At 61.8% G+C, this 57,671-nt stretch carries 51 protein-coding genes (2 of these 51 only partly in view); 38 read left to right on the forward strand and 13 right to left on the reverse strand.

Annotation, left to right across the window (positions count from 1 at the left end; genetic code table 11):
- Positions 1–367, forward strand: partial view of an FAD-dependent oxidoreductase gene (locus PQG80_RS07735; protein ID WP_271750683.1) — the end only. The gene continues 1,064 nt to the left of window position 1, outside the view; 367 of the gene's 1,431 nt are visible here — the last part of the coding sequence; the start codon falls outside the window, past its left edge; the stop codon is at positions 365–367.
- Between the two features lie 111 nt (positions 368–478).
- On the opposite strand, the gene PQG80_RS07740 is transcribed toward PQG80_RS07735, so the two are convergent.
- Positions 479–1,378 (reverse strand): helix-turn-helix domain-containing protein, encoded by a 900-nt coding sequence (locus PQG80_RS07740; protein ID WP_271750684.1) that lies wholly within the window; start codon positions 1,376–1,378, stop codon positions 479–481.
- Positions 1,379–1,529: 151 nt separating this feature from the next.
- Here PQG80_RS07740 and PQG80_RS07745 point away from each other — a divergent pair, with 151 nt between their 5' ends.
- Genes PQG80_RS07745 through PQG80_RS07755 form a run of 3 tightly spaced genes read left to right on the forward strand, consistent with a single transcriptional unit; the run spans position 1,530 to position 4,559 of the window.
- Positions 1,530–2,288, forward strand: a complete 759-nt coding sequence (locus tag PQG80_RS07745; protein ID WP_271750685.1) for a sugar phosphate isomerase/epimerase family protein — start codon at positions 1,530–1,532, stop codon at positions 2,286–2,288.
- Between the two features lie 31 nt (positions 2,289–2,319).
- Entirely contained in the window at positions 2,320–3,483 is a 1,164-nt protein-coding gene (locus PQG80_RS07750; protein WP_271750686.1) for a Gfo/Idh/MocA family protein, read from the forward strand.
- Between the two features lie 5 nt (positions 3,484–3,488).
- On the forward strand, positions 3,489–4,559 hold the full coding sequence (locus tag PQG80_RS07755) for a Gfo/Idh/MocA family protein (RefSeq protein WP_271750908.1): 1,071 nt from the start codon (positions 3,489–3,491) through the stop codon (positions 4,557–4,559).
- A gap of 105 nt (positions 4,560–4,664) precedes the next feature.
- Here PQG80_RS07755 and PQG80_RS07760 read toward each other — a convergent pair whose 3' ends face one another.
- On the reverse strand, positions 4,665–5,036 hold the full coding sequence (locus tag PQG80_RS07760; RefSeq protein WP_271750687.1) for a hypothetical protein: 372 nt from the start codon (positions 5,034–5,036) through the stop codon (positions 4,665–4,667).
- Positions 5,037–5,203: 167 nt separating this feature from the next.
- Between PQG80_RS07760 and PQG80_RS07765 the strand changes: the two genes are divergently transcribed.
- The 11 genes from PQG80_RS07765 (at position 5,204) to PQG80_RS07815 (ending at position 15,336) form a co-directional block, all read left to right on the forward strand.
- Positions 5,204–6,109 carry a LysR family transcriptional regulator gene (locus PQG80_RS07765; protein ID WP_271750688.1) on the forward strand — a complete coding sequence of 302 codons (906 nt, stop codon included), beginning with the start codon at positions 5,204–5,206 and terminating at the stop codon, positions 6,107–6,109.
- Positions 6,110–6,298: 189 nt separating this feature from the next.
- Positions 6,299–7,192: a transporter substrate-binding domain-containing protein gene (locus tag PQG80_RS07770; protein WP_271750689.1), complete on the forward strand. Its 894-nt coding sequence runs from the start codon at positions 6,299–6,301 to the stop codon at positions 7,190–7,192.
- Positions 7,193–7,213: 21 nt separating this feature from the next.
- Positions 7,214–7,996: an amino acid ABC transporter permease gene (locus PQG80_RS07775; RefSeq protein WP_271750690.1), complete on the forward strand. Its 783-nt coding sequence runs from the start codon at positions 7,214–7,216 to the stop codon at positions 7,994–7,996.
- Positions 7,993–8,703: an amino acid ABC transporter permease gene (locus tag PQG80_RS07780; protein WP_271750692.1), complete on the forward strand. Its 711-nt coding sequence runs from the start codon at positions 7,993–7,995 to the stop codon at positions 8,701–8,703. Before PQG80_RS07775 ends, PQG80_RS07780 begins: the two co-directional genes overlap by 4 nt.
- Positions 8,700–9,452, forward strand: coding sequence for an amino acid ABC transporter ATP-binding protein (locus PQG80_RS07785; protein ID WP_271750693.1), 753 nt, complete (start codon positions 8,700–8,702; stop codon positions 9,450–9,452). Before PQG80_RS07780 ends, PQG80_RS07785 begins: the two co-directional genes overlap by 4 nt.
- Positions 9,453–9,471: 19 nt before the next feature.
- Positions 9,472–10,491 carry an LLM class flavin-dependent oxidoreductase gene (locus tag PQG80_RS07790; RefSeq protein WP_271750695.1) on the forward strand — a complete coding sequence of 340 codons (1,020 nt, stop codon included), beginning with the start codon at positions 9,472–9,474 and terminating at the stop codon, positions 10,489–10,491.
- 20 nt (positions 10,492–10,511) lie between these two features.
- Complete coding sequence (locus tag PQG80_RS07795) at positions 10,512–11,741, forward strand: amidohydrolase (protein ID WP_271750697.1); 1,230 nt, start codon at positions 10,512–10,514, stop codon at positions 11,739–11,741.
- Positions 11,738–12,898, forward strand: a complete 1,161-nt coding sequence (gene solA, locus PQG80_RS07800; RefSeq protein WP_271750698.1) for an N-methyl-L-tryptophan oxidase — start codon at positions 11,738–11,740, stop codon at positions 12,896–12,898. Before PQG80_RS07795 ends, solA begins: the two co-directional genes overlap by 4 nt.
- 14 nt (positions 12,899–12,912) lie before the next feature.
- The gene (locus PQG80_RS07805) at positions 12,913–13,425 is read left to right on the forward strand and encodes a DinB family protein (RefSeq protein ID WP_271750699.1); all 513 of its coding nucleotides are present in this window, start codon (positions 12,913–12,915) and stop codon (positions 13,423–13,425) included.
- 2 nt (positions 13,426–13,427) lie between these two features.
- Positions 13,428–13,958 carry a GNAT family N-acetyltransferase gene (locus PQG80_RS07810; protein WP_271750700.1) on the forward strand — a complete coding sequence of 177 codons (531 nt, stop codon included), beginning with the start codon at positions 13,428–13,430 and terminating at the stop codon, positions 13,956–13,958.
- Positions 13,959–14,001: 43 nt separating this feature from the next.
- On the forward strand, positions 14,002–15,336 hold the full coding sequence (locus PQG80_RS07815; RefSeq protein ID WP_271750701.1) for an LLM class flavin-dependent oxidoreductase: 1,335 nt from the start codon (positions 14,002–14,004) through the stop codon (positions 15,334–15,336).
- 158 nt (positions 15,337–15,494) lie between these two features.
- On the opposite strand, the gene PQG80_RS07820 is transcribed toward PQG80_RS07815, so the two are convergent.
- Positions 15,495–16,613, reverse strand: coding sequence for an iron-containing alcohol dehydrogenase family protein (locus PQG80_RS07820; protein WP_271750702.1), 1,119 nt, complete (start codon positions 16,611–16,613; stop codon positions 15,495–15,497).
- A gap of 310 nt (positions 16,614–16,923) precedes the next feature.
- Here PQG80_RS07820 and PQG80_RS07825 point away from each other — a divergent pair, with 310 nt between their 5' ends.
- Positions 16,924–17,988 (forward strand): FUSC family protein, encoded by a 1,065-nt coding sequence (locus PQG80_RS07825; RefSeq protein ID WP_271750704.1) that lies wholly within the window; start codon positions 16,924–16,926, stop codon positions 17,986–17,988.
- Between the two features lie 88 nt (positions 17,989–18,076).
- On the forward strand, positions 18,077–18,454 hold the full coding sequence (locus PQG80_RS07830; protein WP_271750705.1) for a hypothetical protein: 378 nt from the start codon (positions 18,077–18,079) through the stop codon (positions 18,452–18,454).
- Between the two features lie 96 nt (positions 18,455–18,550).
- Here the strand turns inward: PQG80_RS07830 and PQG80_RS07835 are convergent, their stop codons facing one another.
- Positions 18,551–19,465: an L-lactate dehydrogenase gene (locus PQG80_RS07835; RefSeq protein WP_271750706.1), complete on the reverse strand. Its 915-nt coding sequence runs from the start codon at positions 19,463–19,465 to the stop codon at positions 18,551–18,553.
- Between the two features lie 19 nt (positions 19,466–19,484).
- Positions 19,485–20,288, reverse strand: coding sequence for a formate/nitrite transporter family protein (locus PQG80_RS07840; protein ID WP_271750707.1), 804 nt, complete (start codon positions 20,286–20,288; stop codon positions 19,485–19,487).
- A 208-nt stretch (positions 20,289–20,496) separates the two neighbouring features.
- On the opposite strand from PQG80_RS07840, the gene PQG80_RS07845 reads away from it, so the two are divergent.
- Positions 20,497–21,000 (forward strand): ferritin, encoded by a 504-nt coding sequence (locus PQG80_RS07845; RefSeq protein WP_271750909.1) that lies wholly within the window; start codon positions 20,497–20,499, stop codon positions 20,998–21,000.
- 79 nt (positions 21,001–21,079) lie between these two features.
- Here PQG80_RS07845 and PQG80_RS07850 read toward each other — a convergent pair whose 3' ends face one another.
- Positions 21,080–22,009, reverse strand: coding sequence for a metallophosphoesterase (locus PQG80_RS07850; protein WP_271750708.1), 930 nt, complete (start codon positions 22,007–22,009; stop codon positions 21,080–21,082).
- Between the two features lie 119 nt (positions 22,010–22,128).
- Between PQG80_RS07850 and PQG80_RS07855 the strand changes: the two genes are divergently transcribed.
- From PQG80_RS07855 to PQG80_RS07880, 6 genes are all read left to right on the forward strand, one after another.
- Entirely contained in the window at positions 22,129–23,442 is a 1,314-nt protein-coding gene (locus PQG80_RS07855; protein WP_271750709.1) for an MFS transporter, read from the forward strand.
- A gap of 168 nt (positions 23,443–23,610) precedes the next feature.
- Complete coding sequence (gene fabI, locus PQG80_RS07860; RefSeq protein WP_432432728.1) at positions 23,611–24,393, forward strand: enoyl-ACP reductase FabI; 783 nt, start codon at positions 23,611–23,613, stop codon at positions 24,391–24,393.
- A gap of 138 nt (positions 24,394–24,531) precedes the next feature.
- On the forward strand, positions 24,532–24,972 hold the full coding sequence (locus PQG80_RS07865) for a MarR family winged helix-turn-helix transcriptional regulator (RefSeq protein ID WP_271750711.1): 441 nt from the start codon (positions 24,532–24,534) through the stop codon (positions 24,970–24,972).
- Between the two features lie 41 nt (positions 24,973–25,013).
- Complete coding sequence (locus PQG80_RS07870) at positions 25,014–26,273, forward strand: MFS transporter (RefSeq protein ID WP_271750712.1); 1,260 nt, start codon at positions 25,014–25,016, stop codon at positions 26,271–26,273.
- Between the two features lie 193 nt (positions 26,274–26,466).
- Positions 26,467–29,946 (forward strand): PAS domain-containing hybrid sensor histidine kinase/response regulator, encoded by a 3,480-nt coding sequence (locus PQG80_RS07875; protein ID WP_271750713.1) that lies wholly within the window; start codon positions 26,467–26,469, stop codon positions 29,944–29,946.
- Between the two features lie 20 nt (positions 29,947–29,966).
- Positions 29,967–30,269, forward strand: coding sequence for a hypothetical protein (locus PQG80_RS07880; protein ID WP_271750714.1), 303 nt, complete (start codon positions 29,967–29,969; stop codon positions 30,267–30,269).
- Between the two features lie 87 nt (positions 30,270–30,356).
- Here PQG80_RS07880 and uraA read toward each other — a convergent pair whose 3' ends face one another.
- The gene (gene uraA, locus PQG80_RS07885; protein WP_271750715.1) at positions 30,357–31,655 is read right to left on the reverse strand and encodes a uracil permease; all 1,299 of its coding nucleotides are present in this window, start codon (positions 31,653–31,655) and stop codon (positions 30,357–30,359) included.
- Positions 31,656–31,845: 190 nt separating this feature from the next.
- On the opposite strand from uraA, the gene PQG80_RS07890 reads away from it, so the two are divergent.
- The 6 genes from PQG80_RS07890 to pruA all read left to right on the forward strand — a co-directional run bounded on the left by PQG80_RS07890 (position 31,846) and on the right by pruA (position 43,963).
- Positions 31,846–32,556 (forward strand): hypothetical protein, encoded by a 711-nt coding sequence (locus tag PQG80_RS07890; RefSeq protein WP_271750716.1) that lies wholly within the window; start codon positions 31,846–31,848, stop codon positions 32,554–32,556.
- 58 nt (positions 32,557–32,614) lie between these two features.
- Entirely contained in the window at positions 32,615–33,652 is a 1,038-nt protein-coding gene (locus tag PQG80_RS07895; protein ID WP_271750717.1) for a Gfo/Idh/MocA family protein, read from the forward strand.
- A gap of 316 nt (positions 33,653–33,968) precedes the next feature.
- A complete protein-coding gene (locus tag PQG80_RS07900) occupies positions 33,969–40,178 on the forward strand; it encodes a carbohydrate binding domain-containing protein (protein WP_271750718.1) in 6,210 nt (2,069 codons plus the stop codon).
- Positions 40,179–40,289: 111 nt separating this feature from the next.
- Complete coding sequence (locus tag PQG80_RS07905) at positions 40,290–41,042, forward strand: GntR family transcriptional regulator (RefSeq protein WP_271750719.1); 753 nt, start codon at positions 40,290–40,292, stop codon at positions 41,040–41,042.
- Positions 41,043–41,173: 131 nt separating this feature from the next.
- On the forward strand, positions 41,174–42,361 hold the full coding sequence (locus tag PQG80_RS07910) for a saccharopine dehydrogenase family protein (protein ID WP_271750720.1): 1,188 nt from the start codon (positions 41,174–41,176) through the stop codon (positions 42,359–42,361).
- A gap of 33 nt (positions 42,362–42,394) precedes the next feature.
- Positions 42,395–43,963 carry an L-glutamate gamma-semialdehyde dehydrogenase gene (gene pruA / locus PQG80_RS07915; protein WP_271750721.1) on the forward strand — a complete coding sequence of 523 codons (1,569 nt, stop codon included), beginning with the start codon at positions 42,395–42,397 and terminating at the stop codon, positions 43,961–43,963.
- A gap of 125 nt (positions 43,964–44,088) precedes the next feature.
- Here pruA and PQG80_RS07920 read toward each other — a convergent pair whose 3' ends face one another.
- Positions 44,089–45,540 (reverse strand): SulP family inorganic anion transporter, encoded by a 1,452-nt coding sequence (locus tag PQG80_RS07920; protein ID WP_271750722.1) that lies wholly within the window; start codon positions 45,538–45,540, stop codon positions 44,089–44,091.
- A 243-nt stretch (positions 45,541–45,783) separates the two neighbouring features.
- Here PQG80_RS07920 and gpmA point away from each other — a divergent pair, with 243 nt between their 5' ends.
- Positions 45,784–46,566, forward strand: a complete 783-nt coding sequence (gene gpmA / locus PQG80_RS07925; protein ID WP_271750723.1) for a 2,3-diphosphoglycerate-dependent phosphoglycerate mutase — start codon at positions 45,784–45,786, stop codon at positions 46,564–46,566.
- A gap of 36 nt (positions 46,567–46,602) precedes the next feature.
- Here gpmA and PQG80_RS07930 read toward each other — a convergent pair whose 3' ends face one another.
- Positions 46,603–47,580 carry an aldo/keto reductase gene (locus PQG80_RS07930; RefSeq protein ID WP_271750724.1) on the reverse strand — a complete coding sequence of 326 codons (978 nt, stop codon included), beginning with the start codon at positions 47,578–47,580 and terminating at the stop codon, positions 46,603–46,605.
- A gap of 291 nt (positions 47,581–47,871) precedes the next feature.
- On the opposite strand from PQG80_RS07930, the gene rnhA reads away from it, so the two are divergent.
- A complete protein-coding gene (rnhA, locus tag PQG80_RS07935) occupies positions 47,872–48,537 on the forward strand; it encodes a ribonuclease H (protein WP_271750725.1) in 666 nt (221 codons plus the stop codon).
- Between the two features lie 31 nt (positions 48,538–48,568).
- On the opposite strand, the gene PQG80_RS07940 is transcribed toward rnhA, so the two are convergent.
- On the reverse strand, positions 48,569–49,333 hold the full coding sequence (locus PQG80_RS07940) for a YheC/YheD family protein (RefSeq protein ID WP_271750726.1): 765 nt from the start codon (positions 49,331–49,333) through the stop codon (positions 48,569–48,571).
- A gap of 357 nt (positions 49,334–49,690) precedes the next feature.
- A complete protein-coding gene (locus tag PQG80_RS07945; RefSeq protein ID WP_271750727.1) occupies positions 49,691–50,032 on the reverse strand; it encodes a hypothetical protein in 342 nt (113 codons plus the stop codon).
- Positions 50,033–50,311: 279 nt separating this feature from the next.
- Between PQG80_RS07945 and PQG80_RS07950 the strand changes: the two genes are divergently transcribed.
- The 3 genes from PQG80_RS07950 to PQG80_RS07960 all read left to right on the forward strand — a co-directional run bounded on the left by PQG80_RS07950 (position 50,312) and on the right by PQG80_RS07960 (position 52,354).
- Positions 50,312–50,839: a YfiT family bacillithiol transferase gene (locus PQG80_RS07950; RefSeq protein ID WP_271750728.1), complete on the forward strand. Its 528-nt coding sequence runs from the start codon at positions 50,312–50,314 to the stop codon at positions 50,837–50,839.
- A gap of 161 nt (positions 50,840–51,000) precedes the next feature.
- Positions 51,001–51,681 (forward strand): TerC family protein, encoded by a 681-nt coding sequence (locus PQG80_RS07955; protein ID WP_271750729.1) that lies wholly within the window; start codon positions 51,001–51,003, stop codon positions 51,679–51,681.
- A 46-nt stretch (positions 51,682–51,727) separates the two neighbouring features.
- Complete coding sequence (locus PQG80_RS07960) at positions 51,728–52,354, forward strand: GTP pyrophosphokinase (RefSeq protein WP_271750910.1); 627 nt, start codon at positions 51,728–51,730, stop codon at positions 52,352–52,354.
- A gap of 85 nt (positions 52,355–52,439) precedes the next feature.
- On the opposite strand, the gene add is transcribed toward PQG80_RS07960, so the two are convergent.
- Both add and PQG80_RS07970 read right to left on the reverse strand, forming a co-directional pair.
- On the reverse strand, positions 52,440–53,483 hold the full coding sequence (gene add, locus PQG80_RS07965; protein WP_271750730.1) for an adenosine deaminase: 1,044 nt from the start codon (positions 53,481–53,483) through the stop codon (positions 52,440–52,442).
- Between the two features lie 39 nt (positions 53,484–53,522).
- Complete coding sequence (locus tag PQG80_RS07970) at positions 53,523–53,912, reverse strand: DnaJ family domain-containing protein (RefSeq protein ID WP_271750731.1); 390 nt, start codon at positions 53,910–53,912, stop codon at positions 53,523–53,525.
- A gap of 332 nt (positions 53,913–54,244) precedes the next feature.
- Between PQG80_RS07970 and PQG80_RS07975 the strand changes: the two genes are divergently transcribed.
- The 3 genes from PQG80_RS07975 to PQG80_RS07985 form a co-directional block, all read left to right on the forward strand.
- Complete coding sequence (locus PQG80_RS07975) at positions 54,245–55,171, forward strand: nucleoside hydrolase (protein WP_271750911.1); 927 nt, start codon at positions 54,245–54,247, stop codon at positions 55,169–55,171.
- 114 nt (positions 55,172–55,285) lie between these two features.
- A complete protein-coding gene (locus tag PQG80_RS07980) occupies positions 55,286–56,428 on the forward strand; it encodes a BMP family lipoprotein (protein ID WP_432432729.1) in 1,143 nt (380 codons plus the stop codon).
- 103 nt (positions 56,429–56,531) lie between these two features.
- Positions 56,532–57,671, forward strand: partial view of an ABC transporter ATP-binding protein gene (locus PQG80_RS07985; RefSeq protein WP_271750732.1) — the 5' portion only. The gene runs 402 nt beyond the window's last position; the window shows 1,140 of its 1,542 coding nt (coding positions 1–1,140); its start codon is at positions 56,532–56,534; its stop codon lies off the right edge, out of view.

Below are 57,671 nucleotides of genomic sequence, written 5' to 3' on the forward strand. Positions count from 1 at the left end.
CGAACTCGCGCTCGTCGAGCGGCACATCGCCCGCTGGGGCGACCGCTACGCGGCGCCTGCCGAGCTGGCGAGCCCGCTGCTCGACGCGCATCCGTACCTCACGCCCGGCTTCGCCTTCACGAGCCGCGATCAAGAGGGCGAAGCGCCGCTGCACGGCCTCTTTACCTATAACTACTCGGCCCTCGTCAGCTGCGGCATCTCCGCGTCGGCGCTGTCCGGCATGAAGTATGGGATCCCGAGACTCGTCTCCGCTCTGGCGGACCAGCTGTTCCTCGACGACCGGGGGGAGACGCTCGGCCGCTTTTACGCCTACGACGTCCAGGAATTCACGGGCGAGTGGCCGCGAACGCCCGTAATTCAAGCGTAGTCCTCCTTCGGTCCGGCTTCCGCGCCAACTTCACCGCATGCACGGCTGCCGCCAGGGAAGCGATCCCCGAGGCGGTTTTTTGCCGTTCCATCGACCTGCATGCGGCATCGCTTAACTGTCCGCAACCGCGTGGCGCGCCCCGCCGGAAGCCGGGTCCTGCCCTTCGATGCGGTAGGACGCCCGGCCCAAAGCCATATCGCCGCGTTCCGTCGGCGCGTGGCCGTAAATATTGCGGTAGGCGCGGAAGAAGGAGGAATAATGGCCGAAGCCCGCGCTCAGGGACGCCGCGTTCGCGGTCTCGCCCTGCATCATGAGCTGCCTGGCGAGGACCACGCGTTTGTGAATCACGTAGTTGCCTACGGTCGTGCCGGTCGCCCGCCGGAACATTTTGTTCAGATGATGCTTGCTGACGAAAAAAAGCGCGGATAGCGCGTCGAGAGAGATGTCCTCGGCGATGTGGGCGTTCAAGTAGCCGATGATCCGATCGACGGTCTGCCTGGGGCGCTGCTCGCCCTCGGCGCGGCGGATCGTGCGGCGCATATGCAGCAGCTGGGACAGCAGCGCGCCGAGCCGGATGCGCAGCGCCATGTCCCGGATGTCGGCGCTCATTCCCGTACAAGCCATCAGCTGCTCAAAGTAGTCGCGCATGCCGAACCGGTCCGCGTCCGCGATATAAATATCCTCGGGCGCGGCCGCGTCGTGGAAGGGCGACAGCAGAAGAGGGCGCTCCTCGTCGGACAGGATGGACGGCTCGAAGTGAACCGCGAAGCGTTCGTAAGGGCGGTCGCTCTCGACCTTGACCCCGTGGAAAACGTTGGGGGAGATCAGCAGGAGGCTATGAGGCTCGGGCACGTACTTGACGCCCTCGACAAGGTAGCTCGCTTCGCCTTCGATAAAATAATAAACCTCGTAAAAATGGTGGCAATGAAGCGCGTAGGCATCGGTTCTGCGACGATCCAGGCCGTGGTGGAACCAAATGGAATCGGTCGTGATCTGCGAGATATTCCCCATGTTAATCCCCCCCTTTGTACGCCTGGCAGGATCCAAGACCGCTATTTTCGCAATGTCTGTCGTGCTTTTCACAATGGAAGCATCCTCGCGAATCCCTATACTTAAAGGTATCACAGATCCGCCATGGATGACGAGGAGGAAGTCTGATCCGATGAAGTTGGGCGCACAGCTGTACACCGTGAGAGATTATATCCAGACGGAGACGGATATCCGCAGATCGCTTGAAAAGATTGCGAAAATCGGTTACACGTCGATCCAGGTGTCCGCCATGGGGCGCATCGCCCCCGAGGTCCTGCGGAGCGTATGCGACGAGCTCGGGCTCGAGATCGCGCTGACGCATGTAAGCGTTGACAGGCTGTTGAACGATACGGATGCGCTTATCCGCGAGCACGACGTGCTGGGTTGCAAATATATCGGCCTTGGCGCGCTCCCGGACAAATACCGGACGGCGGAGTGGTACGGCTACTTCGCATCCGACTTCCGCAAAGCCGCCGCAGCGATCGCGGATGCCGGCAAGCAGTTCATGTACCACAACCACAACTTCGAATGGCAGAAGATCGGCGGACGCAGGATGATCGAGCGCATGCTCGAGGACTTCTCGCCGCGGGAGATGGGCATCACGCTGGATACGTACTGGGTTCAGGCGGCGGGCGCCGACGTATGCGAGTGGATCGGCAAGCTGGCCGACCGCATTCACTGCGTCCACCTCAAGGATATGGACGTCCGCGGCATGGCGCCGGTCATGGCGCCTGTTCTGGCGGGCAACATGAACTTCCCCGCGATCCTTGGCGCGCTGGAGAAGGCGGGCACGACGCAGTATCTGCTCGTGGAGCAGGACACATGCGAAGGCAGCCCGTTCGACTGCCTGGAGACGAGTTATCGCAATCTCGCGGACCTCGGGTACCGCTGAACCTCATGGAGAACGGAAGGAGAGTCGCAGGATGAAGCAGCTTAAACTTGGCATCGTCGGCATGGGCAATATGGGGTCCTCGCATGCGAAAAACCTGATCGCCGGCGCCGTGCCGGAGGTGCATCTCGCCGCCGTGGCCGAGCGGGACCCGGCGCGGCTCGCGCAGGCGAAGGCGTATCTTCCCGCGGAGGCGGCGCTGTTCGACTCGCCGGAGGCGCTCATGGACAGCGGCCTGTGCGACGCGGTGCTGATCGCGACCCCGCATTACGAGCATCCGGAGCTCGCGATCAAGGCCTTCGAGCGCGGACTGCACGTCCTCTGCGAGAAGCCGGCCGGCGTGTACGCGAAGCAGGTGCGGGAAATGAACGAGCGGGCTGCCGCGAGCGGCGTCGTGTTCGCGATGATGTTCAACCAGCGGACGAACCCGGTCTACCGCAAGATGCACGAGCTGGTGCAGGGCGGCGAGCTCGGCGCGATCAAGCGCGTGAACTGGATCATCACGGATTGGTACCGGACGCAGACTTATTACGATTCGGGCAGCTGGCGCGCGACCTGGGCCGGAGAGGGCGGCGGCGTGCTGCTGAACCAGTGCCCGCACAACCTGGACCTGCTGCAGTGGATCTGCGGCATGCCGAGCCGCGTGCGCGCCTTCTGCCATAACGGCAAGTGGCATGACATCGAGGTCGAGGACGACGTTACCGCCTATCTCGAATTCGAGAACGGCGCGACGGGCGTATTCGTGACGAGCACGGCGGATTGTCCCGGCACGAACCGGCTCGAGATCACGCTCGAGTGGGGCAAGCTCGTATGCGAGCACGACAAGCTCACGCTATACAAGCTTGACCGGAACGAGCGCGAGTTCTGCTACGACAAGACCGTGGGCGGCTTCGAACGCCCGTCTTCTACCGCGCAGGCGATCGAGACGGAGGGAGAGAATCCCCAGCACAACGGCGTCATCGCCGCCTTCGCCGGACATATCCTGAGCGGCGCGCCGCTCACGGCGGACGGGGCGGAAGGCATCCGCAGCCTGACGCTGTCCAACGCGATGCATCTGTCCAGCTGGCTGGAGCGCACGGTCGACATGCCGCCGGACGAGGAGCTGTTCCTCGCCGAGCTGAACAAGCGTGCCGCCGCGTCCAGGCATAAGACGGGGACCGGAGCGGTATTCAGCACCGAAGGGAGCTACGGGACTTGAGCGATATGCAGAAAAACGACGGCATGAACTATGCGCCGAAGGGCAAGCCGAGTCCGGTGGTCGCGGCCGGGGAATTCGCGTTCGCGGCGATCGCGCTCGATCACGGCCATATCTATGGGATGGCCAACGGCCTCACGGAGGCCGGCGCGACGCTCAAGTGGGTATACGACCGAGACCGCGGGAAGGCGGAGGCTTTCGCCAAGGCCTTTCCGGGCGTCCGGATCGCGGCGAGCGAGGACGATATTATGGGCGATCCGGAGATTCGGCTCGTCGCGGCCGCGGCGGTCCCGTCCGAGCGATGCGGATTGGGGCTGCGCGTCATGGACGCGGGCAAGGATTATTTTACCGACAAGGCGCCCTTCACGACGCTCGGCCAGCTCGCGTCCGCCCGCCGCAAGGCGGCGGAGACCGGAAGGAAGTACATGGTGTACTACAGCGAGCGCATTCACGTCGAGTCGGCCGTTTATGCCGGGCAGCTCATCCAAGAGGGCGCCATCGGGCGCGTCCTGCAGGTGATCGGACTCGGGCCGCACCGGCTTAACGCGCCTTCGCGGCCGGATTGGTTTTTCCGCAAGGAAAAGTACGGCGGCATTCTGTGCGATATCGGGAGCCATCAGATCGAGCAGTTTCTGTACTATGCCGGCTGCTCGGACGCCCAAGTATTGCACAGCAAGGTCGCCAACTATGCGAACCCGGATTACCCGGAGCTGGAGGATTTCGGTGACGCGACGCTCGCAGGGGATAACAGGGCTACGCAATATTTCCGCGTAGACTGGCTGACGCCGGACGGCCTCAGCACCTGGGGAGACGGCAGAACGACGATCCTTGGTACCGAGGGCTATATCGAGCTGCGCAAATACGTCGACATCGCCCGCGATCGCACCGGAGATCATGTGTATCTGGTCAATCGGGCCGGGGAGTTTCACGAGGAAGTGCAAGGCAAGGTCGGGTTTCCGTTTTTCGGCGACCTGATCCTCGATTGCATGCACCGCACGGAGCGGGCCATGACGCAGGCGCATGCCTTCAAGGCTGCCGAGCTCTGCCTGCTCGCGCAGGAGAAAGCCATCCGTCTCTGAATCCGCCACCCCTCTCAGCCGCATGAATGCGAGCTTGCTCGAATCGAAGAAGCGGTCCGCCCCGTCCCTGGGGAGCGGGCCGCTTCCTTTTGCGAATAAACGCCCTTACACGATCACGAATCCGGCAGGCAAGCAGCCCGTGCGGCGAATCATCTGTACCTGCCACGGCTTCAGGCAATAGCTGGAGATGATCAACGACCCGGGCCCTTGACCGCCGAACAAGGCGTTCAGGTTCCGGATGTTCGTCGTGCCGCGATAGATGCGGTAGCGCCCCTGGAAGTTCGCTTGGCTGAATAGCACCAGCGTCCCTTCCCGGCTCGGAGAATAAAAGCGAAGGCTTCCTAGCCGGCTGTAAAGGCGGTCCAGATTGCGGAGCGCGCGGTTGCCGCGCCACACGTACCGCTTGCCGCAATCATTTTCGTCTCGATACAGGTACAGTCTCGGGTAGACCTGCGCATGGGAGAGCGTTGCGCGCATCGGCGTGTCCACCTCCTTTCTATACATAGGATATGGCGACTGAGGACAGGCCGACTGGGGAGGAGCGCCACTCCGAATGCCTCTTTTTCACTGAATAATGCTTGACAGTGCGCTATAAATCAAACTAATATTACCTGCAAACACGGAATAATAAGGAGGGATATGATTTGAATATCGAAAATATCGAAGCCTTCGTCCATGTGCTCCATTACGGCAGCTTCAACAAGGCGGCGGAAGCGCTTTTTCTGTCGCAGCCTTCCGTCACGGCGCGGATTCAGTCGCTCGAACGGGAGCTGGACTGCCAGCTGTTCGACCGCGTCGGCAAGCAGGTAATCTTGACGAACAAAGGCAAGCTGTTCAGACCCTACGCGGAGCAGCTCCTCGACACGTACCGCAAAGGCAAGCAGCAGGTCCGTCAGACGCAAGCCGCCAAGGAAGAGGTGCGGATCGGCTGCACCGTGTCCGCCGCCCAATATTTGCTGCCGCTCATCCTGCCCGAGTTCCGGCGCCGCCACCCGTCGCTCCGCCTCAAGCTGACGACCGCCACGTCGGAGGATATCGGCGCCCGCGTGCTGGCGCGCGAGCTCGACATCGGCTTCGTGCGCAAATTCAATCATCCCGGCCTGAATTCCGCCGTCCTGTACGAGGATCCGATCCGGCTTTACGTTCAGCGGGAGCACGCGCTCGCGTCGAATCCGCATCCGCGGATCGAGGACCTCGCCGGGGAACCGCTCCTCTTCTTCGAGTGCGGCGCGCTCGATTGGCTGCGCATCCACCGCGTGTTCGAGAGCCAAGGCTTGCTGCCCAATCTCATCCTGCAGACGGACAACGCGGAGACGGCCAAGCGTCTGCTCTTGCAGCAGGAAGGCATCTGCTTCCTGCCGGGGATGAGCGTACGCCGCGAAGAAGCGGAGGGCACGCTGGTGCCGATCCATTTCCCCGAGACGTCGGGCATCGGTCTCATGACCAGCCTGATCAACGGGCAAGGGGAGAACGAGGCATTCGCGCGCTCGCTCAAGGAGATCGCCGCGCGCGTGCTGGCGGGCAAAGAATCGGCATATCGGATTGTGTGATCCACATATAGAACTTATCTATTAGAAATCGTATTGACGCGCTTCCGCCAAGCGTGTAGATTAATGACCATATAATCCTTACTAAACGGGTAAGAATTATAAGTTATCGAAAAAGCAAGGCATCGACCCGACATCCGGAGATCGCCGCTGCATTCATCTAAGCAGGATAAAAAGGGCGGAGGAATCGGTATGAAAAGAAAAGTATGGTCCGGTGCGGCAAGCATCGTATTGACGGCAACGGTGGCGGTGACGGCCGGGTGCGGCAACAACAACAACAACAACGAAAATGGGGCTGCGGCGGCGACCGCATCGGCTCCTGCAACTACATCGGCAGCTTCGCAAGCGAGCGCGTCCCCGGCCGGCGAGGTCAAGAAGATCGTCGTCGGGACGGGTACGCAGTTCCCGCAAGTGGCGTTCCTGGACGACAAAGGGAAGCTGACGGGGTTCGACGTCGAACTCGTGAAGAAAATCGACGAGCGGCTGCCAGGCTACGAATTCGAGCTGCAGACGATGGACTTCGGCAACCTCCTGCTGAGCCTCGAGACCAAGAAAATCGACTTCGTCGCCCACGAGATGGAGAAAAATCCGGAGCGCGAAGAAAAATACCTGTTCAACAAAGAGCCGTACGCGCACTGGCGCAACAAGATCATCGTCGCGAAGGACAACGACACGATCAAGTCGCTCGACGATCTCGCGGGCAAAAAGGTGCTGACGGGCGCGACGAGCGCCGAAGCGCAGATCCTCGAAAACTATAACAAAGACCACGACAAGAAAATCAATATTATCTATCAGAACGGCGCCGCGAACGATACCGTGAGCCAGATTTCCACGGGCCGCGTGGACGCGACGCTCGGCGCGGACTTCTCCCTTTCCCTTATCGATCCCCAAGGCAAGCTCAAGACGGTCGGCGACGACCTCAGCGAAGCCGACATCCTGTTCGTCTTCCGCAAGGGCGAGGCCGATTCCCAGCAGCTGGCCGACGACATCGACGTCGCGATCAAGGAACTGAAGGCAGACGGCACGCTCGGCAATCTCAGCAAAGAATGGCTCGGGCAAGACTTCACGGCCGACATCGCCAAATAGCGTCAGAGAGGGTGAACGCACATGGGCGCATCAGTCGATGTCTCCTATGTATTCGAGTATTTCGTCCGGCTGCTGCCTTCCGTGGGAATCACGCTCGAGATCGTCGCGCTCTCGCTCCTGATCGGATCGGCGGTCGGCATGCTCGTCGCCCTGCCCCGTCTGTATCGGATTCCCGTCCTGCAGCGCCTGTCCCAGGTCTATGTCTCGTTCTTCAGAGGGACGCCGCTGCTCATCCAGCTGTTCCTGATTTACTACGGACTGCCCGAGCTGCTCAAGCTGGTCCACGCGGACGTCTCCCGGACGCCGGTGCTCGTGTTCGTCGTCGCGGCGTACGCGCTGCACAGCGGCGCCTTCATCTCGGAGGCGATCCGGGCCGCCGTAGGGGCGGTCGACCGCGGCCAGGTCGAGGCGGGCTACGCGATCGGGATGACGGGCTTCCAGGCGTTTCGCCGCATCGTGCTGCCGCAGGCGATCGCCGTGGCCATGCCCGTATTCGGCAACCTGGTCATCGCCAACCTGAAGGACACGTCGCTGGCGTTTTCCCTTGGCATCATGGAGCTTACGGGCAAGGCGCAGACGCTGCCGACCATGTCCCAACGCTTTTTCGAATCCTACTTGGCGCTCGCGCTGCTGTACTTCATCCTCAGCTTCATCCTGCAGAAGGGCCTCTACCGGCTGGAGCGGCGCTTGCTCCGGCATGAGCCGGCGGACGGATCGGCTTCGTCGCCTGCGAAGGGCAGGCGCGCCAGGCGCCGGGAGGCGGCCGCAAGGCTTAATCTGACCGAAGAGGGGGCGCTGCGATGAAGCTCGACCCGGCATTCATCTGGGAGGCGTTCGTCAAGCTGCTGTCCGCGATCCCGACGACGCTCGAGATCACCGTCGTGTCGGTCGGCTGCGGCTTCATCATCGGCATCGTCACCGCGCTGTCGCGGATCTATCGGGTGCCCGTCCTGCGGGAACTCTCCTCCGCATACGTCACCTTCGTCCGCGGGACGCCGATGCTCACGCACCTGCTGATCGTCATGTTCGGACTGCCGATCGCCATCGACGCGCTCTCCGAGGCGCTCGGGCTCTCCTTCCGCTCCGTACAGGTACCGATGATCGGCTTCGCCTACGTCGCCTTCTCGCTCACGGCCGGCGCCTATATGTCCGAGGTCGTCCGTTCGGGGCTGCTCGCCGTCAACCGGGGGCAGATCGAAGCCGCGTACGCGGTCGGCATGACGACTTGGCAGGCGCTGCGCCGCATCGTGTTCCCCCAGGCGTTCGCGGCCGCGCTGCCCAACCTGTCCAATTCCGTGATCGGCATGCTCCACGGCTCGACGCTCGCGTTCACGGCCTCGGTCGTCGAGATCAACGCCAAGGCGCAGATCGTCGCCTCTACCAATTGGAAGTTTTTCGAATCGTATATCGCGGCCGCGCTGATCTTCTGGGGACTAACGATCGTCATCGAGCGATTGACGGCGCTATTGGAGAAGCGCGTCGCCCGCTATGACAGAGGAGGGGTCGCATGATCGCGCTCAAGCAAATCCGCAAGTCGTTCGGCAAGCAAGAGGTGCTCAAGGGCATCGATCTGGCGGTCGAAAAAGGCGAGGTCGTCGCGATCCTCGGGCCGAGCGGCTCGGGCAAAACGACGCTGCTGCGCTGCATCAACTACCTGGAGCGCCCGGGCAGCGGGCACATCCGAATCGGCGACGCGGCGGTAGATTGCGGACATCCCTCGAAGAAGGACATTCACCGGCTGCGCGGCCGGTCCGCGATGGTGTTCCAGCAATATCATCTGTTCCGTCACAAGACGGCGCTGCAGAACGTAATGGAAGGGCTCGTCGTCGTGCAAAACGTGCCGAAGGAAGAGGCGCGGCGCCGAAGCGCAGAGCTGCTCGAGAAGGTCGGCCTCGGCGCCAAGCTCGACGCCTATCCGAGCCAGCTCTCCGGCGGGCAGCAGCAGCGTGTCGGCATCGCGCGCGCGCTCGCGCTCAATCCGGACGTCATCCTGTTCGACGAGCCGACGTCGGCGCTCGATCCGGAGCTGGTCGGCGAGGTGCTGTCCGTCATCCGCAAGATCGCCCGCGAAGGCATCACGATGATCATCGTGACGCACGAGATGGCGTTCGCCCAGGAGGTGGCGAGCCGGATCGTGTTCATGGACGACGGCGCCGTCATCGAGGAAGGCGAACCCGCCGAATTTTTCAGATCGCCGCGGGAGGAGCGGACCAAGCAGTTCCTCAAGCGAATGACGCCCGAGGGCGTCTACAACATCTAACCGAACGGAGCTGGAATCTATGGCCTTATCCCTTGGCATATTGGATCAGAGCATCATCTTCCCCGGACGGACGCCCGCCGAGGCGCTGCAGGGGACGATCCGGCTGGCGCAGCTGGCCGAGTCGCTCGGCTACGAGCGCTTCTGGGTCGCCGAGCATCACGATTCGCCGTCAGTGGCCGGTTCTTCGCCGGAGGTGCTGATCTCCCATCTGCTCGCCAAGACCGAGCGCATCCGCATCGGCTCGGGCGGCGTCATGCTGCAGCACTACAGCCCCTACAAGGTGGCCGAGAACTTCAACGTGCTCGCCACGATCGCGCCGGGACGGGTGGAGCTCGGCATCGGCCGCGCGCCGGGCGGCTTGCCCCGCTCGACGCGCGCGCTGCAAGGCGCGCAGGGCGAATCCGCGGGTCTGGATCGCAAGCTCGCCGAGCTCGAGCGGTATCTGACCGGACCGGCGGGCGAGGATCACCCGCTGGCCGGCGTGCAGGCGACCCCGCTGCCCGCGGCGCCGGCTGAGATCCATCTGCTCGGCACGAGCGTGTCCAGCGCCGAGCTTGCCGCTGCACGCGGCTATCCGTACGCGTTCGCGCTGTTCATCAACAACGACCCGGAAGCCGCCGCGCGCGCGTTCGAGACCTACCGCGCGAACTTCAACTACGAGACGGGCCGCCGGCCGAGGGCGATCCTCGCGCTGTCGGTCATCGCCTCCGACACCGAGGCGGAGGCCGCCGAGCTGGCCGGCGAGTTCAAGAACGTGCGGGTCACGCTGGCCAGCGGCAAGACGGTAAACGTCGGTACGCTGGAGCAGGCGGAGGAGTTCGCCCGGCAGGCGGGAGAGACGTTCACGGCCGAGGTCCGCGATGCGGACATCACGCGCGGCACCAAGGAGCAGGTGCGGGAGCGGCTTCTGGAGCTGGCCGGCGCTTACGGCGTCAGCGAGCTGCTGTTTACGACGATCCTGGCCGACTTCGAGAAGCGCGAGCGGTCGATCCGCCTCATCAAGGAAGCGTTCGAGGAGCTTCCGGTCGGCGTCGAGTGACCGCGAAGGAGGAACTGGCGATGGCTATAGGAATAGAGGAGGCGCTCGCCGGGCAGCTGATCGATATACGGCGTCATCTTCACGCCTATCCGGAGCTGTCCGGCGAAGAATACGAGACGACAGCGTCTATCCGGGGCTGGCTCGAGCGCGAAGGCATACGGATCGCCGCATATCCGCTGAAGACGGGCTTGGTGGCGGAGATCGGCGGCATGCGGGAGGGGCCCGTCGTCGCGCTGCGCGCGGATATCGACGCCCTGCCGATCCAGGAGGAGACAGGGCTGCCGTTCGCCTCGCGGCGGTCGGGTGCGATGCATGCCTGCGGGCACGACTTTCATACCGCCGCGCTGATCGGGGCCGCCGTGCTCCTGAAGCGGCGGGAAGCCGAGCTGCCGGGAACGGTGCGGCTGCTGTTCCAGCCCGCGGAGGAGAAGGCGAAGGGCGCGGCGGAGGTCATCGCGAGCGGGGCGCTCGCGGGCGTCGGCGCGGTATTCGGCCTCCACAACAAGCCGGACCTGCCGGTCGGTACGATCGGTATCCGGTCCGGACCGATCATGGCGGCCGCGGACGGCTTCGCGGTCGAGGTCGACGGAAAGGGGACGCACGCCGCCGTGCCGGAAGCGGGTATCGACCCGCTCGTGACGGCCGCGCACATGCTGACGGCGCTCCAGAGCATCGTCAGCCGAAGCGTCAGCTCGCTCGACAGCGCGGTCGTCAGCGTCACCAGGCTCAGCGCGGGCACGTCTTGGAACGTCATTCCGGAGTTAGCGATTTTCGACGGAACGATCCGCACGTTCGACGAGGGCGTCCGCGCCGAGGTGCGGCGCAGGTTCGAGCAGGTCGTGAACGGCGTGGCCGCCGCCTTCGGCACGACGGCGCGGACGCGCTGGACCGGCGGACCGCCGCCGGTCGTCAACGACGCGCGATGGGCGCGCACGGCCGCCAAGGCCGCGGCCGTGGCAGGGCTCGAGGTCGTAGAGCCCCGGCCTTCGCCGGCCGGCGAGGACTTCGCGCTGTATCTGAAGGAAGCGCCCGGCGCCTTCGTATTCCTGGGCACGAACGGCCCCCGCGAGTGGCATCATCCTGCCTTCGACGTCGACGAGTCCGCGCTCCCCGGGGCTGCCGCATACCTGGCAGCCGTCGCGGCCGAGGCGCTCGCGGCGTTGTCGGCCGAAGGCGCCGGTGCCGGGCCGCACGCCGCCGCCCGCGCCGAGTCCGGCGACGGGCGCGCCGAAGCGGGCGCGGTCACATGAGCGGCATCAGCGCTTATGACGTCATCGTCGTCGGCGCCGGCTCGATGGGGATGAGCGCAGGCTATCATCTGGCCGCGCGCGGGCTCCGGACGCTGTTGATCGATGCGTTCGACCCGCCTCATACGGGCGGCAGCCATCATGGAGAGCCCCGGCTCATCCGTCACGTCTACCACGGTGGCGGACATTACGTCCGGCTCGCGCTTCGGGCGGACGCATTATGGCGGGAGCTGGAGTCGCTCACGGGCCAGCGGCTGCTGGAGCGTTCCGGCGTGCTGAACGTGAGCGATCCGTGCGCCTATGCGTTCGACGGCCGGTTCGCCGACGCCGATCGCGAGGGCGTGCTTTACGAATCGCTGGACGCGGCGGAGATCGCGCGCAGGTGGCCCGGCTGGCGCGTGCCTGCGCATTATCGGGGCCTATACGAGCCGGACGCCGGCTATCTGTTCAGCGAGCGGTGCGTTGCCGCATACCGGAGCCTGGCTTTGGCGGAAGGCGCGGAGCTGCTGACGGATACGGCCGTACTCGGGATCGGAGCGCAAGGCGGCGGCCTTACGGTAAGCACGAGCCGCGGCGATTATGCGGCCGGCCGGGTCATCGTCAGCGCCGGGGCTTGGTTCAAGTCCTTAGCGCCTAGCGTGGATATTCCGGTGCAGGCCGTCCGCAAGGTCGTCGGCTGGTTCGAAGCCGACGAGCGGCTGTATGGAGCGGGGCGCCTGCCCGGCTTCACGTTCGGCGGACCTGGCGGCGGTTATTACGGATTCCCGAGCATCGACGGCGCCGGCGTCAAGATCGGACGCCACGACGGCGGCCGTCCCTGGCAGCCCGGCGAACGTCTCGAGCCGTTCGGCGCGTATCCGGAGGACGAATCCGATCTGCGGGCGGCGCTTCGCGAATTTTTGCCCGGCGCCGATGGCCGTCTCGTCCGCGGCGCTGTCTGCAAATACGAGCTCTCTCCGGACGAACAGTTCATCGTCGACGAGCATCCCTCATTACCCGGCGTACTCCTCGCCGGCGGGTTCTCCGGCCACGGCTTCAAGTTCGCGAGCGCGATCGGCGAGGCGCTGGCCGAATGGACCGCGTCCGGCACGCCGCCCGCCGACCTTCTGCCCTTCTCGCTCTCCCGTTTCCCGTCGGCAACCGCCGCTTCTACCCCATAAGGAGGCTGTTTCGCATGAGCAATCACAATGCCGATATCGAGGCTTTTTCGAATACTTATTCTTCGCTTCAGGAAGCCGTGCGCGGGCTGGACGTCGCCGCGTTGACCTGGAAGCCCGGACCGGGCAAATGGAGCGCGACCGAAGTGCTCGTCCACCTGGCCGATCACTTGATCGTCGTCTCCTTCCGCATCCGCGAGATCTTGTCCGGCTCGCAGACGCGCCTGCCCGCATTTAACCAGGATCCCTGGGTCGAAGGCCAGTACGGCAATGAAGCGGAGGCGGCGGACGTGCTGGAGGGTTTCGGATCGCTCGCGGCTTACAACGTTCTCCTGCTGCGCCGGCTGTCCCCCGCGGATTGGGAGAAGGAAGCGGTCAACGCCAAAGGCGACCGGATAAAGCTCGCCGACGTCGTACGCGGCTTCGCGGCGCATGCCGCCCATCATGTCGGCCAGATCGAACGGATCAAGGCAGCCGAAGCCGCTGCGCGCGGACTCGAGCCGTTGCCGTCCGCGCGAGAGGGGGCTTGACCATGGCGCAATCCGCCGTTCAAGTCCGCGATGCCGAAGACCGGGACCGCGAAGCGATCCGCGAGGTACTGCTCGCGGCTTACGGTCAATACGAGGGCACGATGCCCGAGGACCGGTGGGCGGAGTACAGGAACAATATCGCCGAGTCGGTCGACGCGCCGGGTCCGACCGCCCGCCTGGTGGCCGAGTGGGAAGGCAGGCTCGTGGGCAGCGCGGTGCTGTTCGACTCCTCGCTCGTCGCTTACGGCCGCGACCTCGGCATCGAATCCCCGATCATACGCTTGATCGCCGTAAAGCCCGAAGCCCGCGGCCACGGCGTCGCCACCGCGCTGCTCCGCGAGTCCGCGAAGCGAGCAAGGGCGTACGGCGCGGATACGCTCCACCTTCACACCTCCGATCTCATGGCCTCCGCCGTGCGGCTGTACGAGCGCCTCGGCTTCGAGCGCGCCTACGACAAAGACATATACAACGGCGATATCCTCGTCAAGAGCTACCGTCTGCACCTGAACGACGCCGCGCTGCTGAAGATTTAATCCGCGCGGCGACATCTCTGCTATATTAAAGGAGGAAATTACGATGAGCGCACGCAAAAAGCTGAAATTCGGCGCCCTTATCCATGGCGTCGGGGGCAATATCTCGGCATGGCGGCATCCGGAGATCCCGTCGGACGCCAGCGTCAGCCTGCCGTTCTACGTCCAGGCCGCCCAGAAGGCGGAAGAAGGCTTGTTCGACCTCGTCTTCATCGCGGACGGCCTCTATATCAACGAGAAGTCGATCCCTCACTTCCTCAATCGCTTCGAACCGATCACCATTCTATCGGCGCTGGCCGCCGTTACGAAGCGGATCGGACTTGTCGGCACGCTGTCCACATCCTACAGCGAGCCCTTCACCGTCGCCCGGCAGTTCGGATCCCTCGACCAGATCAGCGGGGGCCGCGCCGGGTGGAACGTCGTTACCTCGCCGCTCGAGGGCTCGGCGCGCAATTACGGGAAGACGGATCATCCGACCCACGACGAGCGTTATCAGATCGCCGAAGAATATCTGGCCGTTACGAAGGGGCTCTGGGATTCCTGGGAAGACGACGCGTTCGTGCGCGACAAGGCGTCGGGCGTGTTCTTCGACCCTTCCAAAATGCACAGGTTGGATCATAAGGGCAAGTACTTCTCCGTCGAAGGACCGCTGAACGTCGCGCGGTCGAAGCAAGGCCAGCCGGTCATCTTCCAGGCCGGCTCGTCGGAGAGCGGCAAGAACCTCGCGGCCAAGGAAGCGGATGCCGTCTTCACCGGCCAGGAGAACTTGCAGGAAGCGAAGGCCTTTTACAAAGACGTGAAGGACCGCGCGGTCGCCTTCGGCCGGTCGCGGGACGACATCGTCATCCTGCCGGGCATCGGACCGATCATCGGCCGCACCCAGGAGGAGGCGGAATGCAAGTACGAGGAGATTGCCAATCTCGTGTCGATCGACAAGGCGCTGGATTATCTCGGCCGGTTTTTCGAGCATCACGACTTCTCCCAGTACCCGCTCGACGAACCGTTCCCCGATCTCGGCGATCTCGGCAGCAACAGCTTCCGCAGCGGCACGGACAAGATCAAGAAAGACGCGCGCGAGCAGGGGCTCACGCTCCGTCAGGTCGCGCTTCGCGCGGCGACGCCGCGGACGGCCTTCATCGGCACGCCGGAGCGGATCGCGGACCTGATCGAGCAATGGCATGAGGAAGAAGCCTCGGACGGATTTATCATTCACTCCGCGTTCCCGAGCGGACTGAACGACTTCGTCGAGCATGTCGTGCCGCTGCTGCAGGAACGCGGCATCTACCGCACCGAATACGAAGCCGATACGCTGCGCGGCAATCTCGGCGTGCCGATTCCGGCCAACCGGCATACGCAGGCGAGGGCGTCCGTTCAGGTATAACCGAAATTAGATGTAGGGATGAAGCGGCGCCGATGCGCCGCTTCATCCCTTTTTGGCCTCCGGCCGGGCAGACAAAAACTGCCGACCGTCAGGTCGGCAGCGCGAAGAAGCGATGACGGAGAACGCATTCGGCGCCATAGGACGGTGGGGCCGGGCCTTCAGATGGCCGGAGGCACGGCCGATGAGATTCGGGCTGCGCGCCGGCCGATGATGTCGGCCTGGACGATCGCTTCGGCCAGCAGGCGCTCGCTGACCGGGAATGCCAAGCCTTTGGCAGTGTCCGCGTCAAAGGGCACAAAAGCGGCGACACGCGCGGCGATCTCGGAGGCGGCGCCGGCAAAGCCGAATTCCGCGAGCGTGACCGGCAGTCCAAGCTGCAGATAGAAGCCGGCCCAGTAAGCGGCTTCCTCGTGATGCCCTTCAAGCGACAGCTGCGCGAGCAAGCCGAAGGCGACCTTTTCGCCATGCAGCGTGCCCTGCGTCTCCGGGAACCAAGTCAGCGCGTCGTGAATGGCGTGGGCGAAGGCCGCGCGCTTCTCTTCGCCGCTCACGCTGCCCGCAAGACCCGCGAGCAGGAAGATCGCGTCGACGACGTCGGAGAATGCCGGATGCTTCTTTTCCTTTTCGGCTTCCCGGTAGACGGCGATCGCTTCGCGCTTCAAGATCTCGAGCGCCAGCAGCGATGTATGCCAGTTGATGCGCCCGTCGAGCCGGCCGTATCTGCCGTAGGACACGTTGATCCGCGTCTCGTACCACAAGACGACGCTATCGGCGATGCCTGCCGCCAAGTAACGGATGGGCGCATCGGCCAGAATATCGGCGTCCGCCAGCACGAGCGCGGGCGATCCGGCCAGCGCCTTGGAGCCGGCGATCCGGCCTTCGTCGTCGTACAACACGGCCGAAGCCGACCAGGCCGCGCAGGTGGCGGGGACGGTCGGCACGGTCACGACCGGCAAGCCGAGCTGCTGTCCCACGGCCTTGGCCAAGTCGAGCGCGCTGCCGCCTCCGATGCCGACGAGGAGCTCCGCGCCGAAGGAAGCTGCCTTTTCGCTGTAACGGTCGATCTTAGATGCGGTGCAGAACCCCTCAAAAGGGTAATAAGCGAATGCGATCCTGTCGTCGTAGAAGCGGCCGAGCAGTCCTTCCGATACGCTGCGCCAAGCCGTATGTCCGCCGATTACGACCGCTTTTAATCCTGCGTAGGGCGCCCAAGGCGCCGCTTCCCTAAGCACGCCCGGTCGATTCCAATATTGCGCAGGCGCTTTGATCTGGATCATCCGATATGCCTCCTTCGTGGTCACAAAGGACCGGTACCCGGCGAGCTTGGCGTCGCTTCGCGGAGGCAGGCGGTCCCCGGCGATCCGGCAAAATATAAAACACACTAAATATGTTGGAATAATAGGTTATATTTCGAGTATAGGTTGAACAGGATGTGGAGTCAACGGCGGTCGCGATAGATTTTCCCGATCTAACTTACAAATGTTCTATATAAACGATAGATGCGATTTCTCTTGTGCCGCTGCGCAGCTTCAAACTTGCATAAGGCTTGATATAATAAGGCTATTAAGGCGGGGGAAGTGAATCGGGATGGCGCGGGACGCGTTCCTGTGGTTGCGCAAGACAGGCATCGATCTCCAATCGGTTAAAACGGCGCTGGCCTGCGGTCTGTCTTGGCTGCTGGCGGTCGCCGCAACGCCGAATTCGTATCCATACTTCGCGCCGATCGCCGCCATCCTGACGCTTCAGGTGACGGTGGCGGATTCGATCCAGAAGGGCCTGTACCGGATCGTGGGGATCGTCGTCGGCATCGGCATCAGCCTGCTGGCCGGACAGTGGCTGAGCGTGAACGCGTGGACGGTGGCGCTGGTCGTGCTGGCCGGACTTGCGGTATCGCGCGCATTGCGCCTCAATGCGCAGATCGGCGCGCAGATCGGCGTCACCGCGCTGCTCGTGCTTGCGTTCGGCAACGCGAACGGCTACGCGGCATACCGTATACTCGAGACGCTGCTCGGCTCGAGCGTGGCGGTCGTCGTCAACCTGGCGCTCGTGCCGCGGGATACGACGCATGAGGCGCTTCATGCGGCATCCGGGCTGGGCAAGCGAATCGCCGACGTGCTCCGGGATTACGACAAGGCGGTCAGAGGCGAGCGGCGCCCGGCATGGGTGCTCGAGGATGCGAGGGGACTGCTGCGGCTTATTCAGAAAGGAAACGAAGCGACCGCGCTCGCCAGGCAGAGCCTGAAGTTCGTGCCGCTCGGCCGCGGGCGCCGCGATCGCGTCGAGCGCGTGTCGGACGCCATGGATCGGCTGGAGCATCTGTCGGTTCAAGCCCGCGGGATCGCCCGCAGCCTGGTCGAGATGGAGGCCGCGGGGCTGCGCATCCCCGAGCTCGTTCCTGCGCTCGTCGCGGCGGCGGACTGCGTCGACCGCTATGCGGACACGGTCTCGGACCTGTCGCCTCAGTCGCGCCAGCGGCTGCGCGAGGCAGTCGAGGACGCCGCCCCCGTGCAGCTGGAGTGCTTGAGACAGAGCATGACCGGCGCGGACCCCGAACGGCTCAAGCTGATCGGCAGCGTGTACGCGGATCTCGGGCGCATGCTGACCGAGGTCGGCCAAGCGTACGAGCGTGCGAGCGGGCGGAAGACGGCTTGACGGAATGAACTGTAACCATTATAATAACAGTATAGCCGGAGCCAAAAATGGCAAAAAGGCTCATCCTTACGAACAGGCGGTGATTTGCATGCGATTTGAAATAGGAGAATGGGTAGCCGGCACGACCAAACAAGGTGAATTGATCCAGGGCTTCGTGAATTCGATTCTGTCGATGCAAGGCGCCGCTGGCATATTCGTCACCGCGTCGGACCGCGACGAGGCGATCGGCACCGAGATCGTCGTGCCCGCGGGCGCGCTTCGCGCGCTGCCGCAGACGGCGCACTACAACGAGGAGCAGCTTCGCAACCTGATCGACGTGTCGCTGGCGATCCGCGACGCGGCTTGGTTCGGCGAACTGTCGGGCGAGCTCGCAGGCCTGCAGGCTGCGGAGGGCGACCGCAGGACGCCGGCGACGGACGTTCCCGTCGCTTGGCGCAACCGCCTCGGCCTCATCGCGCACGAGTAAGCGCGCCGTGCGCGCGCGCAAGCAACAGACCCCCTGACCGTCTGAGTTAGACGGGAGGGGGTCTGTTTGTTTATTTGCAAGATTTTCATTCCTACGTTAAGCGCCGATGCTCGCGATGAGGCTGCGCAGCTTGCCGGCGGAACGGTGCAGCAGCTCTCGCTCGGCGTCCGAGATCTGGATGTCGATGATCTCGCGGACGCCCTGCCGGTCCACGACACAGGGGACGCCGAGGAATACGTCCGATACGCCGTGAAAGTCGCGGAGGAGCGTGGAGACGTTCAGCACAGCGCCTTCGTCGCGCAGGATCGCGGTGCAAATTCGGTCGAGCGCGAGCGCGATGGCGTAATAAGTCGCTCCCTTGGCGCTTATGATCTGGTAGGCCGCGTCCCGCGTATTCGCGAAAATCTCGTCCTTGTCGGCGTCGCTCAAGGACAGCTCGGCGCCGGCAACGTTGGCCAGGCTCCACAGCGGCAGCTCGGAGTCGCCGTGCTCGCCGACGATATGGCCGTGCACGCTGCGCGGGTCGATTTTCAGCTTCTCGCCGATCAAGTAGCGGAAGCGCGCGCTGTCGAGCAGCGTGCCCGATCCGATGATGCGCTCGACCGGCCAGCCGGACTTTTTCCACGTGATATAGCTCATAATGTCGACCGGATTCGAGGCGATGAGCAGGATGCCCGTCGTATTATACTTCAGCACCTCTTCGACGATGCTGTCGATGATGACGGCGTTGCGCTTCAGCAGATCGACCCGCGATTCGCCTTCGCGTTGGGCGGCGCCGGCCGTAATGACGATAATGTCCGCATCCTTGCAATCCTCGTAGCTGCCCGCCCACAGATCCCCGCCGCCGAGAAACGGCATGCCGTGATTCATGTCGAGCGCGTCGCCGACGGCTTTTTTGTGATTGGCGTCGATGAGCACCAGCTCGTCCACCCGGTTGCGCAGCATGAGCGTATAGGCAGTCGTCGAACCGACGGCTCCCGCGCCGATGACCACGATTCTCGTTTTTTTCATCCGAATCCTCTCCTCGTCCTTAATGGGGGTCCTGCGATTTGTCGATGTCGTCCATGAACGGCTTATTTACATAATAATACATGTAGGCCATGAGTACGCCGCCCCCGATGAGATTGCCCAGCGTCACAGGAATCAAGTTGTGCAGCACGCCGCCGAGCGAGATGGTGCCGGGATGGTGCAGCACGAGCGCGATGGCGAACGTGCACATGTTGGCGATGCTGTGCTCGTAGCCCGAGATGAAAAAGCAGAAGACGAACAGCATCATCGCGAACATCTTGGCGCCGTTCTCCTTCATGGACATCGGGACGAAGAAGGCGAGGCAGACGAGCCAATTGCACAGGATGCCCCGGAAAAAGAGCTCGACCGCCGGCGTGTGCATCTTCTTGTCCACGACGCTGAGGAGGAAGCCGTTCACGCTCGCGTCCTTGAACAGGGCGGTGGCGAAGATCATAAACGCGAACAGACAGGCGCCGACGATATTGCCCGCGTAGCTCCAGCACCACAGCTTGATCGTGTCCGACCATCTGATTTTTTTGCGCAGCGCCGTGTAGGAATAATAGAACGTATTGCCGGTGAAAAGGTCGCCGCCCCCGTACACGATCAGGATGATCGCCGCGCCGAACGTGATCGCCGCCATGGGGTAAGTCAGGGGGGAGTGCTCGAGGTAAAAGTAGTTGCCCGTCTTGAAGGCGACGATGACGCCGAAGCCGATGAACATGCTCGCGAGCGCCGAGCGGGCGAGATAGCGAAGCTTGCTTTGCTTGAAAATTTTCATTTTTTTCTCCGCCAGTTTTTCGACCATGCGCAGAGATTCCGTTTCCATCGATTCACCGCCTCGCTCATTCCCATAGATGCCCAATCCTGCTTCGATTATGCCACGGCACGCGAGCCAGGTCTATCGTTTATTACCCCGAAACGCGGAGACCGGTGGGTATTGCGCCGATCGGCGTCCTCCCATGGGCGAGTCGGCAGGAATGTGGTAAAATATGAGACGTTCGAACACAATACGACCTGGAGGTGCGCTGACCATGATGAACGATACGCTGCACGACGCGCTGAACGAGCAGCTTAACTTTGAACTGCATTCCGCGCACGTCTATCTCGCGATGGCCGGCTATTGCTCGGCGGAGAGCCTGGACGGCTTCGCGAACTTTTTCGTCATTCAAGCCGAAGAGGAACGCTTCCATGCGTCCAAGATCTACAAATACCTGAACGACCGCGGCAAAAAGGTGAAGCTGAAGGGCATTCCGGATCCGCAGAACGAGTACGGCTCCATCCTCGAGGTATTCGAGCACGCCTACGAGCACGAGCAGGAGGTCACGCGCCGCATCTACCATCTGTCCGACCTGGCGCTGAACGACCGGGAGCATGCGACGATCCAATTCCTGAAGTGGTTCATCGACGAGCAGGTGGAAGAAGAAGCGCTGTTCGACAGCATCATCTCCAAGCTCAAGCGCATCGACAACGACAGCAACGCCTTCTTCATGATGGACGCCGAGTTCGCGAAGCGCTCCTTCACGCCGCCTGCGGAATAACGTTACATATTCACTTTGCATAGCAGCAACGATCGAAGCCCGGGAGTCGGATCTCCCGGGCTTCGTTTGCGTTGCCGCGCTAGCGTGGACTTCCTTCATCGAGCGGCCCGCTTGGCTGGATCGAGCTGTCGCGCCGCGCTTCGCGCCGCAGCGTGAACACGGAGAGCTCCGGCACGCTGCCGAACCGGACGCGCAGGCGCGTCGTGCCGATCCCCCGGTTCACGTACAGCAGGTACGGCCTGCGAGGCCGGCGCCGGTCGGATACGACGTGCAGCCCGGAGAGATACCGCTTGCCTAGCTGCGTGCGGACGAGCGCGCCGACGATCGGGAGCTTCACCTGCCCGCCGTGGCTGTGGCCGGACAGCTGCAGATCGATCGGATATCGGGCGAGCGAAGCCGCAACGTCCGGCTCGTGGACGAGCAGCAGGTTGAAGCCGTCCGGACGGAGCTTGGCAAGCGTGCGGACCGGGTCCGGCCTGCCCAGCACATAGTCGTCGAGGCCGGACACCGACAGATGCTCGCCGCCGGGCAAGCGGATTTTTCTCGTCTCGTTGAGCAGCAGGTCGAAGCCTGCGCGCGCGAGCGACGGATTGGTGCTGCGCTTGGTCCGCTCGTAGCCGAAGTCATGATTGCCGTAGACCGCGAACTTGCCGAGCGGAGCCTCGATACGGGACAGCAGAGGGGACAGATCCCGCTCCCGCTCCGGATTGCGTCTCCTGGCGTCGAACAGGTCGCCCGTGAACGCGACGATGTCCGGCATCTCCGCGTTGACGGCGTCGATCAGCTTGCTCAGGCTGGCCGTCGTATAGTCAGGCCCGACGTGCGTATCGCTGATTTGTACGATCTTGATACCGTCGAAGCCTGCAGGGAGCCATGCCGACGCGATCTCGCGGCGGGTCACGGCGAGCCTCGACGGCTCAATGAATATGCCGTATATGCCGCCGACCATGAAGACGGCGAATAATGCCGCCGCCACTCCGATTAACCATAGCCATTCCGTATCCGGCATCGCGCTTCCTCCTTCTCCCATTTTCTAAATGTATCAAAAAATGAGCCGCCGAACAAAATACGGCCGATAACGGGTAAGACTAGGGGAAGCGCGATTCAGCGGAAAGGGAGAGATGGCCGATGGCGAGAGCCTTAACGAACGCAAGGGCAGGCCGAAACGGGCAGATCGGGCGGACCGGTCATGACGGAAACGGCGGGAATCCCGGAAATACACGGCAGCGCAAGCTGCTGCTGAGCGCCGGGCTCAGCTGGCTGTTCGACGCGATGGACGTCGGGCTCATCTCGTTCGTCGCGGCCGCGCTGGCCGCCGATTGGGATCTCGGCAAGCAGCAGCTCGGCTTCCTCGCCGCGATCGGCTCCGTCGGCATGGCGGTCGGCGCCGCCGTCGCCGGCTCGATGGCCGACAGATACGGCAGGCGCGCGATATTGCTCGCCACGCTGCTGATCTTCAGCGTCGCCAGCGGACTGTCCGCGCTCGCGACGGGCTTCGCAATGCTGTGCTTGCTCCGGTTCGCGGCGGGCTTCGGCCTCGGCGGCGAGCTGCCGGTGGCCTCGACGCTCGTGTCCGAGTCGGTGCGGGCGGAGGACCGGGGGCGCGCCGTCGTGCTGCTCGAGAGCTTCTGGGCGGTCGGATGGATCGCCGCCGCGCTCATCGGCTATTTCGTGATCCCGGACTATGGCTGGCGGACCGCCTTCGTCATCGGCGCGCTGCCCTGCCTGTACGCCCTCTACTTGCGCCGCGCGGTGCAGGATCCGCCGAGATTCAAGGAGCAGCAGCGATCCCGCGCGCGTGTCAAGCTCCGCGACCGGTTCGCCCAGCTCTGGGCGCCGGGCCATCGGTCGTCGACCATAGCGCTCTGGGTGCTGTGGTTCACGGTCGTCTTTTCCTACTACGGGATGTTCCTATGGCTGCCGCAGGTAATGGTGCTCAAGGGCTTCAGCCTGGTCAAAAGCTTCGAATACGTCCTATTCATGACGCTCGCCCAGCTGCCCGGATACTTCAGCGCGGCCTGGCTGATCGAAAAGCTGGGACGCAAGCCCGTGCTGACGATCTATCTGACCTGCACCGCGCTATGCGCCTGGTGGTTCGGCGCTTCGACCAGCGACGCGATGCTCATGACGTCGGGCGCCTGCCTGTCATTCTTTAATCTAGGCGCATGGGGCGCGATGTATGCCTATACGCCCGAGCTATATCCGACGCGCATCCGCTCGACGGGCGTGGGGATGGCCGCCTCGTTCGGCCGCATCGGCGGGGTCATCGGACCTTACCTCGTCGGTTATCTGCTGGAGCGCGGGATGGGCATTAACGGCGTCTTCCTGATCTTCTGCGTCGCGATCGCCGTCGGGGTGGTCGTCCTGCTCGCGCTCGGCACGGAAACCAAGGGCGTAGATCCCGATGCCCCGGTCGCAGAATCGGCGGGGAACGCCGGCTGACTAGGCATATCAGGTAGGGTGAGCGCCGGATTGTTGCTGCGCGTGACTTCTGCGCATGACTTCTGCGGCCTGCTCCGCGATGCGTCTGCCTGGAACCGCCAGCCTGTCCTTCGACGCTGCGTTGGGCTATAATGAAGCATCTCGAGTTTATAGCGCAAGCGGAGGTAGATGGAAGTGTCTGGATTGCTTAACGGTCAAAATGTCATCGTGATGGGTATCGCCAACGAACGCAGCATCGGCTGGGGAATCGCCAAGTCGCTGCATGCGCAGGGGGCCCGCCTCATCTTCACGTACCGCAAGGAAAGATCGTACGAAAAGCTGGCGAAGCTGCTGGCAGAGAGCGGCATCGTGCCGCTGCTGACGGTGCAATGCGACGTGTCGGACGATGCGTCGATCGAAGCTGCGTTCGCTAAGATCGGCTCCGAGGCCGGCGTCGTGCACGGCGTCGTGCATTCTCTCGCGTTCGCGGACAAGGACGAGCTCGGCGGCGAGTACGTCGACACGTCGCGCGAGGGGTACCTGCTCGCTCAGGAATCGAGCGCCTTCTCGCTGGTCGCCGTCGCCAAGGCCGCGAAGCCGCTGATGACCGAGGGCGGCAGCATCGTCACCCAGACGTACCTGGGGGCGGAGCGCGTCATGCGCAACTACAACGTCATGGGCGTCGCCAAGGCAGCGCTCGAAGCGAGCGTCCGCTACCTGGCCGAGGACCTCGGCAAATACGGCATTCGCGTCAACGCCGTGTCGGCCGGCCCGATTCGCACGCTGGCGGCGAAGGGCGTCTCCGGCTTCAACGACATCATGAACACGGTCGAAGAAAAGGCGCCGCTCCGCCGCAACGTCGACCAGTCCGAAGTAGGCGACGCGACGATGTTCCTGATCAGCGGGCTCTCGCGCGGCATTACGGGCGAGGTGCTTCACGTAGACGCCGGCTTCCATATTATCGCGGGCTGACCGGCAGGCCGTCCTCTCCGTCGCGAAGCGGCAGGGGGACGGCCTGATTTTAGTTCATGGCCTCGTTCGATTTTGATTTGACGGCGTGCGCCAGTTATTATATAGTTGTCATGACAACTAATTTGAGGTGAACTGAACATGTCCAGAGAAGGGTTGAACGGCTCGCTCGGCTTCGTAACGGGGCTGGTCTACAGACGCATGTCGAATTTGCTGCTGCATCGGCTGCGGCCTTACGATATTACGCCGGAGCAGTGGTCGGTGCTCTACTACGCCGCGCAGGCGGACGGCTTGATCCAGCGCGAGCTCGGCGAGCGTGCCGGCAAGGACAAGCCGACCACGACGCGAATCGTGGATCATCTCGTGCGCAAGGGATGGCTTGCCCGAAGGCCGGACCAAACCGACCGCCGTGCGATATGGATCGATGCGACGGCGGAAGGGCGGCGGTTGATCGCGCGGACGCAGCCGATCGAGGCCGCCACGGTCGAAGATGTGTCGTCTTGTCTGACCGCAGAGGAGAGGGAGACGCTGCTCGACCTGCTGCACCGCGTGGGCAAGCATCTGGAATCGCAGAAGGAATAGAGGCGCGCCTCAAGTCAAGCATGCGAAGGAGACATCACATCATGAACGCTGCAGAAAAATCCGCCCCGCTTTGGACCCAGTCGTTTATCGGCTTGACGCTGGGCTTCTTTCTATTGTTTCTCAATTTGCAAATGCTGCTGTCGTCGCTGCCGGTCTACGTGAAAGGCGAGCTGGGCGGCGGCGATCTGACCGTCAGCCTCGTCACCGCGACGTTCGCACTGGCCGCGATTGCCAGCCGGTTCGCGACGGCGGCGCTCATGCCCAGACTCGGACGGAGCGCGCTGCTGTATGCGGGCTTGACGTTGGCCTTGCTGACGACGGCATTGTGCGGCTACGCGAACGCGGTCGGATCGCTGATCGCGATCCGTATTCTGTACGGCGTGGGCTTCGGGACCGCGAGCACGATCATTCCGACGCTCGTGTCGCGCATCATCCCGCGCGATCGGCTCGGCGAAGGCATCGGATACTTCGGACTGTCGACGAGTCTGGCGATGTCGTTCGGACCGATGATCGGCATGAATCTCATGCAGGGATTCGGATTCCCAGCCCTTGCGCTGTCCGGCGCCGCGGCCGCTGCGCTGTCGGCGGGCGTGCTTCTGTTATCCGGCGCCGTCGGCGGCCGGCAAGCGCGCGGTAACGACGCAAGCCAACCGCGGCCGGCGAGCATAACCGCATCGGTAAAAGCGCCCGAATCGGCTGACGACCGGTCCGCATCGGCGAGGTCCGTCATGCCGCTGCTCCTGCCCGCGCTGCTGAACCTGCTGCTGTCGGTGACCTACAGCGGCCTGCTCAGCTTCATCGCTTTGTTCGGGGAGAGCGTTCATATCGATCAAGTCGGGTTGTTCTTCCTGTTCAACGCGATCACCGTTATCCTCGTGCGGCCTGTCGCCGGACGGGTCTTCGACCGCAGGGGCCATGCCTCCGTCTTGATCCCGGCTGCCGCGTTCGTGTTGGCGAGCATGCTCGTGCTGTCCGGCGCGACGGGGATGCCGCAGCTCATTGTCTCCGCCCTGTTGTACGGGCTGGGCTTCGGCGCGATCCAGCCGACGCTTCAGGCCTGGATGCTGCGCAGCACGCCGCGGGAGCGCCACGGCTTCGCCAACAGCATGTATTACAACTCGACCGATCTGGGCGTCGCCGTCGGGGCCGTCCTGCTCGGAGCGATCGCCGCCCATACGGGATACGCGCGCATGTACGATTATTCCGCGATGATCATGGCCGCTTTTCTCGCGCTGTATATCGTCATGCGGTTCGTCTTGGGGGCCCGCGCGTCCAGAGCCGGCGCGCGGCCGTCCGCATGATCGGCGAGTCGCTGGAATTTCGGGTGCTTGCGTATGATTCGCGAGGTTGTAAAGCGGTTTATTAGTGGAGGAAGCCATGCACGGGCGCGACGCATCATTTTTCTATATCCTGATCCGAGCATGGTATAATCATAACGAAATTTTGACACCGCGCGCATAGACTTGCGACTTACCCATACTTGGAGGCTCCCGGATGACTTCTTCCCTGGATTACGGCATCATTTTTCAGCAGGCCAGCAATTTCTCCTTGAACGGCTTCGCTGTCATATCGGCTTCGGACGATACGCTCCTCAAGCTTAATCCCGCATTATGCGGTATGCTGGGCTACCAGGAAGAAGATCTCCTCGGGGTGCCGTTTCCCGATATTACCGACCGCGATCCACGACGGCCTTCGTTCTACAGGGCAGCGGCCGACCGGTGCAAGGCCAGGCCGGGTTACATAGAAGAAATCGAAAAGCGCCTGCTGCACAAGGACGGCCGCTTCGTATGGGTGCGCATGCGGCTGTCGTCCGTGCGCGACCCGGATACGGACGCCGCCCTGTATCTATGCGCGGAGATGCTGGATATCACGAGCATGAAGACGGAACGGATCCCGGTGCTCGACAATCGTCATCTGTACATGCTGCTGACCCGCAACTCGCACGATCTGGTCTCGGTCAGTTCGCTCGAGGGCGAGCTGGTCTACATTTCTCCCTCCTGCACGGTCGTGCTGGGCTATACGCCCGAGGAGATGACCGGCAGCATGCGCACCAACTATTACCATCCCGACGACGCTAACGAGATGGCCGAGCCGGGCAAGCTGTTCGCGGACGACCGGTTCTTCCTGCGCCGGGTGCGACGCAAGGACGGCGAGTACCTGTGGTTCGAGGTCTGGTCGCAGGTGATCTGGGACGAGACGGAGCAGGCCGACAGGGTGCTGTCGGTCGCCCGCGACGTGAGCGACCGCAAGGCGTACGAGGACAAGCTGGACGAAGCGCAGCGCATCGCCAAGATGGGGACTTACGAGATCAATCTGGCCGAGGACGCCATCGTACTGTCCAAGGGCGCGAAGCGTCTGCTCGGCCTGCCGGAGACGTTCGAGCCGGACAGCGTCGAGGCGGTATTGGCGAACGTGCCCGAGGAAGACCGGCAGGTGATCCGGCAGCATCTGAACCAAGTGTCCGCCGAAGCGCTCAAGGATTCGGTGGCCTATCGCGTCGTCGATCCCGACGGCTCAGTGCGTTTTCTCGAGGGCACCTGGGAAGTGATCGACGGCGAGGAGGAACGTCCGGCCCGTCTGCTCGGCTCGGTCCAGGACCTCACCGAACGGCGGCGGTTCGAGCAGCGTCTGCAGGAGAGCGAACAGCGCTACAAGTCGCTTTTCGAATACAACCAGTCCGCCGTCTATTCGATGAACCTCAAGGGCGAATACCTGACGGCCAATCCGAATCTGGAAAAGCTGACCGGCTACACGCTCGGGGAACTGATCGGGATGCATTACGGTCCGCTCGTGCCGCCCAAGGACGTCGCCAAGACGGCGCATCACTTCGAGCTGGCCGCGCGCGGCGAGGCGCAGAACTACGAGATCACGATCATCCACAAAGACGGGAGGGAGATCGAGACCAACGTATCGAATATTCCGATCGTCGTGGACGGCGAAGTCGTCGGGGTATTCGGCATTTCCATCGATATTACCGCGCGCAAGCGGGCCGAGGAAAAGCTGTCGGAGAGCGAGAGCCGGTACAGATGCCTGTTCGACCTCAACAGCACGCCGGTCTGTTCCTTCGATCTGGACGGCCGCTTCACGAAGATCAATCCCGCGATGGAGAAACTCACGGGCTATACGCTGGAGGAGCTGCGCACGCTCACGTTCGCGTCGCTCGCGCATCCCGAAGACGTGGATAAGCTGACGTCCCGCATGGATCTCGCGATCCGAGGCACGCCGCAAACGTACGAAGCGCGGCTGATTCGCCGGAGCGGGGAGCTGCTCGCCGCGAGCATAACGAACGTGCCGATCGTCGTGGACGGCGAGACGGTCGGATTCTACGGCATCGCGACCGACATCACGGAGTCCAAGCGGCATACCGAGCGCATCCACAAGCTGAACGACGAGCATGCGCGAATCCTGAATACAGTATCCGAGGGGATCTTCGGCCTGGACCAGGAAGGAAACTTCACCTTTATCAATCAATCCGGCGCCAGGATGCTGGGAATCCACGAGAACAACCTGCCGGACATATCGGCGCTCCGCTACCTGCTGCAGACGGGGCCGGACGGCCTTAGCTACTGGGACGACGAGTCCCCCTTGATCAGGGCGCTCAGGGACGGCCGCGCTTATCAGGACAAGGAAGCCGTCTTCTGGAAGAGCAGCGGCACGAGCTTCCTGGCGGATTACCAGATCTCGCCGACTTACGACGACGGCGCGCCCCAAGGGGCCGTCGTCGTCTTCCGCGACGTCACCGGCGAGCGGGAGATCATCGAGGCGAAGGAAAAGGCGGAGCGAGCGGACCGCGCCAAGTCGGAATTCCTGTCGGTCATGAGCCACGAGCTGCGGACGCCGATGAACGGCGTCATCGGCATGACCGGACTGCTGCTCGATACCGAGCTTACGCCGGAGCAGCGGAGCTACGCCGAGGTCATCAGCCAGAGCAGCGAGTCGCTGATGCACATCCTGAACGAGATCCTCGATTTCAGCAAGATCGAAGCGGGCAAGCTCGTCCTTCATTTCGAGCCCATCTCCGTCAGGGATACGGTAGAGGAAGTCGTCAAGCTGTTCGCGGTCCAAGCGGCGGAGAAAAAAATCGAGCTCGGCCTCCGGTACGAAGGAGACGTGCCGGAGCTGATGTTCGGCGACTCCGTGCGCCTGCGGCAGGTGCTCGTCAACCTGATGAGCAACGCGGTCAAGTTTACCGACGCCGGCTCGGTATTCCTGTTCGTCCGGGCGATGCCGTCTCGGAGCAAGGATGCGATGCTGGTCGAGTTCGCGGTGCAGGATACGGGAATCGGCATTCCGAAGGACAAGCAAGGACAGCTGTTCCAGTCGTTCTCCCAGCTCCACTCGGGCACGACCCGCAAGTACGGGGGGACCGGGCTCGGCCTGTCGATCTGCAAGAAGCTGGTCGAGCTGATGGGCGGTTCGATCGGATTCGATACGATCGAGGGGCATGGTTCGACCTTCCGGTTCACGCTGTCCTCGAACGCGATGCCCGAGCACGCAGCCGCGTCGGAAGCGCCAGGATCGTCCGGCGCGCCGGGCGGGCACGGCCGATTCGCCGGCCAGGCGGAACCGCGCTTCGGACCGATGCGCATTTTGGTCGCCGAGGACCATGCGGTGAACCAGCAGATCATTCGCGCCATGCTGAATAAGCTGGGCTACGAGCCGACGATCGCCGCGGACGGACAGGCAGCCGTAAACGCCGCGCTCGAGATGCCGTTCGACCTGCTGCTGATGGACGTTCAGATGCCGACGATGGACGGCTTGCAAGCCGCCGCCCGGATCAAGGAGGCGCTGCCGGAGCACCGGCGTCCGGTCATCGTGGCGCTGACGGCTTTCGCCCGCCAGGAAGACCGGGAGGCCTGCATGGCGGTCGGCATGAACGACTTCATGAGCAAGCCGATCCGGCCGGCGGAGATCCACGAGCTGCTGTTCAAATGGTCGGAGGAAATCCAGGCAAGGCGCGCCGGCAGAGCATAACGCAAGGAGGATGACGGTGCATGGCGTTCGGCGTCAAACGCGAGGAGCTCGAAGCCTGGAAGCGGAACGTGGCTGAAGGCCATATCGCCTTTCTCACGCATTATTGGTTCGAACCCCGATTCCCGGGCGTCAAGACGATCACGAAAGTGGGCTGCGACGATCTGGGCAAGCTGGCGGACTGGTGCCGGCGCTATGGTCTGAACCCGGCATATATTCATGAGCGGACACCCTTCCCGCACTTCGACCTGATCGGGGACAAGCAGGCCGAGATCTTGCGGAGCGAAGGTCAATGGGAACAGCTCAGACGTTTCGGGATGGCATGAAGGGCGCGTTACGCGGATAGAAGGATTGCATTAAAAAAACGCCGGGGCATAAAGCAGGCCCCGACGTTTTTTATGCGTTTTGCCGCGTTAATGCGATGATTCCCGCTCGTTCGACCAACCGAGCTTCTCGAACATTTTGAAGAGCAGGCTGAGCACGATCGCGACGACCGTGGCGAGCGCCATGCCCGACAGCGTGAAGTCGCCTGCCGTGATCTTGACGCCCGACAGCCCGGTGACGAGGACGACCGTCGTCAGAAACAGATTGGCGGGCTTGCTGTAATCGACCTTGGATTCCACGAGCATCCGCAGGCCCGAGGCGGCGATGACGCCGAACAGCAGCAGCGATACGCCGCCCATGACGGCCGGGGGAATCGCCGCGATCAGCGCCGACAGCTTGCCGAGGAAGGCGAGCACGATCGCGATGACGGCCGCGCCTCCGATGACGAAGGTGGAGTATACGCGCGTGATGGCCAGGACGCCGATATTTTCCCCGTACGTCGTATTGGGCGTCGAGCCGGCGAACCCGGACAGAATCGTCGAGATGCCGTTGCTCAGCATCGACCGGTGCAGGCCCGGGTCCTTGGACAAGTCCTTGCCGACGATGTTGCCGGTGACGATCAGATGTCCGATATGCTCGACGATGACGACGAGCGCCGCCGGCACGATCGTGAGGATGGCCGTCCATTCGAACGAAGGCGCCGTAAACGTTGGGGCCGCCAGCCAGCCCGCGTTCTTCACGCCTTCGAAGTCGGTGAGGCCGCCGAGCCTCCAGGCCAGCAAGTAGCCCGCGACGATGCCGAACAGGATCGGGATGATCTTCATGAAGCCTCGGAAGAGCACGGAGCCGAGCACGGTTACCAGCAGGGTGAATACCGATACGGTAATGACCTTGCCGTCGGGCGACCAGTCCGCCGCGCCGGACGGGGCGATCCAGCCGGCCATGCCCGCCGCGACCGGGATCAGCTCGAGCCCGATGACCGCGACGATCGCGCCCATGGCCGCCGGCGGGAAGACGACGGAGATCCAGCCCGTCCCCGCATACTGCACGATCAGAGCGACGAAAACGAAGACGACGCCGGCCGCCAGGAAGCCGCCGAGCGCGGCTGCATAGCCGTCGCCGTGTTCCGCGTAGGCACCGATGACCGCGCCGGCCGGCGCGATGAAGGCGAAGCTGGAGCCGAGGTAAGCGGGAATCTTGCCTTGGCAGATCCAGATGTAGAGTAGGGTGCCGATCCCGTTCATGAGCAGGCAGACGGCCGGGTCGACGCCGAGCAGGTTCGGCACGAGCACCGTGGACCCGAACATGGCGAACAGGTGCTGCAGGCTGAGCATGAAGCTCTGGCCCAGCGGAGGCCGTTCGTGAATACCGATTTCACGCCTCGTCAATGGTAGCAATCCTCCAATTTTCGCGATCTATGCTTAAATCCTTTGTAGATTCTATACAGTTCATCTCGTTTTGACAAGCCATGTTTTTCATTTCCGGATATCTTGTCGTACGATCGGCTTCCGTCTCCGCAGTTTTCCTCATATCCTATCGGGAGAAGCCGATACGCAATCGGAAGAGAGGAGCTTTGCGATGAACGGTGCGAGAAAGGTTAGGGAGGATGGGCCGCGGCATGGAATAGCCGAAGGGCCGAACGATCGCGCGGCGAGCCGCCCGCTCCTGCTGCGAGGGGATATCTGCTGTACGGGGAACCGGGGGGCGCCGGGCAGGCGGGCGGACCGGAGGCCGTCCATACGCAGCGTCGCCGGCGCGCTGCGGCTCTCCGCGCGCGCGATGCTCCCCTTCTATCGGGAGGTCGCCGCCAACCGTCGGTTCGCGGAGCGCTGGTCGCGCGATATCGTGGCGCTGCGGCTGGACGACATGAAGCGGCGGCTGGCGCAGGCGTCCCCGCTCGCCGGCCGCTTGGAGCAGGGCATCGGCACGAACGGCATCGGATATTTCGTCGATTATCCGTCGCCCGGAACAACGGACGCATACGCCACGGGCATTACGATTCCGCCCGGCACCGTCCAATTTTACTTCGCGCCTGGCGCGCACCGGGCGGTCGCTGCGGCCCTGCTGCCTTTCTGCGGCGCGCTCGCGTCGGATCGTGGATACGCGTACGCGCTCGCATCGGCGATGGAGCGCGCCGATCGCGGCGCCGTATCCGCGCTTGTCCGCCGCCGCGTCAAGGCCGGGGAACTCCGCGCCGTCGACGGCGCCCCGGGTTATCTTGCCCTCGACTTCAAGCCCCCCGGCTCGAGATACGTTTATCGAAACTTGTTTTTCCGCGAGGGCTTGTGATCTAATTAGAACAGAAACGCGAATATCATACGACAATTGCGCAAGGAGCCTGACACTCATGACGGTAAGATTCGGACTCGTCGGCACGAACTGGATTACGGACAGACTGCTGGCTGCGGCCCAGGAAGCGGAAGGCTTCGAAGCGGTCGCGGTTTGCTCGCGCTCGAAGGAACGGGCGGAGGCATATGCGGCGCGGCACGGCATCGCCCGCGCATACGACGACATGGAGGCCATGGCGGCCAGCGGCCTGATCGACGCCGTCTACGTCGCGACGCCCAATGCCTACCACGCGGAGCAATCCATATTATTCATGCGGCATGGCATTCACGTGCTATGCGAAAAGCCGGCCGCTTCGAACGGGGCGGAGGCGCGCCGCATGATCGAGGAGGCGAGGCGCTGCGGCGTGCTGCTCATGGAGGCGATGAAGCCTACGTTCATACCGAGCTTCCGCGCCATCGAGCGGGCCTTGCCTTCGATCGGCAAGGTCCGGCGGTACGTGGGCAACTTCGGGCAGTACTCCTCACGTTATGACGCCTACCGCGCGGGCACGGTGCTGAACGCGTTCGACCCGGCGCTCTCGAACGGCGCGCTCATGGACCTCGGCGTCTATTGCCTCTATCCGGCGATCTATTGGTTCGGAAAACCCCTCGAGGTGAAGGCGAGCGGTCTGGTGCTCGAATCCGGCGCGGACGGAGAGGGCACGGTGCTGCTGAGGTACGCGGATATGGAGGCGGTCGCCATGTACTCCAAGATTACGAACTCGTACGCTCCGAGCGAGATTCAGGGCGAAGACGGCAGCATCCTGATCGACAAGATCAGCCAGCCGGGACGCGTCAGCATCCGATACCACGACGGGCGCGAGGAAGAGATCTCCGTGCCGCAGTCCGAGCATACGATGGTGTATGAGCTGCAGGCGTTCGTGAACCTCGTGCGCGAGGGCAGGACGGAGTCGGATATCAACACGCACGAGCGGATGCTCGCCGTCCTCGACGTGGTGGACGAGGCGAGACGCCAGATCGGCGTCGCGTATCCGGCGGATCGGGCGGAGGCCGCAGGGGCGACGGGTTCGGAGTACACGGGGATTACAACAAAATAGACGGCGCCGCGGATCTCTCCGCCGGCCGCACCGGACCGTCGAGTCTCTCTCGACGGTCTTTCTCATGCTCGCTTAGCAGCTTCCGATCGTCCCTCCCGTTATGCTGTATCGAATATATTGATCTTTTTTTCGGATAACCGAAAAGAATTGCAATCCTGCCCGGTTCCGACGATTTACGGAGGCCGCGCGGATTTTTTATCATCAGGGTGAGGGAGGCCGGCGCCCGGCGGGAGCTTCATCTAGCGGCTCGCGAACCGGGAAATAAAATGCAAGCGCTGTCAAATTGCCATTCATTTAAACGGGAGAGGTGAAAGAATTGATTCATCCATCGGTAAACAAAAGAGTATCGATCCTGTTAATCCTGTTTATGTTAGGGGGTTCGTTCGCGAATTTATTCTCGTCTTCCTCCGCGAGCGCGGCTGCGCCCGCGGAATGGCCGCGAGGTCCGGAGCTCATCGCGAACGGCGGCTTCGAGAGCGTGGGGAGCGATCAGTTTCCGGCGACCTGGATCCCGACCGTGGCCGCGGAAAAGGCCAACGTCACGTCGGATACGACGACCGTCGCCGCCGGGAGCAGAAGCCTGAAGCTGAACGACGACGGCGTCGGCGGCAGCCGCGAGGTCGGCGTCAAGACGCCGAACATTCCGGCCCGCTTCGGCGAGACCTACAAGGTCACGATGAAAGCGAACGTGACGCAGGGCAGCGTGAATTTGCTCGTTCGCTATTTCAACGCGTCCAACGGCTTCCAGCAAAAGCTAGCCACGGCAAGCGCCGGCGGCGGCTGGAAGGATCTCGCGGTCACCGTCGCGCCGCCGGCCGATTACAGCCATCATATCGTCGTGTACGTCTACGAAGGAAGCGGCGTCGCGCCGACGACCGCGTTCGTCGACGCCGTAACGATGACGAGCGACGAGCTGCTCGCAAATCCGGGCTTCGAGGCGGCGTCCGGCGGGCTGCCTGTCTCATGGAGCGTCTACGGGGCGCCGGCGTCCGGCGCGACCTCCGTGACGAGTCCGGCATACGAAGGCGGCCGCAGCGTGAAGGTGGCCGATAGCAGCGCCCAGGACGCGCTGGGCATCCAGAGCGCGGCCGTAGCGCACTCCCCTGGCGCGTTGTACCGTGCCGCCATATGGGCGAACGTGCAGAGCGGTTCCGCCGCGCTGACGCTGCAATACTTCGATGCGGCCGGCACGCCGGTCGGCAGCGCAGAGACCGCGTCCGCCGCCGCAGCGGGCTGGCAGCAGCTGACCGTGACCGCGGCCCCGCCGGCTTCGGCGTCGTCGCTCAGACTGCTGGCTTCTTCGGGCGCCGAGGCGCAGTCGGTCGTGACGTTCGACTCGGCCGAGCTCCGCATCACCGGCTATGACGACACCGACCCGCAGCCGCAGGTGGAATCGATTGCGAACGGCGGCTTCGAGGATGCCGGCCAGAACGGCTTGCCGGCCGTCTGGATTCCGACCGTCCCGGCGCAAGCCGTCAACCTGTCCTTGGATACCGCTACGGTGTTCGAAGGAACGAAAAGCTTGAAGATCACGGACGACGGCACGGCAACCGGCCGCGAGGTCGGGGTGAAGACGCCGAATCTTCCGATCCGCTTCGGCGAGACCTACACGGTGAAGCTGAAGGCGAAGGTCGAGCAGGGCAAGCTGACCGTCCTATTCCGCGGCTATAACGAGTCCAACCAGTTCCAGCAGAAGGCGGCCGAGATCGGCAAGACGTCAGGCTGGCAGAATCTGTCCGTACAGTTCGCGCCTTCAGAGGCGTACAGCCATCATGCCGTCGTTTATATTTACGACAATACGGCGACCGCGCCGACGACGGCTTACGTCGATGCGGTCACCATGCGCAGCGACGAGCTGCTGGCTAATGCCAGCTTCGAGCAGTCGGCCGGAGCGGTGCCAGACCGCTGGAACGTCGTTGAGCCGACGGCGGGCAGCGTCGTCTCCGTGACCGATACGGTGTACCATGGCGCAAAGGCGGTTAAGGTGACGGACACGAGCGCGCAGCTGCCGCTCGGCATCCGGAGCGGGTTCATCCCGCATGCGGGCGAACTGACGTACAAGGCGTCCGTGCGGGCGAGCGTCTCCGCGGGCGCGGCCCGTCTGACCCTGCAGTACTATGACGGGGACGGCGGCTTGCTAGGCTCGCATGAAGCGGGCGCGGCAGCGGCCGCAGGCTGGCAGAAGCTGACCGCGGAAGGGGCCACGCCGGCCGGCACGGCATTCGTGCGCGTGCTGCTCTCGTCGTCCGCGGCCGACCAGTCGACGATCGTGTTCGACTCGGCCGAGCTTCGTTCGTCCGCCGGGCCGGAGGTCGAGGAGCCGCAAGGATCGCTGTCCTGGCCGACGAATCTCGTGGCCGGCACGTACATGCACTTTAAGCCTGCCGATCAGGCGGTCACGAGCCAAAATGCGCCCGACTTCGCATGGCCGTACATCGTCGGCGCGGACAAGTACGAGCTCCAGATCGCCGCGGCTTCGGACGGCGCGTTCAGCGCCCCCGTCTATGCCAAGAACGATCTGAAGCAGAACCTGCATAATTTGCCTGCTCCCCTCGAGCCGGGCAACTCATACAACTGGCGCGTACGGTTTCATATCGCTGCCGGCTGGTCGGAGTGGAGCGCTGCCCGCGAATTCCGGTTGACGCCGGATGCCGTTCCATTCCTCGTGCCCGAGCTGGACGATCTGTTTGACAACGTGTCGGCGACCCACCCCCGGATTCTGACCAATGCGGACGATCTGGATGAATTCCGGGCCTACAAGGACGGACTTGGCAAGCCGATCTTCGAGGAAGCGAAGCGGAACGTCAACTTCAATGCGCCGCTTCCGGCCGAACCGGAGTTCGATTATCCAAGCGATTATTACAATTTGCAGGACGAAGCCTTCGTCGCCGATATCGTCCGCGTGACGCACTACACCAGAGCGGAAACGGACATGATGATGAGCGCCGCCTTCGTTTACCTCGTTTCGGGCGACGAAGCATACGGCAACTTCGCCAAGGAGCGGCTGCTCAACGTGATGACGTGGGACCCGCTGGGCTCGACGAACTATCGGCAGGTCGATCAGGCGTTCCGGGAGATCGCGTACAAGGGCGCGATTGCGTACGACTGGATCTATCCGCTCATCGAGGCGTCGGATAAACCGAATATCCTTCCGATGATCGTCAGGCGCACGCAGACGCTCGTCGACTCGATCCTCGGCTCCAATTCGCTTTACAAAAACCCATGGAACTCGCACGGATGGACGGCGTCGGGGTATGTCGGCACGATCGCGATCGCGCTGCTGCACGACGATGCGGTCGTAAACGGCGTTCCGCTGTACGTCACGGCCAAGGATTGGTTCGAGAAATCCGTGCCGGCCCGAATTAACATCTACCCGCCTGTAGCGGGAGACGACGGCGGCTGGGCGTCCGGTACGGGCTACTGGCAATACTCGCATCTGGCGGACAAATTGTTCGCGGACGTGCTGCTCGCCGCATCGAAGCTCAGCTTGTACGACAAGGCGTTCACGCGCAACGAGCAGACGTTCGGACTGTACTTCATGCCGAACGGCCAGCCCAATGGCGTCTTCGGCGACGATACGCTCAATGTGTATCCGGCGCTGAACGCGACGAACGCGCAGCGAACGGCGCAAATGTACCAGAACCCGGTCGTCCAGTGGTACGCGAACGCCTTCAGCTTCAACAGGGATCTGGATTACTTATTCGGGTTCACCTACGGGGATCCGGACCTGGACAGCAGACCGCCGGTCGACCTGCCGACGGCCAAGTGGCAGAAGGACACGGATTGGGTCGCGATGCATTCCAGCCTCTACGATCCGGAGCGCGTGTCGCTCTATTTCAAGTCGAGTTCCTACGGCAGCTACAATCACAATCATGCGGACCAGAACAGCTTCGTCATCAACGCTTACGGCGAACAGCTGGCGATCGACGCCGGACAGTACGACAGCTATCTGAGCGACCATGACGGCGGCTTCACCCGTACGACGCTGGCGCACAATGCGATTACGTACGACGGCGGCAAAGGCCAGAAGATCCTGGACATGACCGCCTCCGGCAAGATTACCGGCTTCGTGACGAGCAAGTCGATCGACGCGACGGTCGGCGATGCGACGCAATCGTACAATACGTACGCCGATCCGGATCATCCGGGTCTGGCGCAGGCGCAGCGCAGCATCATATACGTCAAGCCGAACGCTTTTGTCGTCGTCGACAACCTGAAGTCCAAGGATCCGGCCGGATCGGAGTTCGAATACCTGCTCCACGCGATGTCTAGCCTGGAGCTGGACGACGACGGGCAAGGCGCCACGATAAAGCAAAAAAATGCGATGATGAAGGTGAAATTCCATACGCAGTCACCCTTGGCGGCGACGGTTACCGACAAGTATCTGACGGAGGACGGGACCGAAGTCAATCCGACGGGATCGCTGGCTTCGAAGCCGATGCAATGGCATGCGAAGTTTGTCTCCCCGAAGGCGCAAAGCGCGACGATCGTCTCTACGTACGAACCATATCGGGTCGGCTCGCAGCCGCTCGGCATCACGGAATCGACGAATCACGGGACCTACCAGAGCATCGCGTTCACGGACGGCACGCAGGTGTTGGTGCGACTGGCGGACAGCGGCATCGTGAACGCGGGCGATATCCAGTTCGACGGCATCGCCGTCACCGTGAAGGACGACAGTCTCGTGCTGGTCGGCGGGACCAAGCTCGTCAAGGGAGGCGTCACGCGGTTCGAGGCCGATATTCCTGCTACGATATCCATCGACGACGAGGAGCTCTCGGTATCGAGCGTCTCCGAGGTGGAGGCGCAGATCTACGTGCCGGCCGAGGCCGTACTCCACGACGACCGTTATGAACCGGTCCAGCTCGGCGGGAACGTACAGGAGGCGCTGGACAAGAGAGGTCTCTACATGCAGAAGGACGGCCATCTGCTGACGGTCCGTACCGGCCGCGGCGATCACCGCTTCCATCTGCAGGCCGGATCGCTTCCGGCCGCACAGCCTCCGTTCACGCTGAACGTCGAGATCGACGGCGTCAGCACGCCGGTCGCCATGCAGGCATACGGAACGAACGAAGGCGGCACGGCGGGATGGGGGCAGCTGAATAACGTATCGGCAGGTCTGTATGAAGTGCTGGAGGCGCCGGAAGGACTCGTATTCCAAAAGTTCGGTTCGCCGAAGGCTTCGATGTATCTCGATGCGTCGCCGACGATCATGATGAGCGGGACGGGCGGGACGCTCCGGCTCAGAACGGCGGGCAGCGGAGAATTGACGGAATCGGAGGTTGCGGACGACTACGACGCGGTGAAGGAGGCGTTGTCTTCCTTTAAGGAGGCGGAATTCTTCCAGTCCACGTCCGGCGGCAATTTCGACGTTTATACGACGCGCGCTTTCCTGTCCAACGGCACCGGCGTAGCGGCATGGGATCAGAAGGGTCAATCGATCGCGTGGCAGCTGGACGTACCCCAGTCCGGCAACTACGATATCGTGGTCAAATACGTGGCCGGCTGGGGCTTGACGGGCGACGACCAGTCGACGCGCCTGATCCAGATCGGCGGCCAGATGTATACGGCGGAAGCGCCGCGTACGTTCGACTGGGGAACGCAGCCGCAGTACTGGAAAGCGCTGCGGATCAAGACCGGCACCTACCTGGAGCAAGGAACGGCGATGCTGACGATGTGGAACGTGCTCGGTCCGATGAACATGGACTGGGTCGGTCTCATCCCGGCCGAGGGTGCGGAGAGCGCGGACAAAGCGGCGCTCGCCGCCAGGATCTCGGTTGCTCAGTCGGTGTACGAAGATGAGTATACCCAGGCCTCCTGGGCGGATCTGCAAGCCGCACTGACGCAGGCGAATGCCGTAAACGCAGATGAGGCCGCGACGCAAGCGCAGGTTGATGCGGCTGCGGATGCCCTGCAGGCGGCGCAGGAAGCGCTGGTGCCGCTGGCAACCGCGGCTCCAGGCACGGCGGTACTCGCCAGCGACAGCGGCTATGCGAACGGGCTGCACGACGGCAAATACAAGGTGACGATGAACCTGTGGTGGGGACAGAACGGCACGCGGTATACGCTGTACGAGAACGGCGTGCCGATCGACGATAAGCGGCTGGCGGAGGCAACGCCCGGCGCGCAGCATGCGGAGACGGCCGTGACGGGCAAGCCGAACGGTACGTACGTGTATACTTGCGAGCTGAAGAACGCGCGCGGTGCCACTGCTTGCGCTCCCGTGACGGTCGTCGTCAAGGACGCGAATCCCGGCAAGCCGGTACTGTCCCACGACAACTGGGATCAGAACGGAGAGTATGCCATCGCCATGAATATGTGGTGGGGCACGAACGGGACGACCTACAAGCTGTACGAAAACGGCCAATTGATCCACACGCAGACTTTAAACGCCGGTACGCCGCAGGCGCAATCGGCGAGCACGCCGGTCTCGGGCAGAGCCTCCGGTACGTACGCGTACAGAGCGGAACTGGCCAATGCGGCGGGAACGACGATGAGCCAAGAGATTACGGTAACGGTGAAATAACGTAAGAGAGCATAAAACGGGCGGTCTCAAAGGTCATCAAGCGACCTGAGAGACTGCTCTTTTTTGATTTTGTAAGCTGTTTAATTATCGGTATAATAGGATTGTTCAAGATTGTTCAATAAGATTGTACAGTTAAAATGCCTAAGCGAATGGATGCAGCAGAAGGGAATTGTTAACGGTATGAGCAAATCCAAGGAAACCATAGAGATGTTTATTTATCACAAGCTGCGGGATTCGATCCTCAAGCGGCAATTGGCGCCGGGAAATCAATTGGTGGAGAACGTCATCGCGGACAAATTGAACGTCGGCAGAACGCCGATTCGCGGCGCGATCCGCAAGCTGGCCGAGGAGGGTCTGGTCAACATCATTCCGAATCGCGGCGCCTTCGTGATCCAGCCCACCAAAGATGAGATCGTGCAGGCCTACGAGCTTCGCATGGAGCTGGAGCAGCTGGCCGCGCGATTGTCGGTGCCCTTCATGGAAGAGCCCGATTACGCGGAAATGGAAAGATTGTGCGATGAAGAAGGGCAAACGATCCAGAATTCGGATTTTAGAGCGTATCTGCAAATCAATAAAGCCTTCCATATGTCCTATATTCGTAAATGCGCCAACCTTTTTTTAATCGATTTCGCCGAGAGGCTTATGGATCAGACCAATATTTATTTGATTTTATACGAGACGGTGTTTTTCCATACTTCGGCGCAGACCGCTCCGGGCGCGGCGGAGCATCGGGAGATCATCCGGGCGTTTAGGGCAAAGAACGCAGAACTTGCGGGTATGATGGTTCGCTCGCATATTGCGAATGCCATGAATACTCTTCAAATCGATAACGTGCAATTTGCCAGCCTAGGCGATATTTTTTAACGCCTTCATCGTAGAGAGAAGACTCGATCCCAGCGGTCGGGTTTTTTTTATCTTGACATCATCTGGAATCGAGAATAGTATCAAAATAGGTCATCAATATTGTTGAACAATTTTAAGGAGGGACATGAGCTTTGAAATATTTGGTCTTAGGGGCTGCAGGCATGCAAGCGAAAGCCGTTATTTACGATTTGTGCCGCAGTCCGAATGTGAGCGAGATTGTATGTGCGGATGTTCAAGCGGATCATCTTTTGCGTTTTGGCGAATTCTTGGATCTGAGCAAGATCCGGTTGAAAAATCTGGATGCGAGAAACAAAGCGGATTTAGTGGCGCTGATGCGGGATCAGGTAGATGTCGTCATCGATCTGCTGCCCATTTCCTTCATCGGGACCGTTTCCGAAGCGGCGGTAGAAGCGGGCGTACCGCTCGTAAATACTTTTTATGCAAGCGCTTTGCCGGAAGGGATTCATGAGAAGGCTGCTGCTCAAAACGTGATTATAATGCCTGAAGCCGGATTAGACCCCGGCATTGATCTGATTCTATGCGGATATGGCGTCAGCCAGCTGGATCAGGTCTATGAGCTGCATTCATACTGCGGCGGCATCCCTGAGCCGTCCGCCATCGACAATCCGCTCAAGTACAAACTGACTTGGATTTGGGACGGCGTTCTTATCTCCCACAAGCGACCCGGGAAAATCATGAAGAATGGCGTGGTTATCGACATTCCTGCCGAGGAGCAGCATGCGCCGCAATGGGTGGAGACCTTGGAATTTCCGGGCATTGACGGCGAGCTGGAGATGATCGTCAACGGGGACGCGATGGTATTCGCCGATATCTTGGGTATTTCCTCGACGCTCCGCAACTCCTCCAGAAGATACATTCGATGGAGCGGTCACGCGCAGCTGTGGCATGCGCTTAAACAGATGCAATTTTTAAGCGATGAGCCGGTGGCGGGCTTGTCCCCGTCCATTACTCCGCACGCGTTCATGAGAGCGCATCTGGAGCCGCAGCTTCATTACAAGAAAGAGGAAAAGGATATCGTCCTGATGAGAAATACGATAACGGGCGTCAAGGATAACCAAGATGTCCGGATTACCTATGATTTGATCGACTACCGCGATACGAATACGGGCTTGTTCGCGATGAACCGAACCGTTGGTTTCACGGCAAGCATCGTCGCCCAGATGATCGCCCGCGGCGACATTCGAGGCAGCGGCCTGCTGCGTACGACCAAGGATGTTCCTTATCTGTCCTTCATCCAAGAGCTGCAAAACCGAGGCATCGTCATTCAAGAGCGCGTGCATCCGACAGTGAGCTTGTAGAAAATTAGAAAACGAATACAGGAGGAGAGCAAAATGGTAGAAAAGTTGGCGTTGCAGCCTTTCAAAAACGAGCCGTTGACCGATTTTAGCGTGGAGAGCAATAGGCTGGAGATGGAAACCGCGCTGCAAGAAGTGAAACGGCAATTGGGACAAACTTACCCGCTCCTGATCGGCGGTAAAAAAGTATGGACGGAACAGGAGATCGTATCGATCAATCCGGCCGAAACGGATCATGTCGTCGGCACGGTGAGCAAGGCATCGGCCGAGCTGATCGAAGAAGCGGTACAATCCGCAGCTGCGACATTCGAGACATGGAGAAAAGTCCCCGTATCGGAGCGGGCGGACTGCTTGCTGCGCGGCGCTGCGTTGATTCGGAGCCGGAAGCACGCATTTTCTGCCTGGCTCGTATTCGAGGCGGGAAAAAATTGGGGCGAAGCGGATGCGGATACGGCGGAAGCGATCGATTTTCTCGAATTTTACGCGCGGGAAATGATCCGCTTGGAACAAACGAACGATTCTCGTCCGTTGATCAAAATGGAGGGCGAGCTTAACCGGATCACATATATTCCGCTGGGCGTCGGAGCGATTATTCCGCCCTGGAACTTCCCGCTTGCGATCTTGGCCGGGATGACGGGTGCCGCTATCGTCGGCGGGAATACCGTGCTGCTCAAGCCGGCGAGCGCGACGGCCGTTATTGCCTATAAATTCGTAGAAGTCATGGAAGAAGCAGGACTGCCGCCCGGCGTGATCCAGTTTGTTCCCGGCAGCGGCGCCGAGATCGGCGACACGCTCACGCAGCATGCCAAGGTACGTTTTATTAATTTTACCGGCTCCAAGGAAGTCGGCTTGCGCATCCAGCGTCTGGCTGCCCAGACGCAGGAGGGGCAGATCTGGATGAAGCGCGTCATTGCCGAGATGGGCGGCAAGGACGGGATTGTCGTCGACGAAACGGCTGACCTGGATCAGGCCGCGCAAGCGATCGTCGCATCGGCGTTCGGTTTTCAAGGGCAAAAATGTTCCGCCGGATCGCGCGCGATTATCGTAGCGTCAGTCTACGACCAGGTGCTGGAAAAGGTGGTCGAATGGACCGGAAAATTGAACGTCGGCTTGCCGGAGCATAACGAAGCGATCGGTCCGGTTATCGATAAGAACGCGTACGAAAAAATTCTGGCGTATATCGAAGCGGGCAAACAGGAAGGGCGATTGTTGACAGGCGGAAAACCGGCTGCGGGAAATGGCTATTTTATCGAACCTACGGTCATTGCCGACGTTTCTCCGAAAGCGCGAATCATGCAGGAAGAAATATTCGGTCCGGTATTGGGCGTGACCCGAGCAAAGGACTGGCAGGAAGCGATCGAGATCTACAATGACACGGAATACGGCTTGACCGGTTCATTCTTTTCAAGCGACCAGGGGCGGATCGCCCATGCGCTTGAGTCGATGCATTGCGGAAACTTATACATCAATCGAAAATGCACGGGCGCGTTTGTCGGGGTACATCCCTTCGGCGGATTTAATATGTCGGGAACCGATTCGAAAGCGGGCGGCTACGATTATATGCTATTATTCACGCAAGCCAAGCTGACTTCCGTTCGTCAGTAGAAACCGTGAGATCACGAAGAATTTAAAAAAAATAGCATAGGCATTAAAAAACGGATGAAGCAGGTAAGCGCTGCTTCATCCGTTTCTGACTTTAAAAGCGCTCTTGCGGCCAGCGTCGGCTTCCGTTATCGCGATGCCGCGCCGGGCAGTCCCGAAGAATCGAGGAGCCGGCGGCTGTCTTCGTTCAATCCGACGATCCGCACCTTTTTGCCGTACTGCCCGTACTTGTCGATTGCCTTCGCGATCGCGGTCACGGCCGAGTGGTCCCACACATGGGACGCGGCGAAGTCGATCGTGACGTGATCGGGATCGTTCTTGTAGTCGAATAGGTCGACGAAGGGGTTCATCGTCCCGAAAAAGAGCTGTCCGGCGATCCGGTACACCTTGCGGCCGCCCGGCCCGATCTCCGCATGCGCTTGGATCCGCGCGGAACGCCAGCCGTAGTATACCGCGCTGAGCACGACGCCCGAGAGGACGCCGAGCGCGAGATTGGACGTCGCGACGACGATGCCGACGGTCACGACCATGATGAGCGCATCGCTGCGCGGAATCCTCGCCAGCGTGCGCACCGAGTTCCAGTCGAAGGTGCCGATCGAGACCATGATCATGACGCCGACCAGCGCGGCCATCGGAATCTCGCGCACGACGTCGCCGAGCACGAGGATCAGGAACAGAAGGAAGACGCCCGCCACGAACGTCGATAGCCGCGAGCGGCCGCCGGACTTGACGTTGATCACGGTCTGTCCGATCATGGCGCAGCCGGCCATGCCGCCGAACAGGCCGGAGACGATGTTGGCGATGCCTTGACCGCGCACCTCCCGGTTTTTGTCGCTCTTGGTCTCGGTCATCTCGTCGACGATCGTGGCGGTCATGAGCGATTCCGTCAGCCCGACGACGGCAAGCGCGAGCGAGATCGGCACGATGCGCCAGATCGCGTCCAGGGAGAAGTCGATGTCCGGTATATGGAACAGCGGCAGCCGCTGCGTAATCGGCCCCATGTCTCCGACCGTCCGCAGGTCCAATCCCAAGCCGACGGACACGATCGTCATGACGATGATGGCGACGAGGGCGGAAGGCACGGCCTTGGTCAGCAGGGGGAAAAGATAGATGATGGCGAGCGTGCCCGCGACCATCGCGTACATCTGCCAATTCGCGCCCTCGAAGTTCGGCAGCTGCGCCATGAAGATAATGATAGCCAGCGCGTTGACGAACCCGGTGACGACGGAGTGCGGGATAAAGGTGATAAAGCGCCCGAACCGGAGCAAGCCCATCGCGAATTGGATAGCCCCGGTCAGCAGAGCTGCGGCGTAAATATACTCCACGCCGTATTTGGCGACGATCGGTCCCATCAGGGAAGCCATCGCGCCCGTCGCAGCCGAGATCATCCCCGGTCGCCCGCCGACGATCGAGATCGTCACGGCGATGACGAAGGAGGCATACAAGCCGACCATCGGGTCTACGCCGGCGAGGATCGAGAAGGCGATCGCTTCCGGAATGAGCGCGAAGGCGACCGTGAGCCCGGACAAAATGTCCCTTCGCGTGTTGAAGAACCAGATGCTTTTCAATTTTTGAAACAACAAAAAAACTCCTTTCGAAGATACCGGGGCGCACTGCAATCGTTGATGCTCGGTTCCGTACCGATGCATGGCGCCCTGGTTGGGATAAAGAGGCTTCTCTCTCTCAGAAAAGCCGGGTCCGATCGTCGACCGGTCCATTATACATGTTCGTTGCGGGCTTGAACACCCCGGATGGGGGCGAAAATGCGTTGTCGCGCGTTATCCGTTTATAATAAGATTAGCGCAAGAGCGGAGGGAATGGGCATGAAAATCGTTTTCGTCAGGCACGGCCAGAGCGAATATAACCTCGAGAACCGGTTCACGGGCTGGACCGATTCGGATCTGTCGGAGCAGGGGAGAACGGAGGCCAGGCAGGCCGGCAAGGTGCTGAAGGCAAACGGGTATGCGTTCGACGCGGCGCATTCGTCCGTGCTGACGCGTGCGATCCGCACGATGGGCATCATTCTCGACGAGATGGGGCAGCTCTGGATCCCCGTGTCGAAAAGCTGGCGGCTGAACGAAAGGCATTACGGGGCGTTGCAGGGGTTGAATAAGGCGGAAACGGCGGACCGGTACGGCGCCGATCAGGTGCTGCTGTGGCGCCGTTCGGTCAGCGAACGTCCGCCGGCGCTTGCGCGGAGCGATCCGCGGTATGCTGGCGACGATCCCCGGTATGCGGACATCGGCGGCGAAGTGCCGCTGACGGAAAATCTGGACGACACCGCGTCGCGCGCGCTTGTCTACTGGAAGAACGCGGTCCTGCCCGAGCTTGTCGCCGGGCGCAAGCTGCTGCTGTGCGCGCACGGCAACACGCTGCGGGCGCTTATCCGGTATCTGGACGATCTCCCGGAGGACGGCGTCGTCAATCTGAACATTCCGACCGCCGTCCCGCTCGTCTATGAATTCGGGGACGATCTAAAGCCGGTCAGGCATTATTATCTCGGCGAGGAAGGGCCGCTGCCTCCCGGCAGCATCCCGCGCCGCATCTATCCGGATCCCGCGCAGGACATGCCCGCGCAGGGAGAAGGTCGCCACGAACGCGCATGAGGGGCGCCGCAGGCCCGCGCCAACCGCCTCGCCGGATCAGGGCAGTCGATAGACCGCGAACGGATCGCCGCCCCGGAAGCCGTCGCTGATGCGATCCAGCTGCCCGAGCGCATCCTCGGACAGTCGGAGCGCGTCGGCAGCCAAGTTCGCCTGAAGCTGCTCGGGCTTGGTCGCGCCTGCGATGACGGTCGCCACGGCGGGCCGAGCCAGCAGCCATGCGATCGCGAGCACGGCCGGCTGCACGCCCAGCTCGTCCGCCAGCGCCGCGGTCTGCCTGCCGAGCTCGTCCGCCCGTCCGCCCAGGAATCGGCGGAAGGACGGGTCGGTCTCCGCGCGCGAGCCCTCCGGCGCGGCTTCGCCGGCCGAGGCGTACTTGCCGGTCAGGATGCCGCCGGCCAGCGGGAAATAGGGGATCAGCCCGACGCCTTGGTCAAGGCATAGCGGGATCAGCTCGGACTCCGGCGTACGGTCCGCGAGCGAGTAGCTGGCCTGCGTGCAGACGAAGCGGTCGAGGCCGAGCCGCTCGCTGATGCCGAGCGCCTTCATGAGCTCCCATGCCGCATAGTTGGAAGCGCCGATATAACGCACCTTCCCCGCGCTCACGAAGTCGTCGAGCGTTCGCAGCGTTTCCTCGAGCGGCGTACCCGGATCGAACGTATGGATCTGATACAGATCCACGTAATCCGTCTTCAGCCTCCGCAGGCTTCCCTCCAGCTCGCGCTGCAGATGGAACCGCGACGATCCCCGATCGTTCGCCCCTTGTCCCATCGGCAGCCCTGCCTTGGTCGCCAGGACGGCCTCGTGCCGCCTGCCGGCCAGCGCATCCCCGATGATCGACTCCGATTGCGTTCCCGCGTAGATATTGGCCGTGTCCAGCATGTTGATCCCGCTGTCCAGCGCCTCGTGGACGATCCGGATCGACGTCTCCTTGTCCGCGCGTTTGCCGAATGCGTTCGTGCCGAGCCCGATCGCCGATACCTTGAGCCCGCTTTTCCCCAATGAACGATATTGCATGCGAATACCTCCTCGAATTCAATGAACAAGCCATGATCAATGATTGTCTCACGCAATGGGCGGATGATCAACCGCGGGAACCTCGCTTCCGAGCCGGCGCAATCGAGCATCCAATCGTTACACCATCCAGAGGGAAAGGGAGTTCGTACTCACGTATGCGCCGGGCGGCAATTTTGCGCGCGTTTATCTTTTTATTCGGCCTCTTTCGTTCGCTTTACCCCCGGTATGGTACAATCTATTCTTAAAGTCGGCCCCGCCGGCAGGGCGGCGGCAGCATGGAGGTAGTGACGCATGGCGGGAAAATATTACGTGGTATGGGAAGGCGCGAAGCCGGGGATCTACGATTCCTGGCCAGCCTGCCAGGCGCAGGTAAACGGGCGCAAGGACGCCAAGTACAAGTCGTACGCAAGCAAGAAGGAAGCGGAGACCGCCTACCGCGATGGTTGGAAAAAACACTGGGGGCAAGGCGGGGGCAAGGGCTCGTCCTCGTCCGGGTCCGCCGGCAAGGCCGGGGCGCCGCCGCTGACGCCGGACCAGGCGGAGCGGGAGATCGACTTCGACAGCGTGTCGGTGGATGTCGGGACGCGGGGCAATCCGGGACCGGTCGAATACAGAGGCGTGGATACGCGGACCGGAGACGTCTTGTTCGCCGTCGGGCCGATCCGCAAGGGCACGAACAATCTGGGCGAATTTCTGGCGATCGTCCATGCGCTCGCTTACCTGAAGCATCAGGGCAGCGCCAAGACGATATACAGCGACTCCCGAACGGCGCTCAAGTGGGTGAAGCAGAAGGAGGTCGTGACGACGCTGCCGCGGGACGAATCGACCCGGGACATATGGGAGCTCGTCGACCGGGCGCTAAGCTGGCTAAACGTCAATACATATCCGAACAAGGTGCTTAAATGGGAGACGGAGCGCTGGGGCGAAGTGAAGGCCGACTATGGCAGAAAAGGCTGAAGAGCAGAGCGGATGGAGATAAGCAGGCTTGCTACCTTCTGCCGTAATTTCTGCCATACCGGGTAACCGTCCGGTATAGACGCTTGTTCGGCAGCGACTTGAGCGCCGAATAACCGGGCCTCGTATTCACTTCCAGAATCCATAGACGGCCGCCGCGATCCAGAGCCACGTCAAGGCCCAGCTCGCGGAACCGGGGGCTGTGCCGGCCGAAGCAGCGGGCGGTCCGCATGCCTAGCGTGCGCAGCCGCCGTTTGTAACGCCGGATTCCGGCGGGAGGATGGCCGGCGCGCGCAAGCGCCCGTTCGACCGTCTCCAGCTTGCCTCCCTGATGATAATTTGTAACGACCTTGCCGGGCTTTCCGACTTTCACGAACATCACGGTCGGTACCCAGCGATTTTGAAGCGACTTTTGCACCATTACGCGCAGGTCGAACGGCTTTCCGCCGGCTTTCTGCAGTTCTATTCCTTTCTGGAGCAGATAACTTTTTCCGCGGGAGATGCGCTTTAAGCGGTGAAAGAGCGAGGCGATAGATGCTTCGACGCTGGTTTTCAGATCCTTCTTTACGCGGAATCTGCCGGCCGGGGTTCGTTCGATCCGCGCAATGCCTCCGCCGCCGGTTCCCCCGGTCGGTTTGAAATATACCATCCGGTAACGGCGGGTCATCTCTCCCAGCGCTTCGCGGGAAAAAGGCTTTGTTTCCGGAACGAGCGGTCTTAGGGCCGGGTCTGCCATCAGCCATTTGGTTTTTTGCCATTTGTTTTTGACCGACAAGCTGCGGATGGCGCTTTTTGGCATGTCATCATCTCCCTCCGGATACATTACGGAGCCGCCGCCTTAACGGGCACGGCTGATACCCGCCTTGGCACAACGTCCGCGGGGCAGGGGATATCTGACGCCGGGAGCGCTGACGGCAGTATATCCTGCGCTCCTGCAGGCGGCTCTATGAACCTGGACCGCGACCTGACGCGGGAGGAGCTGGCCGCGCACGTCTCTTTGAATCGGGCCTGTTCCGCAAGGAGTACGGCGTGTCCCCTCACGATGACCGCAAGTCGATCCGCGGCGCTTGATCCGCGCGCGACTGGCGTACCTTATGGCGGCATACAAAAAAGGCCCTCGCGGCAGAATTCATTCTGCGGATGGCCTTTTGTCCGATTATACGCTGATGCGCAGACCTTGGAGGTGAGAGATGCTCTGGCGGATCAGATGCTGCTTGCGCTTCGGTACGGAGAGCATATGGTTCAGCGCGGGACCTTCGCCAAAGTATACGGTGTCGCCGGAGAGGTAGGTAATCTTGCTGACGTTAACATAGCAATCCGAGGAGACTCGAACGAACGCGGCGTCCTTGGTCAAGGCGGCGACCTGCTCGGCCGTCATTCTTTTCTTTATCGTATAGTTGCGGCCGTGACAGCAAATTTGACCGTGCGAGCCGATCCGAAAGAAGTAGCAATCCGTACGCGGCTCGAACTGCTCATACAAATTCATCGCTGCATCCATCTTTTCGTTATCCCCCTCGTCGAAAGTTTGGGTGGTAGCGCTTTCATTATAACCGATGGACGTTTGTCTTGGCTAGCGTTATTTTGTGTGATCGCACATGAATTTTTGTATTTTTTCACGTGATTCATACGAGTGGGCGAGAGCGGCATCGTCGTAACGGTGCAAGCGAAGAAGAAATACGTACCGATTATGCTATACTGGACGAATCCGGACGCTAAGCAGGCGGCTGACGCCCGCCGGGCATCGATAGGCGTTCAAAACGGACGGGAGCGGGAGAAGATGGAAGAGTTACGGTACCCGATCGGAAAATTCGAACACGAAGGCGAGATCTCCGCTGCGCAGCGCAGGCTGTGGATTCAGGAGATCGCGGCGCTGCCGGGGCAATTGTCCGAGGCGGCGAGGGGACTTGACGGCGAGCGGCTCGATACGCCGTACCGAGAAGGCGGCTGGACGGTCCGGCAGGTCGTGCACCACGTCGGGGACAGTCATATGAACTGCCTGATGCGCTTCAAGCTGGCGCTTACGGAGGAGCAGCCTGCCATCAAGCCGTACGAGGAGCAGCTCTGGGCGGAGCTGGCAGACTCGCGGGCGTTGCCCGTCGAGCCGTCGCTCGCGCTCGTCTCCGCGCTGCACGTGCGTTGGACGGCGCTGCTGGAGTCGATGACCGACGAGCAATTCTCCCGGGCGTTCTACCATCCCGGTAGCGGTCAGGTGGTGCGCCTGGACCGCTGTCTCGGCATGTACGTCTGGCACGGCAAGCACCACACCGCGCATATCGACAGGCTGCGGGATCGCATGGGCTGGTAGAGCCGGCGGTTATCGCCGCGACCAGACCCGTTCCGAAGGGGACGGGTTTGTTCGCATGCCCCTGATTCGGGTAAAATGAAATCTTAAGCGGCTTTTTTCGGAAAGAAATACCTTCGCTATGCGCCGCATGCGGCGCCAAGATCGGACAAGGAGTGCGCTTTATGGAAAACGAATGGGTATTCGCGTTGCTGGATATGATTCTGATCAACATCGTGCTTAGCGGCGACAATGCGGTGGTCATCGCGATGGCGAGCAAAAACCTGGATGCCGCCTACCAGAAAAAAGCGATCTTCTGGGGCACGGTCGGCGCGGTGGGACTTCGCGTCGTCTTGACGTTCGCCGCGGTCACGCTGCTTCGGATCCCGCTCGTGCAGGCTTGCGGCGGCGTGCTGCTGCTGTTCATCGCCTGGAAGCTGCTGAGCGAGGACTCGCACGAGGAAGAGATCGAGGCGAAGTCGACGCTGGGCGGCGCGATCCGTACGATCGTGATCGCCGATCTGGTGATGAGCCTCGACAACGTCGTGGCCGTTGCGGGCGCCGCGAAAGGCAACTTCACCTTGATCGTGATCGGACTCGCCATCAGCGTCCCGCTCATCATCTGGTGCAGCCAGTTCCTGACCAAGCTGATGACGCGGTTTCCGCCGCTCGTATGGATCGGCGCCGGATTGCTGGGCTACTCGGCGGGAGAGATGCTCTCCGGGGATCCCTGGGTCGGCGACTACTTGGACGAGACCGTCCCGGCGGTACCGGAGATTCTGCCGTTTCTGCTCGGCGTCCTGTTCCTCGCTTACGGCGCGTTGTCGTTCTGGCGCTCGAGGCGAGTATGGCGTCACCGGCATTAAACGAGATAACGGTTAACACGCATAAGGGAGACATACGAAGATGGCCATGGACCAGAGCAGCATGCGAGAATGGGGCAAAATGCTGCTGACCTACAAATTCGCGCTGGACGAAGTAAGCACGAAGCTGAACATTTTGAACGAAGAACTTCATTTTATCCAAAACTATAATCCGATCGAGCACATGAAGACGCGTATCAAGTCGCCGGAGAGCATCCGGGACAAGCTGATCCGCAAAGGGCTGGCGGTGACGATCGACAACGCCGTGAATCATATCCGCGACATCTCGGGCATTCGCGTCATTTGCTCTTTTTCCACGGACATCTATCTGATGTACGAGATGATCAGCAAGCAGCAGGACGTAACCGTGCTGGAAGTCAAGGACTACGTTGCGAACCCCAAGCCGAACGGCTACCAGAGCCTTCACCTGATCATCCTCGTGCCGGTCTTCCTGACCGACCGGATGGAGCAGGTGCCCGTCGAGATCCAGATCCGCACGATCGCGATGGATTTCTGGGCGAGTCTCGAGCACAAGATCTATTATAAGTTCAACGCCCAGGTACCGCATGAGATCGGCACGCAGCTCAAGGACACGGCAGACCTGATCGCTTCGCTCGACAAGCGCATGTTCGCGCTCAACGAGGAAGTGCAGAAATACCGGTCGGACGAGCATTAAGGGCGTCGACGCGCAAACGCTTTACTCTAATGAAGGAAAAATCCGGCTCCCGCAAAGGGGCCGGATTTTTGAATGCCGCGCAAGCTCAGTCTTCGCGGGTCGAGTCGTTTCTCAGGCGCGCGATCTTCTCGTCGAACTTCCGCAGCAGAGCCTCCTTGACGGGAGGCTCGGCGAACGACGCCTCGAGCGCGCCCCGCATAAGGCCCGCGAGCTCGGCGAGCGTGAAGCCGAACCGGGTGACGAGCGCTTGGCACTCGCGGGTCATATCCGTGCCCGATACCGTCGGATTGTCCGTATTCACGGTGATGTACACGCCTGCGTCATAATAGCGCCTGAGCGGATAATCGTCCCAGGATGCGACCGCCTTGGTCTGGATATTGCTCGTCGGGCAGAGCTCGAGCGGCACGCGGCGATCGCGGATCCACGCGAGCAGCTCCGGATCCTCGCGCAGCCGGATCCCGTGGCCGATGCGCGCGGCGCCCAGGCTCTCGACCGCCTCGCGGACATTGAAGGGACCTGCGGCCTCGCCCGCGTGGATCGTGATCGGGATCCCGGCCTCGCGGGCGACGACGAACGTGCCGCGGAACTTCTCGGCGGGGTGCGAGGCTTCGTCGCCTGCCAGATCCACCGCGACGACACCCTGACCGTGCCGGGCGATCGCGGCGCGCACGACCGGTACGTTGATCTCTTCGCCGTGATGGCGCATGCAGATTACGATCAGCCGCGCGGTCACCCCGTATGCGGCTTCGCCTCGGCGCAATCCTGCGAGCGCCGCCGCGATGGCGCCGTCCGCGGACAAGCCTTCGTCGGTGTGCAGCGCGGGCGCAAACCGCACTTCGATATAGAGGCAGTTGTGCGCCGCAGCTTGCTCCACCGCCTCTTCGGCGACGCGGGCGAGCGCCTCCGTGTCCTGCATCAGGGGGAGGACAAAGCCGAATTTGTCCAGGTACGTCTTCAAGCTGTCGCAATCCTCTTCCACCTGCATGTACGGAAGCAGGTCCTCCGGGTTGTCCGCTGGCAGCGGATAGCCGCGCGCCGCGGCCAGCGCGAGCAGCGTGCCGGGCTTGACGCAGCCGTCCAGGTGAAGATGCAGATCCGCTTTAGGCAGCGCTTCGAGCCAATTGTCCATCCCGATCCCTCCCGGTTATCGCGGCGTCCGGCGCCGGCTTTACGATTCGGAGTCTTGCCGCGTCAGCTTGGCTTGCACGGCATCCGCGTATTCTTCGTAAGCGTCCTTGTGCGCCCAGCCCCGCTCGTTCATCATCAGCCTGTATCTAAGGCGTTTCTCGGTCAGTTCTTCTCTGAGCCTTCCCGATTCCCCGGGATCCCGGCATGCGCCGAGCAGGTCGGACAGCGTGACGAGGTCCTTGCGGATTTGCAGTTCTTCGGGCAGCGCGCCGGCGTTCTTGAGGAGCTTGTAGGAGAGGCGAAGTTCCTCGGGCACGCCTGCCAGATCGTCGGCGGGCAATGCCCCGCCCTTTCCGGCGATCGCGTCGAATTGACCCGATTTTTCCGCTTCGCGTATTTTTTGCTCGGCAATGGAGACAATCCAATTCATCTGCCCACCGTCCTTTGCTTGTGTTATTATAGCATTGTATCACGGGTTAAACGGTTGATTGAAGCCGCAAATGCCGACAAACGATTCATTCTGTCACTTTAGTTAACATGGACGGACGGCGATTGGCGAGCGGATTCGCAATCGCATCGGTATTATTAACGAACCGAAGCGCGATTTTTCAGCGCGATTCACAATGCCTCCGTTCGGGTAATACGAAGTTTTAAATGGGTCTGGTATTTATGTGATTAATGAGTTATAAAAGATAACAGGACATCCGTTCATCGCGGTTTGGAAAAAGGTTCATAAAGGATGGTCGAACGTTGAGAGTTTACATGAATCATGACGGCGGCGGCGACGACTTCGTTGCGCTGCTCTTGCTGCTCCGCATGCCGAACGTCGAGCTGACAGGCGTTTCCGTGATCGGCGCGGACGGTTATTTGGAGCCTTCGATCCAGGCCAGCCGCAAGATCATCGACCGTTTCGGCGGCGCGCCGCGCGACGGTCTCGACTTATCCAGATCCGACTCGCGGGGCAAAAATCCGTTTCCGGCCGCTTGGCGTATTATGTCTTATTACGTCGACGCGTTTCCGATCCTGAACGAAGCCGAGTCCATTGTTGCGCCGATCTCGGACAAGCCCGCTCACCTTCATCTGATCGATCGCGTCCGCGCAGGCGAGGGCAAGACGACGCTCGTCTTCACGGGACCTCTGACGGACCTGGCACGCGCGCTCGACGAGGCGCCGGACATCGAGGAGCGGATCGACCGCGTCGTATGGATGGGCGGCACGTTCCTGCCCAAGGGCAACGTCGAGGAGCCGGAGCATGACGGCACGGCCGAGTGGAACGCGTTCTGGGATCCGGAAGGCACCGCGCGCGTATGGGCGAGCGGGCTGCGCATCGATATGGTCGCCCTGGAGAGCACGAACCAGGTTCCGCTCACGCTCGGAGCGCGGGACGCTTGGGCCAAGCTACGGAAGCACGAGGCGATCGACTTCGTCGGCCAGTGCTATGCGCTGGTTCCGCCGCTCATCTTCCACGCGACCAACTCGACCTACTATTTATGGGACGTACTCACCGCAGCCTATGTTGGCAAGCCCGAATTGGTCAAGGTCAAGACGGTGAACAGCATCGTGCGAACGGACGGCGCGGCGCAAGGCCGTACGGAGCTGGCCGACGGAGGCAGGCCCGTGAACCTGGTCTACGACGTCGATCGCGACGGCTTTTTCGACTATATGACCGAGTTGCTCAAGCAAGCTTAAATTACGGCTACCGCGGCCCGCGGAGCCGCTTCCGCCGCTCTTCCGAGCGGCCAAGGATCGGTCCGCGCGCCGTAGATGCAAATACAAGCAAAATAGACGGGGAGAGAATCAAGCATGAAAAAAAGCACGATGAAGCCATTAAGCCTGATGCTCGTCGCCATGATGGCGATGCTGCTGGTGCTGTCCGGCTGCGGAAGCAAGAACAACAACAACGAAGGGGCGGCTTCGCCAAGCGCGAGCGCGCCAGCATCCGAGTCCGCCAGCCCGAGCGCTTCCGCGAGCGCGTCGCCTTCGGCCTCCGCATCCGCTGCGCCTAGCGATGCAACAACGCCTGCCGACGGCAAGGGCAAGAAGATCGGCATGGTTACCGACCTTGGCGGCGTCAACGACAAGTCGTTTAACCAGCAAGCTTGGGAAGCGCTCGAGAAGATCGGTACCGACACAGGCGCGGCGCCGAAGTACCTGGAATCCAAGAAGGACAGCGACTACATTCCTTTCCTGACGAAGTTCGTCAAGGACGGCTACGACCTGACTTGGGGCATCGGCTTCCTGTTCGCCGAAGCGGCTACGACCGTAGCGAGCGAGAATCCCGAAGCCAAGCTCGCCCTGATCGACACGACGCCGACCAAGGAGCTTCCTAACGTCGAGTCCGTCCTGTTCAAGGAAAACGAAGGCTCCTACCTCGTGGGCGTCGTCGCTGGTTTGACCACGAAGACGAACAAGATCGGCTTCGTAGGCGGCATGGAGCTGCCGGTCATCAAGAAGTTCGAAGCGGGCTTCAAGGCGGGCGTCGCGGCCGTCAATCCGAACGCTACGATCGAAGTGAACTACGTTGGCGACTTCAGCAAGCCGGACCAAGGCAAGCTGGCTGCCGCTACGATGTACGACGGCGGCGCGGACATCATCTTCCACGCGGCGGGCGGCTCCGGCAACGGCGTCTTCAACGAAGCGAAGGATCGTTTCAAAGCCGGTAAAAAAGTATGGGTAATCGGCGTCGACAAGGATCAATCGATCGAGTTCGGCAACGACGTAACGCTGACTTCGATGGTGAAAAAGGTCGACGAGGCCGTATACCGCGTCTCCAACGACCTGCTCGCAGGCAACTTCCACGGCGGCCAGACGGTCGAGCTCGGACTCGCCGAAGGCGGCGTAGGCCTGCCGGTCGAGAATCCGAACGTGTCCAAGGATATCCTCGACAAGGTCGAAGAATACAAGAACAAGATCATCAGCGGAGAGATCAAGGTTCCGACGGAATAATTCCGCGCTGCACGGAATCTCCGCAAGGGCAAGGCCGCTTTATGCGAGCCTTGTCCTTTCTTCCGTTTTATAGCTTTGAAATGGGGACAGGAGCTGATTACAGATGGAGCAAGCGGTACCGGTGGTCGAGCTAAGGGGCATTACGAAGCGTTTTCCCGGCATCGTCGCCAACGACGCCATCAGCCTGGAGCTGCGCAAGGGCGAGATCCACGCGCTGCTCGGGGAAAACGGGGCCGGCAAATCGACGCTGATGAGCATTCTATTCGGTCTGTATCAGCCCGACGAGGGCGAGATTCTCGTAGACGGCAAGCCGCAGGCGATCGATGGGCCGGGCAGAGCGATCGAGCTCGGCATCGGCATGGTGCACCAGCATTTTAAGCTGGTCCAGCCGTTCACGGTCGCGGAGAATATCGTACTCGGCATCGAGCCGTCCAAGGGGCTATCCATCAATTACCGGCAGGCGAACGCCAAGGTCAAGGAGCTGTCCGAGCGATACGGCCTCATGGTCGATCCGACGGTGAAGGTCGAGAATATCACGGTCGGCATGCAGCAGCGCGTGGAAATCCTCAAGACCCTGTACCGCGGCGCCGAGATCTTGATCTTCGACGAGCCGACGGCCGTACTTACCGTCCAGGAGATTCACGAGCTGATGCAGATTCTGAGGCGGCTGGCGAGCGAAGGCAAGTCCATCATCCTGATCACGCACAAGCTTAAGGAAATCATGGAAGTATCCGACCGCGTGACGATCATTCGCCGAGGCAAAGTCGTAGGCACCGTAAACACGGCGGAGACGAGCGAGAGCGAGCTCGCGGAGAAAATGGTCGGCAGGCGCGTGTCGCTGGACAAGCCCAAGGAAGCGGCCAAACCCGGCGAGGTCGTGCTCGAGTTATCGGGCGTGACGGTGGCGGGCGCCGACAAAGGCAAGCCCGTCGTGGACGGCGTATCCTTCAACATCCGGGCCGGGGAGATCGTCGGCATCGCCGGCGTCGACGGGAACGGACAGCATGAGTTGGTGGAAGCGCTCACGGGCATGCGGCCGGTTCTCGGCGGCAGCATCCGATTGAACGGCAGGGACATCACGCAGGATTCGATCAAGGACCGTATAAAGGCGGGGATGTCCAACATTCCCGAGGACCGGCAGAAGCATGGACTCGTGCTCGATTTTAGCGTCAGCGAGAACTTCATCCTGGGATCCCCCGAGCAAGACCGGTTCTTCAAGGGCGGCTTCCTGAACAAATCCGAA

It is taken from the genome of Cohnella rhizoplanae (assembly GCF_948329515.1).
GTDB classification, from domain to species: domain Bacteria; phylum Bacillota; class Bacilli; order Paenibacillales; family Paenibacillaceae; genus Cohnella; species Cohnella rhizoplanae.

Coding starts and splice junctions, on each gene's coding strand:
- PQG80_RS07740 (WP_271750684.1), bottom strand. CDS start 1,378: ATGGGGAATATCTCGCAGATCACGACCGATTCCATTTGGTTCCACCAC.
- PQG80_RS07745 (WP_271750685.1), top strand. CDS start 1,530: ATGAAGTTGGGCGCACAGCTGTACACCGTGAGAGATTATATCCAGACG.
- PQG80_RS07750 (WP_271750686.1), top strand. CDS start 2,320: ATGAAGCAGCTTAAACTTGGCATCGTCGGCATGGGCAATATGGGGTCC.
- PQG80_RS07755 (WP_271750908.1), top strand. CDS start 3,489: ATGCAGAAAAACGACGGCATGAACTATGCGCCGAAGGGCAAGCCGAGT.
- PQG80_RS07760 (WP_271750687.1), bottom strand. CDS start 5,036: ATGCGCGCAACGCTCTCCCATGCGCAGGTCTACCCGAGACTGTACCTG.
- PQG80_RS07770 (WP_271750689.1), top strand. CDS start 6,299: ATGAAAAGAAAAGTATGGTCCGGTGCGGCAAGCATCGTATTGACGGCA.
- PQG80_RS07775 (WP_271750690.1), top strand. CDS start 7,214: ATGGGCGCATCAGTCGATGTCTCCTATGTATTCGAGTATTTCGTCCGG.
- PQG80_RS07780 (WP_271750692.1), top strand. CDS start 7,993: ATGAAGCTCGACCCGGCATTCATCTGGGAGGCGTTCGTCAAGCTGCTG.
- PQG80_RS07785 (WP_271750693.1), top strand. CDS start 8,700: ATGATCGCGCTCAAGCAAATCCGCAAGTCGTTCGGCAAGCAAGAGGTG.
- PQG80_RS07790 (WP_271750695.1), top strand. CDS start 9,472: ATGGCCTTATCCCTTGGCATATTGGATCAGAGCATCATCTTCCCCGGA.
- PQG80_RS07795 (WP_271750697.1), top strand. CDS start 10,512: ATGGCTATAGGAATAGAGGAGGCGCTCGCCGGGCAGCTGATCGATATA.
- solA (WP_271750698.1), top strand. CDS start 11,738: ATGAGCGGCATCAGCGCTTATGACGTCATCGTCGTCGGCGCCGGCTCG.
- PQG80_RS07805 (WP_271750699.1), top strand. CDS start 12,913: ATGAGCAATCACAATGCCGATATCGAGGCTTTTTCGAATACTTATTCT.
- PQG80_RS07810 (WP_271750700.1), top strand. CDS start 13,428: ATGGCGCAATCCGCCGTTCAAGTCCGCGATGCCGAAGACCGGGACCGC.
- PQG80_RS07815 (WP_271750701.1), top strand. CDS start 14,002: ATGAGCGCACGCAAAAAGCTGAAATTCGGCGCCCTTATCCATGGCGTC.
- PQG80_RS07820 (WP_271750702.1), bottom strand. CDS start 16,613: ATGATCCAGATCAAAGCGCCTGCGCAATATTGGAATCGACCGGGCGTG.
- PQG80_RS07825 (WP_271750704.1), top strand. CDS start 16,924: ATGGCGCGGGACGCGTTCCTGTGGTTGCGCAAGACAGGCATCGATCTC.
- PQG80_RS07830 (WP_271750705.1), top strand. CDS start 18,077: ATGCGATTTGAAATAGGAGAATGGGTAGCCGGCACGACCAAACAAGGT.
- PQG80_RS07835 (WP_271750706.1), bottom strand. CDS start 19,465: ATGAAAAAAACGAGAATCGTGGTCATCGGCGCGGGAGCCGTCGGTTCG.
- PQG80_RS07840 (WP_271750707.1), bottom strand. CDS start 20,288: ATGGAAACGGAATCTCTGCGCATGGTCGAAAAACTGGCGGAGAAAAAA.
- PQG80_RS07845 (WP_271750909.1), top strand. CDS start 20,497: ATGAACGATACGCTGCACGACGCGCTGAACGAGCAGCTTAACTTTGAA.
- PQG80_RS07850 (WP_271750708.1), bottom strand. CDS start 22,009: ATGCCGGATACGGAATGGCTATGGTTAATCGGAGTGGCGGCGGCATTA.
- PQG80_RS07855 (WP_271750709.1), top strand. CDS start 22,129: ATGGCGAGAGCCTTAACGAACGCAAGGGCAGGCCGAAACGGGCAGATC.
- fabI (WP_432432728.1), top strand. CDS start 23,611: ATGGAAGTGTCTGGATTGCTTAACGGTCAAAATGTCATCGTGATGGGT.
- PQG80_RS07865 (WP_271750711.1), top strand. CDS start 24,532: ATGTCCAGAGAAGGGTTGAACGGCTCGCTCGGCTTCGTAACGGGGCTG.
- PQG80_RS07870 (WP_271750712.1), top strand. CDS start 25,014: ATGAACGCTGCAGAAAAATCCGCCCCGCTTTGGACCCAGTCGTTTATC.
- PQG80_RS07875 (WP_271750713.1), top strand. CDS start 26,467: ATGACTTCTTCCCTGGATTACGGCATCATTTTTCAGCAGGCCAGCAAT.
- PQG80_RS07880 (WP_271750714.1), top strand. CDS start 29,967: ATGGCGTTCGGCGTCAAACGCGAGGAGCTCGAAGCCTGGAAGCGGAAC.
- PQG80_RS07890 (WP_271750716.1), top strand. CDS start 31,846: ATGAACGGTGCGAGAAAGGTTAGGGAGGATGGGCCGCGGCATGGAATA.
- PQG80_RS07895 (WP_271750717.1), top strand. CDS start 32,615: ATGACGGTAAGATTCGGACTCGTCGGCACGAACTGGATTACGGACAGA.
- pruA (WP_271750721.1), top strand. CDS start 42,395: ATGGTAGAAAAGTTGGCGTTGCAGCCTTTCAAAAACGAGCCGTTGACC.
- gpmA (WP_271750723.1), top strand. CDS start 45,784: ATGAAAATCGTTTTCGTCAGGCACGGCCAGAGCGAATATAACCTCGAG.
- PQG80_RS07930 (WP_271750724.1), bottom strand. CDS start 47,580: ATGCAATATCGTTCATTGGGGAAAAGCGGGCTCAAGGTATCGGCGATC.
- rnhA (WP_271750725.1), top strand. CDS start 47,872: ATGGCGGGAAAATATTACGTGGTATGGGAAGGCGCGAAGCCGGGGATC.
- PQG80_RS07940 (WP_271750726.1), bottom strand. CDS start 49,333: ATGCCAAAAAGCGCCATCCGCAGCTTGTCGGTCAAAAACAAATGGCAA.
- PQG80_RS07945 (WP_271750727.1), bottom strand. CDS start 50,032: ATGGATGCAGCGATGAATTTGTATGAGCAGTTCGAGCCGCGTACGGAT.
- PQG80_RS07950 (WP_271750728.1), top strand. CDS start 50,312: ATGGAAGAGTTACGGTACCCGATCGGAAAATTCGAACACGAAGGCGAG.
- PQG80_RS07955 (WP_271750729.1), top strand. CDS start 51,001: ATGGAAAACGAATGGGTATTCGCGTTGCTGGATATGATTCTGATCAAC.
- PQG80_RS07960 (WP_271750910.1), top strand. CDS start 51,728: ATGGACCAGAGCAGCATGCGAGAATGGGGCAAAATGCTGCTGACCTAC.
- add (WP_271750730.1), bottom strand. CDS start 53,483: ATGGACAATTGGCTCGAAGCGCTGCCTAAAGCGGATCTGCATCTTCAC.
- PQG80_RS07970 (WP_271750731.1), bottom strand. CDS start 53,912: ATGAATTGGATTGTCTCCATTGCCGAGCAAAAAATACGCGAAGCGGAA.
- PQG80_RS07975 (WP_271750911.1), top strand. CDS start 54,245: ATGAATCATGACGGCGGCGGCGACGACTTCGTTGCGCTGCTCTTGCTG.
- PQG80_RS07980 (WP_432432729.1), top strand. CDS start 55,286: ATGAAAAAAAGCACGATGAAGCCATTAAGCCTGATGCTCGTCGCCATG.